55 protein-coding genes and 1 riboswitch (1 of these 56 only partly in view) are annotated in these 56,982 nt (G+C 56.4%); of the genes, 23 read left to right on the top strand and 32 right to left on the bottom strand.

The features are described 5' to 3' along the window. The 3 genes from G6L01_RS18260 to G6L01_RS18250 form a co-directional block, all read right to left on the bottom strand. Positions 1–448, bottom strand: the 5' portion of a protein-coding gene (locus G6L01_RS18260; protein WP_081343942.1) for a nitroreductase family protein. 152 nt of this gene lie to the left of the window's left edge; only the first 448 of its 600 coding nucleotides appear in the window; it begins with the start codon at positions 446–448; the stop codon falls past the left edge of the window. A 70-nt stretch (positions 449–518) separates the two neighbouring features. Continuing rightward, a complete protein-coding gene (locus tag G6L01_RS18255; RefSeq protein WP_070163406.1) occupies positions 519–1,802 on the bottom strand; it encodes an acyl-CoA dehydrogenase family protein in 1,284 nt (427 codons plus the stop codon). Between the two features lie 369 nt (positions 1,803–2,171). Next, positions 2,172–2,876, bottom strand: a complete 705-nt coding sequence (locus G6L01_RS18250) for a GntR family transcriptional regulator (RefSeq protein WP_139190072.1) — start codon at positions 2,874–2,876, stop codon at positions 2,172–2,174. A gap of 230 nt (positions 2,877–3,106) precedes the next feature. Between G6L01_RS18250 and G6L01_RS18245 the strand changes: the two genes are divergently transcribed. From G6L01_RS18245 to G6L01_RS18225, 5 genes are all read left to right on the top strand, one after another. Further along, complete coding sequence (locus G6L01_RS18245; RefSeq protein WP_070163404.1) at positions 3,107–4,111, top strand: ABC transporter substrate-binding protein; 1,005 nt, start codon at positions 3,107–3,109, stop codon at positions 4,109–4,111. A 187-nt stretch (positions 4,112–4,298) separates the two neighbouring features. Continuing rightward, positions 4,299–5,114 (top strand): ABC transporter ATP-binding protein, encoded by an 816-nt coding sequence (locus G6L01_RS18240; RefSeq protein WP_070163403.1) that lies wholly within the window; start codon positions 4,299–4,301, stop codon positions 5,112–5,114. Between the two features lie 4 nt (positions 5,115–5,118). Beyond that, positions 5,119–5,988 carry an ABC transporter permease gene (locus G6L01_RS18235; RefSeq protein ID WP_070163402.1) on the top strand — a complete coding sequence of 290 codons (870 nt, stop codon included), beginning with the start codon at positions 5,119–5,121 and terminating at the stop codon, positions 5,986–5,988. 43 nt (positions 5,989–6,031) lie between these two features. Next, the gene (gene araD, locus G6L01_RS18230; protein ID WP_070163401.1) at positions 6,032–7,768 is read left to right on the top strand and encodes an L-arabinonate dehydratase; all 1,737 of its coding nucleotides are present in this window, start codon (positions 6,032–6,034) and stop codon (positions 7,766–7,768) included. A 17-nt stretch (positions 7,769–7,785) separates the two neighbouring features. Then, positions 7,786–8,511: a ribonuclease activity regulator RraA gene (locus tag G6L01_RS18225; RefSeq protein WP_070163400.1), complete on the top strand. Its 726-nt coding sequence runs from the start codon at positions 7,786–7,788 to the stop codon at positions 8,509–8,511. 139 nt (positions 8,512–8,650) lie between these two features. On the opposite strand, the gene G6L01_RS18220 is transcribed toward G6L01_RS18225, so the two are convergent. Then, positions 8,651–9,550, bottom strand: coding sequence for a helix-turn-helix transcriptional regulator (locus G6L01_RS18220; protein ID WP_070163399.1), 900 nt, complete (start codon positions 9,548–9,550; stop codon positions 8,651–8,653). A 273-nt stretch (positions 9,551–9,823) separates the two neighbouring features. Here G6L01_RS18220 and G6L01_RS18215 point away from each other — a divergent pair, with 273 nt between their 5' ends. Together G6L01_RS18215 and G6L01_RS18210 are read left to right on the top strand one after the other, a co-directional pair. Further along, positions 9,824–11,296: an aldehyde dehydrogenase gene (locus tag G6L01_RS18215; protein ID WP_070163513.1), complete on the top strand. Its 1,473-nt coding sequence runs from the start codon at positions 9,824–9,826 to the stop codon at positions 11,294–11,296. Positions 11,297–11,376: 80 nt separating this feature from the next. Beyond that, positions 11,377–12,825 carry an aldehyde dehydrogenase gene (locus G6L01_RS18210; RefSeq protein ID WP_070163398.1) on the top strand — a complete coding sequence of 483 codons (1,449 nt, stop codon included), beginning with the start codon at positions 11,377–11,379 and terminating at the stop codon, positions 12,823–12,825. Positions 12,826–12,895: 70 nt separating this feature from the next. On the opposite strand, the gene G6L01_RS18205 is transcribed toward G6L01_RS18210, so the two are convergent. The 7 genes from G6L01_RS18205 to G6L01_RS18175 form a co-directional block, all read right to left on the bottom strand. Continuing rightward, entirely contained in the window at positions 12,896–13,624 is a 729-nt protein-coding gene (locus G6L01_RS18205) for a FadR/GntR family transcriptional regulator (protein WP_070163397.1), read from the bottom strand. Then, positions 13,621–14,601, bottom strand: a complete 981-nt coding sequence (gene yjfF, locus G6L01_RS18200) for a galactofuranose ABC transporter, permease protein YjfF (RefSeq protein WP_070163396.1) — start codon at positions 14,599–14,601, stop codon at positions 13,621–13,623. Before yjfF ends, G6L01_RS18205 begins: the two co-directional genes overlap by 4 nt. Continuing rightward, positions 14,598–15,638: an ABC transporter permease gene (locus G6L01_RS18195; RefSeq protein WP_070163395.1), complete on the bottom strand. Its 1,041-nt coding sequence runs from the start codon at positions 15,636–15,638 to the stop codon at positions 14,598–14,600. Before G6L01_RS18195 ends, yjfF begins: the two co-directional genes overlap by 4 nt. Next, the gene (locus tag G6L01_RS18190) at positions 15,635–17,197 is read right to left on the bottom strand and encodes a sugar ABC transporter ATP-binding protein (RefSeq protein ID WP_070163394.1); all 1,563 of its coding nucleotides are present in this window, start codon (positions 17,195–17,197) and stop codon (positions 15,635–15,637) included. Before G6L01_RS18190 ends, G6L01_RS18195 begins: the two co-directional genes overlap by 4 nt. A gap of 81 nt (positions 17,198–17,278) precedes the next feature. Further along, entirely contained in the window at positions 17,279–18,241 is a 963-nt protein-coding gene (gene ytfQ, locus G6L01_RS18185; RefSeq protein ID WP_070163393.1) for a galactofuranose ABC transporter, galactofuranose-binding protein YtfQ, read from the bottom strand. Between the two features lie 129 nt (positions 18,242–18,370). Further along, on the bottom strand, positions 18,371–19,480 hold the full coding sequence (locus G6L01_RS18180) for an RHE_PE00001 family protein (protein WP_070163392.1): 1,110 nt from the start codon (positions 19,478–19,480) through the stop codon (positions 18,371–18,373). 711 nt (positions 19,481–20,191) lie between these two features. After that, positions 20,192–20,521, bottom strand: a complete 330-nt coding sequence (locus tag G6L01_RS18175) for a hypothetical protein (RefSeq protein WP_070163391.1) — start codon at positions 20,519–20,521, stop codon at positions 20,192–20,194. Positions 20,522–22,051: 1,530 nt separating this feature from the next. On the opposite strand from G6L01_RS18175, the gene G6L01_RS18170 reads away from it, so the two are divergent. Genes G6L01_RS18170 through G6L01_RS18160 form a run of 3 tightly spaced genes read left to right on the top strand, consistent with a single transcriptional unit; the run spans position 22,052 to position 25,757 of the window. Next, on the top strand, positions 22,052–23,548 hold the full coding sequence (locus G6L01_RS18170; protein WP_070163390.1) for a sugar ABC transporter ATP-binding protein: 1,497 nt from the start codon (positions 22,052–22,054) through the stop codon (positions 23,546–23,548). Between the two features lie 16 nt (positions 23,549–23,564). Further along, positions 23,565–24,623 carry an ABC transporter permease gene (locus tag G6L01_RS18165; RefSeq protein WP_070163389.1) on the top strand — a complete coding sequence of 353 codons (1,059 nt, stop codon included), beginning with the start codon at positions 23,565–23,567 and terminating at the stop codon, positions 24,621–24,623. Positions 24,624–24,662: 39 nt separating this feature from the next. Further along, complete coding sequence (locus G6L01_RS18160) at positions 24,663–25,757, top strand: ABC transporter substrate-binding protein (RefSeq protein WP_070163388.1); 1,095 nt, start codon at positions 24,663–24,665, stop codon at positions 25,755–25,757. A gap of 46 nt (positions 25,758–25,803) precedes the next feature. On the opposite strand, the gene G6L01_RS18155 is transcribed toward G6L01_RS18160, so the two are convergent. From G6L01_RS18155 to G6L01_RS18135, 5 genes are all read right to left on the bottom strand, one after another. Beyond that, entirely contained in the window at positions 25,804–26,790 is a 987-nt protein-coding gene (locus G6L01_RS18155) for a LacI family DNA-binding transcriptional regulator (RefSeq protein ID WP_070163512.1), read from the bottom strand. A 152-nt stretch (positions 26,791–26,942) separates the two neighbouring features. Further along, positions 26,943–27,275 (bottom strand): hypothetical protein, encoded by a 333-nt coding sequence (locus G6L01_RS18150; RefSeq protein WP_070163387.1) that lies wholly within the window; start codon positions 27,273–27,275, stop codon positions 26,943–26,945. Next, a complete protein-coding gene (locus tag G6L01_RS18145) occupies positions 27,275–28,159 on the bottom strand; it encodes an NAD(P)-dependent oxidoreductase (protein WP_070163511.1) in 885 nt (294 codons plus the stop codon). Before G6L01_RS18145 ends, G6L01_RS18150 begins: the two co-directional genes overlap by 1 nt. Before the next feature lie 2 nt (positions 28,160–28,161). Further along, entirely contained in the window at positions 28,162–28,698 is a 537-nt protein-coding gene (locus G6L01_RS18140; protein WP_070163386.1) for a gluconokinase, read from the bottom strand. Beyond that, the gene (locus tag G6L01_RS18135) at positions 28,667–29,425 is read right to left on the bottom strand and encodes an SDR family oxidoreductase (protein WP_070163385.1); all 759 of its coding nucleotides are present in this window, start codon (positions 29,423–29,425) and stop codon (positions 28,667–28,669) included. The genes G6L01_RS18140 and G6L01_RS18135 overlap by 32 nt, the downstream gene beginning before the upstream one ends. A 107-nt stretch (positions 29,426–29,532) precedes the next feature. On the opposite strand from G6L01_RS18135, the gene G6L01_RS18130 reads away from it, so the two are divergent. After that, entirely contained in the window at positions 29,533–30,480 is a 948-nt protein-coding gene (locus tag G6L01_RS18130; protein ID WP_070163384.1) for a 2-hydroxyacid dehydrogenase, read from the top strand. Between the two features lie 10 nt (positions 30,481–30,490). Further along, a complete protein-coding gene (locus tag G6L01_RS18125; protein ID WP_070163383.1) occupies positions 30,491–31,522 on the top strand; it encodes an L-idonate 5-dehydrogenase in 1,032 nt (343 codons plus the stop codon). 56 nt (positions 31,523–31,578) lie between these two features. Here the strand turns inward: G6L01_RS18125 and G6L01_RS18120 are convergent, their stop codons facing one another. Then, positions 31,579–32,571, bottom strand: a complete 993-nt coding sequence (locus G6L01_RS18120) for a bile acid:sodium symporter family protein (RefSeq protein ID WP_070163382.1) — start codon at positions 32,569–32,571, stop codon at positions 31,579–31,581. A 539-nt stretch (positions 32,572–33,110) separates the two neighbouring features. On the opposite strand from G6L01_RS18120, the gene G6L01_RS18115 reads away from it, so the two are divergent. Beyond that, a complete protein-coding gene (locus tag G6L01_RS18115; protein ID WP_070163510.1) occupies positions 33,111–33,662 on the top strand; it encodes a DUF4334 domain-containing protein in 552 nt (183 codons plus the stop codon). Positions 33,663–33,748: 86 nt separating this feature from the next. On the opposite strand, the gene G6L01_RS18110 is transcribed toward G6L01_RS18115, so the two are convergent. Next, on the bottom strand, positions 33,749–34,090 hold the full coding sequence (locus tag G6L01_RS18110; RefSeq protein ID WP_070163381.1) for a hypothetical protein: 342 nt from the start codon (positions 34,088–34,090) through the stop codon (positions 33,749–33,751). A gap of 244 nt (positions 34,091–34,334) precedes the next feature. On the opposite strand from G6L01_RS18110, the gene G6L01_RS18105 reads away from it, so the two are divergent. The 7 genes from G6L01_RS18105 to G6L01_RS18075 all read left to right on the top strand — a co-directional run bounded on the left by G6L01_RS18105 (position 34,335) and on the right by G6L01_RS18075 (position 41,425). Continuing rightward, positions 34,335–34,652, top strand: coding sequence for a DUF2934 domain-containing protein (locus G6L01_RS18105; RefSeq protein WP_070163380.1), 318 nt, complete (start codon positions 34,335–34,337; stop codon positions 34,650–34,652). A 101-nt stretch (positions 34,653–34,753) separates the two neighbouring features. Beyond that, entirely contained in the window at positions 34,754–36,229 is a 1,476-nt protein-coding gene (gene glgA, locus G6L01_RS18100; RefSeq protein WP_070163509.1) for a glycogen synthase GlgA, read from the top strand. Beyond that, positions 36,226–36,504, top strand: a complete 279-nt coding sequence (locus G6L01_RS18095) for a hypothetical protein (protein WP_070163379.1) — start codon at positions 36,226–36,228, stop codon at positions 36,502–36,504. The genes glgA and G6L01_RS18095 overlap by 4 nt, the downstream gene beginning before the upstream one ends. A gap of 135 nt (positions 36,505–36,639) precedes the next feature. Next, positions 36,640–38,076 carry an amidohydrolase gene (locus tag G6L01_RS18090; RefSeq protein WP_070163378.1) on the top strand — a complete coding sequence of 479 codons (1,437 nt, stop codon included), beginning with the start codon at positions 36,640–36,642 and terminating at the stop codon, positions 38,074–38,076. A 186-nt stretch (positions 38,077–38,262) separates the two neighbouring features. Further along, positions 38,263–38,478, top strand: a riboswitch (cobalamin riboswitch). A 135-nt stretch (positions 38,479–38,613) separates the two neighbouring features. Continuing rightward, positions 38,614–39,414, top strand: a complete 801-nt coding sequence (locus tag G6L01_RS18085) for an ABC transporter ATP-binding protein (protein ID WP_070163377.1) — start codon at positions 38,614–38,616, stop codon at positions 39,412–39,414. A gap of 22 nt (positions 39,415–39,436) precedes the next feature. After that, entirely contained in the window at positions 39,437–40,396 is a 960-nt protein-coding gene (locus tag G6L01_RS18080) for an ABC transporter substrate-binding protein (protein ID WP_070163376.1), read from the top strand. Between the two features lie 27 nt (positions 40,397–40,423). Beyond that, positions 40,424–41,425, top strand: coding sequence for a FecCD family ABC transporter permease (locus G6L01_RS18075; RefSeq protein WP_337692710.1), 1,002 nt, complete (start codon positions 40,424–40,426; stop codon positions 41,423–41,425). Between the two features lie 9 nt (positions 41,426–41,434). On the opposite strand, the gene G6L01_RS18070 is transcribed toward G6L01_RS18075, so the two are convergent. The 5 genes from G6L01_RS18070 to G6L01_RS18050 are packed head-to-tail and all read right to left on the bottom strand — an operon-like array spanning position 41,435 to position 45,389. Further along, positions 41,435–42,340: a homocysteine S-methyltransferase family protein gene (locus G6L01_RS18070; protein ID WP_070163375.1), complete on the bottom strand. Its 906-nt coding sequence runs from the start codon at positions 42,338–42,340 to the stop codon at positions 41,435–41,437. A 17-nt stretch (positions 42,341–42,357) separates the two neighbouring features. Further along, positions 42,358–43,047 carry an ABC transporter permease gene (locus tag G6L01_RS18065; RefSeq protein ID WP_070163374.1) on the bottom strand — a complete coding sequence of 230 codons (690 nt, stop codon included), beginning with the start codon at positions 43,045–43,047 and terminating at the stop codon, positions 42,358–42,360. An 8-nt stretch (positions 43,048–43,055) separates the two neighbouring features. Beyond that, entirely contained in the window at positions 43,056–43,778 is a 723-nt protein-coding gene (locus tag G6L01_RS18060; RefSeq protein WP_070163373.1) for an ABC transporter permease, read from the bottom strand. Positions 43,779–43,794: 16 nt separating this feature from the next. Further along, positions 43,795–44,565 carry a transporter substrate-binding domain-containing protein gene (locus G6L01_RS18055; protein WP_071205607.1) on the bottom strand — a complete coding sequence of 257 codons (771 nt, stop codon included), beginning with the start codon at positions 44,563–44,565 and terminating at the stop codon, positions 43,795–43,797. A 44-nt stretch (positions 44,566–44,609) separates the two neighbouring features. Beyond that, on the bottom strand, positions 44,610–45,389 hold the full coding sequence (locus G6L01_RS18050; protein WP_070163372.1) for an ABC transporter ATP-binding protein: 780 nt from the start codon (positions 45,387–45,389) through the stop codon (positions 44,610–44,612). A gap of 162 nt (positions 45,390–45,551) precedes the next feature. Here G6L01_RS18050 and G6L01_RS18045 point away from each other — a divergent pair, with 162 nt between their 5' ends. Then, the gene (locus G6L01_RS18045) at positions 45,552–46,019 is read left to right on the top strand and encodes an Lrp/AsnC family transcriptional regulator (protein WP_071205605.1); all 468 of its coding nucleotides are present in this window, start codon (positions 45,552–45,554) and stop codon (positions 46,017–46,019) included. Positions 46,020–46,049: 30 nt separating this feature from the next. Here G6L01_RS18045 and G6L01_RS18040 read toward each other — a convergent pair whose 3' ends face one another. Genes G6L01_RS18040 through G6L01_RS18030 form a run of 3 tightly spaced genes read right to left on the bottom strand, consistent with a single transcriptional unit; the run spans position 46,050 to position 47,356 of the window. Continuing rightward, positions 46,050–46,688: an exopolysaccharide biosynthesis protein gene (locus tag G6L01_RS18040; RefSeq protein ID WP_345799431.1), complete on the bottom strand. Its 639-nt coding sequence runs from the start codon at positions 46,686–46,688 to the stop codon at positions 46,050–46,052. A gap of 1 nt (position 46,689) precedes the next feature. Then, the gene (locus tag G6L01_RS28130) at positions 46,690–46,998 is read right to left on the bottom strand and encodes an ATPase inhibitor subunit zeta (RefSeq protein WP_070163370.1); all 309 of its coding nucleotides are present in this window, start codon (positions 46,996–46,998) and stop codon (positions 46,690–46,692) included. Between the two features lie 52 nt (positions 46,999–47,050). Continuing rightward, the gene (locus tag G6L01_RS18030) at positions 47,051–47,356 is read right to left on the bottom strand and encodes a hypothetical protein (protein WP_139190069.1); all 306 of its coding nucleotides are present in this window, start codon (positions 47,354–47,356) and stop codon (positions 47,051–47,053) included. A 458-nt stretch (positions 47,357–47,814) separates the two neighbouring features. Here G6L01_RS18030 and G6L01_RS18025 point away from each other — a divergent pair, with 458 nt between their 5' ends. Then, positions 47,815–48,639 (top strand): bifunctional allantoicase/(S)-ureidoglycine aminohydrolase, encoded by an 825-nt coding sequence (locus G6L01_RS18025; protein WP_070163506.1) that lies wholly within the window; start codon positions 47,815–47,817, stop codon positions 48,637–48,639. 140 nt (positions 48,640–48,779) lie between these two features. Here the strand turns inward: G6L01_RS18025 and G6L01_RS18020 are convergent, their stop codons facing one another. After that, entirely contained in the window at positions 48,780–49,517 is a 738-nt protein-coding gene (locus G6L01_RS18020) for an endonuclease/exonuclease/phosphatase family protein (protein WP_070163369.1), read from the bottom strand. 64 nt (positions 49,518–49,581) lie between these two features. Here G6L01_RS18020 and G6L01_RS18015 point away from each other — a divergent pair, with 64 nt between their 5' ends. After that, on the top strand, positions 49,582–50,535 hold the full coding sequence (locus G6L01_RS18015) for a putative bifunctional lysylphosphatidylglycerol flippase/synthetase (protein WP_070163368.1): 954 nt from the start codon (positions 49,582–49,584) through the stop codon (positions 50,533–50,535). A gap of 102 nt (positions 50,536–50,637) precedes the next feature. On the opposite strand, the gene G6L01_RS18010 is transcribed toward G6L01_RS18015, so the two are convergent. The 5 genes from G6L01_RS18010 to repA all read right to left on the bottom strand — a co-directional run bounded on the left by G6L01_RS18010 (position 50,638) and on the right by repA (position 56,982). Then, the gene (locus G6L01_RS18010) at positions 50,638–52,191 is read right to left on the bottom strand and encodes a phospholipase D-like domain-containing protein (RefSeq protein ID WP_070163367.1); all 1,554 of its coding nucleotides are present in this window, start codon (positions 52,189–52,191) and stop codon (positions 50,638–50,640) included. 282 nt (positions 52,192–52,473) lie between these two features. Next, positions 52,474–53,691 (bottom strand): plasmid replication protein RepC, encoded by a 1,218-nt coding sequence (gene repC, locus G6L01_RS18005; RefSeq protein WP_081343938.1) that lies wholly within the window; start codon positions 53,689–53,691, stop codon positions 52,474–52,476. A gap of 685 nt (positions 53,692–54,376) precedes the next feature. Continuing rightward, the gene (locus G6L01_RS18000; protein WP_139190068.1) at positions 54,377–54,580 is read right to left on the bottom strand and encodes a hypothetical protein; all 204 of its coding nucleotides are present in this window, start codon (positions 54,578–54,580) and stop codon (positions 54,377–54,379) included. A gap of 60 nt (positions 54,581–54,640) precedes the next feature. After that, complete coding sequence (gene repB / locus G6L01_RS17995) at positions 54,641–55,723, bottom strand: plasmid partitioning protein RepB (RefSeq protein WP_070163365.1); 1,083 nt, start codon at positions 55,721–55,723, stop codon at positions 54,641–54,643. Beyond that, the gene (repA, locus tag G6L01_RS17990; protein WP_060716291.1) at positions 55,720–56,982 is read right to left on the bottom strand and encodes a plasmid partitioning protein RepA; all 1,263 of its coding nucleotides are present in this window, start codon (positions 56,980–56,982) and stop codon (positions 55,720–55,722) included. The genes repB and repA overlap by 4 nt, the downstream gene beginning before the upstream one ends.

Genomic DNA, 56,982 nt, shown 5'->3' with positions numbered 1-56,982 from the left:
CAAGCACTTCGTAGCTGCGTGGAACATCGAACCCAGCCATGCCATGAGCATACCAGCCGAGACGCGTTGCTTGCAGTGCAAGATAGGCCCAGGCAGCGCCTGCGTCGAAGGAATGGCTGTAAGAGGGAACCGGCTCAGTCTGCATTGGCATGATCGCTGTATTTGCAGAAACAATCACCACCAGTACCGAAGCACGCGATGCCCACGCCTGGTTCATCGGCGCGAGCAGACCGAAAATATTCTGCCATTCCGGCGTATCGCGCTGCGCGTAAATGAATCTCCAGGGCTGGGCATTGAATGAGGACGGCGCCCAACGAGCCGCCTCCAAAATCGTCATCAGATCTTCCTCTGACATTGCCTGGGGATCAAGCGCCCGAGGAGACCAGCGATCCAGAAAAATCTGATCGATATCGTAATCCGAAGAGCGATTATTTGAAGAAATGGACACCTGAGTATTCTCCTTGGACTATTGACACAGCACTGCGCCACGATCAGCCGATGCGCAGAGTTCGTCGCTGTTATTTTTGCGGAAGACCGCCCGCGAACATATTGAAGGGTGGCAGGCCCAGCACGTGCCGGCCGGCGATTTCGGCAGCCGGATCCTGACGGATAGCCCCGTGCGAGATAAGAACGCGTGCATCACGCGCAAACCGCTGAATAGGATTCTTCAATGTGACCGTCGAGGAACCGAGGCAGATTTGCATCATATCGATAGCGTCTGCACACAGGCGGGCAGCAAACACCAGGTTCATGGTATTCAAAGACTCTTCGCGCGGCTCGAAATCGCGACCGGAAGCCGCTCGCCTGTCCACTTCATCGGCCACACCATGGATCAGTGTTTCCGCTGCATTGATCATTGCGTTCACCCGTCCGGCAACAACCTGGGTCGAAGGCGTTTGCGCAACGGTGTCATAGGGAAGATTAAAGGGCTTGCGGGCATTCGCCTGCTGAGAAAACTCCTGCAAACAGCCTTTTGCCATGCCAAGCGTGATCGCCACGTTGGAAATGGTCACCGTCAACATCATTCCAAAGGCACCGGTCTGGTAGCCGACCCCCTCGAACCGATTGCGGATTTTCGCGAGGCGGATCGGCATCTCAGCCGAAGCCATCGTGCGGCGCGTGGGTACGAATACTTCATCAGGGGCGGTGATACTGTTGCTCGATGTACCCTGAAGACCCATGACATGCCAATCGTCGACAATTTCATACTGGTCCCGGGAAAGCAGGGCGATCCCGCGGTGAGGAACGCCCCCCTCTTCCCATTGGATTCCGACAAATGCCCATTTCGCGTGTTTGCAACCGCTGCCGAAGCTCCACTTGCCGCGGACCATAAAACCGCCATCGACCAGTCTTGCATCGCCGACAATCTGCGAGAAGACCGATGCGCCGACCATGAGAGGCCCCACCCAGGAGCCAGCATCCGCCATCAATTCGGAAACAGTTTGCTCATCAAAAACAAATGCGTTTCTGAGGCCAACCGAGACAAAGCCTGACCAGGCTGTCGAGCCATCTCCGGTCGCCGCGGCCCCAACAACCTCGGCAATGTCACGGGCGCCAAACCCATAGCCACCATATTCGCGGGGCAAGGTGATTTTGAAAAATCCGACTTCATTCAGTGCATTGACGACAGCAGGCGTCATTGCACCCAATTTCTCACCGGCTTCGGCTTCGCGTCGGATCAAAGGCACCAGCGCCAGCACTTTGTCGCGCATGATCTGTCCTGCCTCGCTTGGACCAACAGACACAGCTGCGTAAGGTTGCCGGGCGTTTTCCTCATGCCGAGGCGCAGATGCCAAATTCATAGAATGTCTCCCTGCCCGGTGACATGCGATGCTCTCAATCCTCATTGAAACAACGCTGTCGCCTGTTTTAATGCGTGACTAATGGGCTTTCGCCACCGCCTGCAAAAGTCACGAGAGGTTACAGATGCCATGTAACAATGAGCTGAGGCTTCAAATTTAACGCCTATAGGCTGTACATCATCGCCACAGACATCAGGGCGGTCGGCTCCGGTCAATCCGGTTACAGATCGCGAAATGCCGCTGCCTAAAGGCGATGTCGCAATTTTCTCAGTGTCGGAAAAAACGTCAGCGATGACACGGAGCGACCGGCAAGTCGTAAAGCGCTCCGCAGGGCGTTGGCGAAGGGCTGAAAAGAGTATGGCTTAGCGTTCACTTGCGAATATAATCCGGATATTCCGCGCTGATGAGATCGATGATCGAAAGTGTACCCGACAGGTGTTTTCTAAGCGCCGAGGCGGCAGCCTCAGGATTGCCAGATGCAATCGCTGCAACAATCGCTTCATGATCCTCGAGTACGGTCTGCATCTTGCCGGGCATCGGCAGGTTGAGACGCCGCAGCCGGTCGAGATGGACGCTTTGTCGTCGCACATTTGCCCATAGCTGTAGAATGCCGCTCTTCTCATAAAGTTTACGGTGAAACTCGCGGTCTATGCCATCAAAAGTGTCATAGGTCGCTTGCGTGGCCACTTCTTTTTGACTGGCCAGGATAGCGCCCAACTCCTTGGCGGTCTCGTCCGGCGCCTCTTCGGTCAGGCGTCTGACCGCTTCGAGTTCGATCGATAGCCGAAGGAACTGCGCCTGTCTGGCGTGATCGATATCGATCTTGGCAACGACCGTTGCATATTGCGGATAGACTTCGACAATGTCCTCTTCCTGCAAGCGCATCAGCGCATCGCGCACCGGTGTCTGGCTCACGCCGAATTCCAGTTGCAACGAGGCGCGCGACAAGATCGTGCCCGGCACCAATTGCACCTTCAGGATCCTGTCGCGCAGGATTTCATGAACCTGTAATGCCACCTGTCGCGAGCGGTCCAATTGTCCGCTCCTGATCGTTCCGTTCATGCACCCATCCATCCATGTCGCCGTTAAAAACACTAGAGCACATATTCGGGGTTGATGCACTGATGTTTTAGTGCTTCAATGCATTTACCCGCTTTGGGAGAGAGAGCGGCAAGCGTCAAACATCGAATTGAAAAATGGGAACCGGTTTTCGGAACATCTGATGCGCAACAAAGGGCGAGCATGATGAAGCGATCCTGTTTCCCGCTGCAAAGCGTTAAACCTGCATCCTTGGGAGGAGAATCATGCGTTTCTTTATCGGCGGAGTGACCGCCATTGCCCTTGCTTTGGGATTGGCCTGTCCAAGCCAGGCACAGGAGAAAACCACCCTGTCTATCACCCGCCAGCCTGGGATTCTTTACCTCGCAAGCCATGTGATGGAGACCCAGAAGCTCATCGAAAAACAAGCGGCAGCCGAAGGTCTTCAAGGCATTACCGTTGAATGGCGCACCTTTAGCGGTGGCGGCGCGCAGACCGATGCGCTGCTGGCCGGCAATGTCGATGTCGTCAATACCGGCACCGGCAATCTTCTGCTTTTGTGGGATCGCACCCGCGGCAAGGTGAAGGGGATTATCACCAGTTCGGCCCAGCCAGTAATCATGGTCTCCAACGACCCGCGCATCAAAACACTGAAAGATATCCAGGATGGCGATAAAATCGCCGTGCCGACCGTCGGCGTCTCGACCCAGGCGATCCTGCTGCAAATGGCGGCGGCCAAGCTTTATGGCGACGATCAGGTCAAGAAATTCGACAAGAACACTGTGCAGCTTGGTCATCCGGATGCGCTGGCGGCAATTGCCAATTCAAAGCATGAGGTCAAGAACCACTTTTCCGCGCCGCCCTTCCAATATGTCGAGTTAAAGCAGCCCGGCGTCCACAAGGTGACGGATTCCCGCGAAATCATCGGCGGAGCGCTAACCCAGGCGACATTCTTCACCACCACCAGTTTTGCCGAGGCAAACCCGAAGCTGGTCAAGGCGTTGCGGGTCGCAACGGAAGAGGCCATCGCCTTTATCAAGAAAGATCCGAAGGCTGCACTTGAAGCCTACAAAACCGTGTCAGGCGACAAGACCAGCCTTGATGACCTGATGGTCATGATGAAGGAACCCGGCATGGACGAGTGGCGCACCGATCCACAAGGCACGATGAAATTTGCCACGCATCTCCATAAGGTCGGTACGCTCAAGACCATGCCGAAGGCCTGGACCGATTATTATCTGCCCGATAGCGCCTATCTCAACGGGAATTGAGCCTCATAGCCCCTGCAGCGGCATCGCCTGCCGCTGCACTTGCTCCCGCTTGTCAGGCATCGGGTTCCCCGACCCTGATATGCCGGAAGACGTTGAGTTCGACCTTCCCGAAAAACAACCGACACCACAGAGATCGAGAGTCTGCCCGGTTCAATAAGGATCTGAAGGACTTTAGGGAGTGACTATCATGATGCAGGCAACCGCTGCCGCTGAGCGCCTTGCGCCGGCCCCCGAAAAAGCGCCGCTTCTTTCCGTTGATCGCGTTACGCTGCGTTACAAAACGCCTAATTTGCTGATTACCGCCACCGAGGATGTCAGTTTCGATGTGCGGGAATCCGACCGCTTCGTGCTGCTCGGCCCGTCCGGCTGTGGCAAGTCGACGCTGTTGAAAGCCGTTGGCGGTTATATGACGCCGGTCTCCGGCACGATCCATATCAATGGCCGCCAAGTGAAAGCCCCGGGACCGGACCGGATGATGGTGTTCCAGGAGTTCGACCAGCTGATGCCCTGGAAGACCGTGCTGGAAAACGTGATGTTCCCGCTTCTCGTCGCCCGTAAAATGCCAAGGCCCGAAGCCGAGGCACTGGCCCGCCATTATATCGACAAAGTCAAGCTGACCCGGGCCGTCAACAGCTACCCTCATACGCTGTCCGGCGGCATGAAGCAGCGCGTGGCAATTGCCCGTGGCATGGCCATGCAGCCGGATATCCTGTTGATGGACGAGCCTTTCGCCGCACTCGACGCGCTGACCCGACGGCAGATGCAGGACGAATTGCTTCAGCTTTGGGAAGACACCAAATTCACCGTGATTTTCGTCACCCATTCGATTGCCGAGGCGATCAAGATTTCCAACCGCATTCTGCTGCTGTCACCGCATCCAGGGCGGGTGAAGGCCGAGGTTGTCGATGTCGACAAGGTGAGCCAAGCGGATGGCAGCGCCGCAGCTTTGGAGCGCGACATCCATAACCTGCTGTTCTCCAACGAACCCGGTCACAAGGAATAGAACCATGCTGTCCCCAAACATCATCCTTGCCGCCGATGTCGCGGCGGCCAAGCCCTATGACAATATCAAGCCGGTCGAACAAAAACTGAGCGTCTTTGAAACGCTGTGGGGCATCAGTGCCTTGCGCAAGACGCTGTTGATCGTGGTTCTGGCAGTCATCTGGCAGGTCTATGCCTCCTTTCTCGATAATCCGCTGCTTTTTCCCACCTTGAGCGACACATTGGTGACGTTGACCGACCGCTTTGCCGACGGCACCCTGCCCGCCCGCATCTGGACGACGCTGCAAGTCCTGTTCATGGGCTATACTGTCGGCACGGTGCTTGCCGCGCTGCTGACGGTGCTTGCCATCAATACCCGCATCGGCACCGATTTTCTGGAAACCATGACAGCGATGTTCAACCCGCTGCCAGCCATTTCGCTGCTGCCTTTGGCGTTGATCTGGTTCGGGCTCGGTGCCTCCAGCCTGGTCTTCGTGCTGGTTCACTCGGTCCTATGGGCCGTGGCTCTGAATACGCATTCCGGCTTTCTCGGCGTATCGCGCACGTTGCGCATGGTCGGCGCCAATTACGGCCTGACCGGCATTTCCTATGTGCTGCGCATCCTGGTTCCGGCGGCCTTCCCTTCGATCCTCACCGGCCTGAAAATCGGCTGGGCCTTTGCCTGGCGCACGTTGATAGCTGCCGAACTGGTGTTCGGTGTCTCCTCGGGACAGGGCGGCCTTGGCTGGTTCATCTTCGAAAACCGCAATCTGCTGGATATTCCCGCAGTGTTTGCAGGCCTGCTGACCGTCATCATTATCGGCCTGATCGTCGAAAATCTGGTCTTCCAGACGATCGAGCGCCACACAATCCAGAAATGGGGCATGAAGGAATAGCACTTGCCGCATTCCGCTTTCGCCCCCGCAGAAGGTCAGTTCCATGACAAGCAAGAAAAACCCTGAAACGCTGCGCAGCGCCCGCTGGTTCGCCCCCGACGATCTGCGCAGTTTCGGCCACCGGTCCCGCATGATGCAGCTCGGCTACGCGGAAGAAGATTTCCGCGATAAGCCAGTGATCGGTATCCTCGACACCTGGTCCGAGCTCAATACCTGTCACGCCCATTTCAAGGAGAGGGTTCAGGACGTGAAGCGCGGTGTCACCCAGGCCGGTGGCTTTCCGGTCCAGATGCCATCGCTGTCCGTCGATGAAAGCTTCACCAAGCCAACCTCCATGCTCTACCGCAACATGCTGGCGATGGAGACGGAAGAAATGATCCGCTCGCATCCGCTCGACGGCGTGGTGCTGATGGGCGGTTGCGACAAGACGACCCCCGGTCTGGTGATGGGTGCGATTTCGGCTGGCGTGCCGATGATTTACCTACCAGCCGGCCCGATGCTGCGCGGCAATTATGCCGGCAAGATCCTGGGGTCCGGTTCGGATGCCTGGAAATATTGGGACGAGCGGCGCGCCGGACATATTTCCGATGCGGAATGGCTGGGCATTCAAGGCGGTATCGCCCGTTCCGCAGGCACCTGCATGACCATGGGTACGGCCTCGACCATGACGGCAATCGCCGATGCCATGGGCCTGACCCTGCCCGGTGCCTCCTCGATCCCCGCGGTCGATGCCAATCACCAGCGTATGTCGGCGTCCTGTGGCCGCCGCATCGTCGAGATGGTTTGGGAAGACCTGACACCGGACCAGATCATCACCGACGCCGCCTGCCGCAACGCCGCTATCGTCGCCATGGCCACCGGCTGTTCCACCAATGCCGTCGTCCACCTGATTGCCATGGCCCGCCGTGCCGGTGTCGATCTCACCCTCGACGATCTTGATGCGCTGGGCCGTGTGACACCGTTGATCGCCAATGTCCGCCCGTCCGGCAAGGACTACCTGATGGAGGATTTCTTTTATGCGGGCGGCCTGCGCGCCTTGATGAAGCAACTCGAGGAGCGGCTTGACCTTTCAGCCCTGACCGTCACCGGGAAAACCATGGGCGAAAATCTCGAGGGTGCGGAGGTCTATAACGACGACGTCATCCGGCCGCTATCCAATCCGGTCTATCATCAAGGTTCGCTCGCCGTGTTGCGGGGCAATCTCTGCCCGACAGGCGCTGTCATCAAACCGGCGGCCTGCGATCCGAAATTTCACGTCCACCAAGGACCGGCCCTGGTATTCGACAGCTATCCAGAGATGAAGAAGGCCATCGACGATGAACATCTCGACGTAACACCCGATCATGTTCTGGTGCTGCGCAATGCCGGACCGCTGGGTGGGCCGGGCTTTCCTGAATGGGGCATGCTGCCGATCCCCAAAGCGCTGATCAAACAGGGCCACCGCGACATGCTGCGGATTTCGGATGCCCGCATGTCCGGCACATCCTACGGCGCCTGCGTGCTGCATGTCTCGCCCGAGAGCTATATCGGCGGCCCGCTGGCGCTGTTGCAGACCGGCGACATCGTGCGGCTGGATCTTCCCAATCGCAGCCTCGACATGCTGGTCGATGACGCGGAACTCGCCCGCCGCAAGGCGGCATGGACGGCACCGGAACCGCATTTTCAACGCGGCTATGGCTGGATGTTCTCCCGTCATGTGACGCAGGCCGATAAGGGCTGCGATTTCGATTTTCTTGAAACCAGCTTCGGCAAATCGGCTGGTGAGCCGGATATCTATTAAGCAAAAAAGGACCTACGATGACAGACTATGTGCTGAGCGACGCGACCCGCGCCAAATACAAGAAGATCTCGACCGCATCGATTGCCACCGCGTTGTTTAAACGCGGCCTGCGCAACCAGTTCATTCAAGGCGTCGTGCCGGTGGCGCCAAAGGCCGAAACCATGGTCGGCCAGGCGTTTACGCTGCGCTATATCGTGGCACGCGAGGACCGCAATCCGATCACCGTTTTCCGAGATCAGAAGCATCCACAACGTGTCGCCATGGAAATTTGCCCTGCCGGCCATGTGCTGGTGATGGACGCGCGCAAGGACTCCCGTGCCGCCACCGCAGGCTCGATCCTTATCACCCGTCTGGCGTTGCGTGGAGCAGCAGGCGTGGTTTCCGATGGCGGTTTTCGCGATGCGGAAGGGATTGGTGCCCTCGACATGCCCGCCTATTATGCAAAACCATCGGCGCCGACCAATCTGACTCTGCATGAGGCCATCGATATCAACGTACCGATCTCCTGCGGCGATGTCGCCGTATTTCCGGGCGATGTGCTGGTTGGCGACCGCGATGGCGTCATGGTCATTCCCGCCCATCTGGCAGACGAATTGGCCGACGAATGCACCGACATGGAAAGCTACGAGGATTTCGTCCTGGAACAGGTGAAGGCCGGTGCGGTCATTATCGGCCTGTACCCCTGCACGAAAGACGAACACCAGCAAAAATACGAGGCCTGGCGCAAGGAACATGGGCGCTAAATTATTCCCGCCATTTTTTTCCAGTTTGGCGTCCAGAAATACCTAAAACGAAGAGAGAGCATTTCAGTGTTTAATATAAACACTGAAATGCTCTCCAGCTGTTTCCAGCAACTCAAGAAAATTGCACAAAATACGGTAATCAGGGCCAGTCGTGATAGTCCATATTGGTCCCGAGGCCAGGATTTGCCGATGATTGCCGGACCATGCGACGGTAGGCTGCCGGGGAAAGGCCGGTCTTCCGTTTGAAGAAATGGCTGAAATGAGCGGGATCACGAAAACCGAGCGCTTCTGAAATGTCGCGCGCGCTGCTATCGGAACGCTCCAGCCGGATACGGCCTTCCTGCGCCAGCCGCTCATGCACAAGCTCAATCGGCGCTCGTCCGAGATGTTTGCGGCAAAGCGCATGCAGACGGTCCGTCGATATCCCCAGGCGAGCGGCATAATCAGCAACAGGCCGGTGATGACGATAGTCCGCCTCCACCAATTGCCGGAATTGATGCAGGATGGGCGCAGCGCCGCCGGAAGAGAGCGATGCGGCTGGCCCGGAAGGCATAGTGTGGCGCCAGACCCAGTTGATCAACAGCCGAAGATAGGCTGACACCACCATATGCGAAGGCTGTCCATCCCGGTTCAACTCGTCGATGAGACCACGCATATGCGGTTCCAGTCCGCTTACCTGCTGCGGCGACAGTCCTGTCATGATCGTTGTCGTTGCGATGAACAGTCTAATCGGCTGGGATTCCGGATAATCCCCGATGGCATCGCCGATAATATCCATGGCCGCGCCAATGACATGGCCGCAGGAGCCGGCAGAAAGGCGCAGCCTTGCCAGTTCCGAAGATGGTAGCAGCAGCAGGCATGGGCCTTGCAGCACTCCCGCAGTGTCGCCCGCGCCAAGCCTGACCGTACCCAGCCGAATGAAGACCAGATGGGTAAACCAACGATAGGGATGGTTGCCGATGCCGAGTGTACGTTGTGAAAGCGTTGGCTCCAGGCTCTGCCCCCAGACCCGCCGCATCAGCGCGAATTCCTCCACCATTGGGACAGTCTCCAAATTGCGGCAATTGACCAGAAATCGACAATCAGAACCCAGATATCTACATTCTTCTTTCCGCGCAAATCGTTAGAGTTGCCCGCAATACATGTCTGACGGATTTTCTCACCATGAAGAATTCCAGAAAAACAGCGTGAAACAAGCTGTTTCGGATCAATGGTGAAAACGCTGTCGGGAACAGGCCTTTGGGAGGAGGCATTGCATATGGCCATGGAGCGGTCCGCAGCACCTGAAAAGTCCAGCCTGCACTGGATGGAGATGACAAATGGCAACCCCACGCCGTTTGCAGCCTCCTTGCTGATCGGAGGAAAGTCCGTCGACGCGCAAGGAGACAAGGTCTTTACAAGAGCCAATCCTCTGAGCGCACAGATCGTCACTGTGGCTGCCGCCGCAAGTCTTGCAGATGCCGAAGATGCGGCGCTTGCCGCCGCTGCTGCCTTTCCGGAGTGGTCAACATCACCTTGCGCCATGCGCAAGGATATTTTGGAACAGGCGGCCGCCCTGCTGATCGAAGCGACCGAGATTTTCACCCGGACAATGATGGCCGAAACGGGAGCCACCCTTGATTGGTGCCGATTCAACATCGACTATGGCGCAAAGATCTTTCAGGATGCCGCCGCCATGGCCTTGCATGTGCCGGGATCGATTTGCCCGGATGATTTGGTCGCTGGAACGTCCTTTTCATTGCGCCAACCGGCTGGCGTCTGCCTTGCCATCTCGCCTTGGAACGCACCAATCCTGCTTGCCGTTCGCTCGATTGCCCTGGCACTGGCCTGCGGCAATTGCGTGATCCTGAAAAGCTCGGAATTGGCACCCGCCACGCAGCGGTTGCTGGGTGATCTGCTCCAGCAAGCCGGTCTGCCCGATGGCGTTTTGAATATCATCTCCAATGCGCCTGCCGATGCAGCAGTGATTGTCGAGACCCTGATTGCCCATCCCGTTGTTCGCCGGGTCAATTTCACCGGCTCGACCCGGGTCGGCAGGATCGTTGCGCAAATCGCCGCCCGCCATTTAAAGCGCTGCCTGCTGGAACTTGGCGGCAAAGCGCCGCTGATCGTGCTTGATGATGCCGACCTCGAACAGGCCGCCCACTCCGCCGCGTTTGGCGCTTTTTTCAATCAGGGCCAGATCTGCATGTCCACCGAGCGGATCATTCTCGTCGATGCCATCGCCGATGAGTTTCTGTCGCTGTTCGTCAGCAAAGCGAAAACCGTCAAGGCCGGTGATCCGGCCCTCGGCCTGACACCGCTGGGTTCATTGATCTCGATGGAATCCGGTCGGAGAATTGCCAGCATGATCGACGATGCCGTTGCCAGGGGCGCGCATGTCCTGGCAGGCGGGCGCGTTCACGACACGTTGATGGATGCCACTGTTGTCGATCATGTCCTGCCCGGCATGCGGCTCTACCGTGAAGAAAGTTTCGGTCCGGTCGTGTCGATCATTCGCGTCGCTGACGCCGACGAGGCCGTGACCGCCGCCAATGATTGCGATTACGGCCTATCCGGCGCAGTGTTCAGCCGCGACCTGCACCGCGCCCTCGACGTCGCACAGCGGGTGGAAACCGGCATTCTGCATATCAACAGCGCCACCGTGGCAGACGATCCGTTCATGCCGTTTGGAGGCGTCAAGGCCTCCGGCTATGGCCGGTTCGGCGGAGAGGCGGCGCTGGACGAATTTACCGAATTGCGGTGGGTGAGCCTTGCATCAGGGCCGGCGAAATATCCGATCTGAACGCGCAACTTCCGCATAATTACCCAGGCATACCAACAAAAAACTGCGACAGGGGTCGCACACACGTGGAGGAAGAAGACATGCACGAAATCCAGCAAATCATTGGTGGCAAGAAAGTCGGAGCCTTGTCGGGCAAGACCTTCGACCGGATCGATCCGTTCAATGGCGAGGTTGCTTCCCGCGCCCCGGCCTCCGGCCTGGACGATGTCAAGGCAGCGATTGCCGCAGCCCAGGCGGCCTTTCCCGCCTGGTCGCGCACCGGCCCCGGCGAAAGGCGTGCACTGCTGCTGAAAGCAGCCGATATCATGGCCTCAAAAGCGGCAGATTTCACCGCGCTGATGATCACGGAAACGGGTGCGACCGGTCCCTGGGCCGGCTTCAATACCATGCTTGCCGCTGGCATATTGCGAGAAGCTGCCAGCATGACCAGCCAGATCCAAGGCGAAGTCATCCCTTCCGACAAGCCCGGTACATTGTCCATGGCGGTGCGCCAGGCAGCAGGCGTCTGCCTTGGCATTGCGCCTTGGAACGCACCGATCATTCTCGGCACACGCGCCATTGCCATGGCGATTGCCTGCGGCAACAGCGTCATCCTGAAAGCGTCCGAAGCCTGCCCCGGCGTCCATGTCCTGATCGGCCAGGTGCTGGTCGAGGCCGGTCTGCCGGATGGCGTCATCAACGTCATCACCAATGCGCCTGAAGATGCCGCCCAGGTGGTGGAGGCGCTGGTGAGCGCACCGGAAGTACGCCGTGTCAATTTCACCGGTTCGACCAAGGTCGGACGCATCATCGGCGAATTGTGTGGTCGCCACCTGAAGCCCGCTCTGCTTGAACTGGGCGGAAAAGCACCCTTTCTGGTGCTTGAGGATGCCGATATTGATGCTGCCGTCAATGCGGCGGTGTTTGGCTGCTACATGAACATGGGCCAGATCTGTATGTCCACGGAGCGGTTGATCGTCCATGAAAAGGTTGCCGACGAATTCGTCGCAAAGCTGGCGGCCCGCGCTGCCTCGCTTCCCGCTGGCGATCCGCGCGGCCATGTCGTGCTGGGCTCGCTGGTCAATCCTCAGGCCGCCATCAAGATGCAGGAATTCATCGATGATGCCGTCGGCAAGGGCGCAACCCTCGCCGCTGGCGGCAAGGTCACGGGCAGCGTGGTGGAAGCAACGCTTCTCGACCACGTCAAGGCTGGAATGCGCAGCTTTGACGAAGAGAGCTTCGGCCCCGTAAAACCGGTCATCCGGGTCAAGGACGAGGAAGAGGCCATCCGCATCGCCAATGATAGCGAATATGGTCTGTCCTCAGCAATTTTCAGCCGCGATATCCAGCGCGCCCTGGCGATTGCGGCCCGTATCGAAGCCGGCATTTGCCATATCAACGGCCCGACCGTTGCCGATGAGGCGCAAATGCCGTTTGGCGGCGTGAAAAACTCCGGCTACGGACGGTTTGGCGGCAAGGCGGCAATCAACGAATTCACCGACCTGCGCTGGATCACAATCGAAGATCCGAACCAGCATTACCCGTTCTGATCTGTTGGATTGAATGACAAGATGGCATGCATTGTCAAAAATGCATGCCATCCCCCCCTGAGTGGACACATTACGACATCCGTGCGTGGTCCTGCTCGATAGTGCCGATCATCGCCGCTGCTGCCTCTTCGGCAAGGCCGCGCTCAATGGCCGTGACGAGAGCCCGGTGGCTTTGCAGCACAGAGCTAAGATCGCAAACCTTACCGTCGCGCACGGCGGGCAAATAAGCGAGCGCATGCGACAGTTCGATCACGCCCTGCAACGCCCGCAGGAACGGATTGCTGGATGCCTCGGCTATGATCCTGTGCAGCTCGAAATCGGCCAAGCTGAAGCTTTGCGGCTCATCCAGGGCAAGCTCCATCTGCCGCAGCCAATAATGCATCAGGCGGATCTGGTCACAGGTATGATCGCTTGCAGCATCACTTGCCGCCAGCGGCTCCAGAGAGCGCCGTACCTCGTCAAGCCCGCGCAAAAATTCACCATCCGGCTGGGTTTCGAGACACCAAGCCAACACCTGTCGATCATAGAGGTTCCAGCGACTTTTCTTAGCAACCTTGGTGCCGACCTTGGGCCGGGCTTCCACCAGGCCCTTGGCTTCCAGCGTCTTCAACGCCTCTCGCAGCACGGTGCGCGAAACGCTGAACTCGTCCATCAGGGCAGCATCGTTGGGCAGGATGGAGCCAACCGCAAAGCGTCCGGAAATAACGCCCGCTCCGATTTCGTTGATGACGTGAGAGTGGAAATTGCGCGCCGTGATCCGCCCGGAAAGGGAGCGAAGCAGGCTGCCTGGTTCGATCATGCAGACGCCTTTTTCGTCCTCGTCCGTCCACTTCCGGCGTGAAATACCAGCTTCTGCAACAGAATGAACATAAACAGCAAAGCACCAATGGCAATCTTCGTCCACCAACTGGAAAGCGTGCCTTCAAAAACAATATAGGTTTGCACCAGCCCTTGCAGCATGACGCCGATCAAAGTGCCGAAGATAAAACCATATCCTCCAGTCAGCAGTGTGCCGCCTATCACTACCGCCGCGATGGCGTCAAGCTCGATGCCAACCGCTGCAAGTGGATAGCCAGCTGAGGTATAAAGCGAATAGACGATGCCTGCCAGGCCGGACAGGAAGGCGGAAAGGCCATAGATGCCAATCGTCACCGGCCCGGTGGGCACCCCCATCAGCGCCGCCGAAACGGGATTGCCTCCAATCGCATAGACATAGGAACCGAACCGGGTGCGATGAGCGATAAAGCCGCAAACCAGAAACGCCGCCAGCATCAACAAACCGATGGCACTCAACCGGCCTCCGCCGGGCAGGCGAAAATAGGCCTGCGAAATGGTGCGGTAGATCGGATGATCGATGGGGATACTATCCTGGGTCAAAACCGAGGCGATGCCTCGCGCCAGAAACATCCCCGCTAGGGTGACGATAAAGGGCGGCACCTTCAGGAAATGGATAACCGCCCCCATCACCGCGCCGAAACAGGCCGAAAGCACCAGCACCAGTGGAAAGACCACAATCGGATCAAGCCCCACATGGCTGATCAGCAGGGCGGTGATAACGCCTGTCAACCCAATGACGGCGCCGACGGACAGATCGATCCCGCCCGACAGGATAACGAAGGTCGCCCCAACAGCAGCAATGCCCAGAAATGCATTGTCCGTCAGGAAATTGCCCAGGACACGGGTTGAAAACATGCCGGGATAGCTGATGACACAGAGCGTATAGGCGACGATGAAAATCAGGGTCGTGGCAGCAAGCGGCCGATAGCGCGGGTTCATCCTGTTTTCTCCGAAGCCTGGATTTTAGCCTGAGTGTTTTTGGGCAAGACGGCGGGCCGGTGTTTCCAGAAACTGACCAGTTCGCTGACGCGGTCCGATTGCAGGACCAGGATGATGATGATCACACTGGCCTTGACGATGAGATTGAATTCCGGCGGCAGTCCTGAAACCAGAATGCCGGTATTCATCGCCTGAATGATCACTGCGCCCAGAACCGACATCGGAATGGAAAATCGACCACCCAGAAGCGACGTGCCGCCGATAACGACAGCAAGGATGGCATCCAGCTCCAGCCATAGCCCGGCATTGTTGGCATCAGCGCCGCGAATATCGGCAGCGGCGATGGTGCCGGCGATACCCGCGCACAGACCGCCAAAAGCGTAAACCCCAAGAATCAGCGCGCGACTGCGAAGCCCGGTATAATTTGCCGCCGAAAGATTGGTGCCGATCGCCTCGATAAACAATCCAATGGCGGTGCGGCGCATGAAGATATGGGCTGACAGCATCAGCACCACGGCAATCACCACCGGCATCGGAAAGCCAAGCAGTGATCCAGTTCCCACGAAAATCAGAGCCGGATCGCTGAAGGTGACAATCGAGCCGGATGTGACCAATTGCGCTAGCCCCCTGCCCGCCACCATCAGCACCAGCGTCGCCACAAAAGGCTGGATACCGAGATAGGCAACCAGCAGGCCATTCCAGATGCCGCAAGCGAGCGCCACGGCAAGCGCTGCTGCCAAGGTCACCACCAAGGGCTGGCCTGCAACGGCGCAGGTGGCGGCCACGGCACCCGCCACGGCCATGACCGCGCCGACGGAAAGATCGACACCGCGTGTTGCAATGATGGCAGTCATGCCGATGGCGAGAATGGCAACCGGTGCGCCACGATTGAGCACATCAATCAGGCTGCCGAACAAGCGGCCATCGCGCCAGGCGATATCGAAGAAGCCGGGAAATACCATCCAGTTCAACAGCAGGACGGCGATGAGCGCTGCAAATTGCGGCTTCAAGAAAGACGACATGGAGCGAATTTTCATGAGAATGCGCCTTCGGAATGGGCAGGCTGACCAGGTAAGTTGGATTGGGGCGTGTTGGATTGGGCGGCGATCGTCTGAACAATAACGTCAGGGGCGATATCAGCGCCATGCAGTTCGGCCACCATGGCCCGGTCCCGCATGACGACGATCCGCGATGAATAGCTCACCACCTCGTCCAGTTCTGACGAAATGACGATCAGCGCCAGACCGTCCTCCCGCAGGCGGCTGATCATCCGGACGATTTCCGCATGGGCTCCGACATCGATACCCCGGGTCGGCTCGTCAAGGATCAGGAAGCGCGGATCGGTTGCCAGCCAGCGGGCCAGAATAGCCTTCTGTTGGTTGCCGCCAGACAGAAGCTTGATCGGCAATTCGGCAGACGCGGTGCGAATGTCCAGCGCCTCGATGAATTGCCCGGCGATTTCCATCTGCTCGTCGTAGCTCAGCGTGCGCAACCAGCCGAGCTTGGCCTGCATGGCGATGATAATGTTTTCCCGAACAGAGAGATCCCCGAAAATGCCATCGGCCTTGCGATCCTCCGGGCAGAAACCAAAGCCAAGATCGATGGCCTGACGCGGCGAGCGGATCTTGAACGACGCTCCATTCAGGGTAAGCTCACCCTTGTCGGCGGAGTCGATGCCAAACATCAGCCGGGCCATTTCGGTGCGCCCCGAACCGAGCAATCCGGCCACGCCGATCACCTCACCCTTGTGAATGGTGAGCGTGAAAGGCTGCACCTTGCCGTCCAGCCCGTAGCCGGTAAATTGCATGAGGCTTTCCCCAACCTCTGCCTCGATCCCGGCGACGGCATCGTGATGCAGGGACAAGTCCTTGCCCAGCATCATCCTGACCAGGGTCGTCCGGTTCAGGGTGTCGATCGGTTGGCTGCCGACCAGCTTTCCATTGCGCAATACGGTGGCATGGTCGCATAGCTCGAAAACCTGATCCAGAAAATGGGTGATGAAGACGATGGCAAGACCCCTCGCCTTCAGGCCTCGGACGATCTCGAAAAGCTTCAGCACTTCGGAACGGTCTAGGCTTGCCGTCGGCTCATCCAGGATCAGCACCTTGCCGGAAAGCTCCACGGCGCGGGCAATGGCAATGATCTGCTGTACCGCGACGGAAAAGGTCGCCAATTCGGCGCGAACGTCGATGTCCAGACCGTAGCCGGAAAGAATGCGGCGCGCTTCACGCTCCATGGTGCGATGATCGACCAGACCGAAACGGCGCGGCTGGCGCCCGATGAAGAGATTATCGGCCACCGTCATATTCGTCAGGAGATTGACCTCCTGATAGACCGTGCCAATGCCGGCTGCCTGGGCCTGCTGCGGGGTGGAAAAACTCATAGGTGCGCCATCGACAAGCACGGTCCCGCCATCAGGCGTATAAGCGCCGGTCAGGATCTTGATCAGTGTCGATTTGCCAGCACCATTTTCGCCCAGCAACGCATGGACCTCACCCGGACGGAAGGCGATATCGATAGTGTGCAAGGCGACATGCGCGCCGAATGTCTTGGTAATGGCCGTCGCGGCCAGCACCGCCTGTTGGCTGATCGTCATCGTTTCACCCGGCTCTGCCTGTCGATAAAGAGCAATCCGCGTCCGGCACAGGTATGCGCCGGACGCGGTCTCGTTTGGATATCAGTAGCCCAAGCCCTTGCGGCGCTCGTATTCACCCTTTGGATCATCCGAGGGAGTGTAGAGCTTGGATTCGGTGATGATGAATTTTTCCGGCTGCTTGCCATCCTTCAGGTAAGCGGCAAGAGCGTCAAATGCCGGTCCGGCCATGTTCGGGGTCAGTTCGACAGAAGCATTGGCCTCACCAGCCACCATGGCCTGGAAAATATCCGGAACGCCATCGATGGAGACGACCTTGATATCCTTGCCCGGCTTCAGACCGGCATCCTTGATTGCCTGGATACCACCGACTGCCATGTCATCATTATGAGCATACATGGCGCAAATGTCCTTGCCGCCATTTTCCGCCTTGAGGAAGCCTTCCATCACTTCCTTGCCCTTGGCGCGGGTGAAATCGCCAGTCTGGCTGCGGATGATGGAGATATTGGAATGGCCCTTGATCGCCTCTTCAAAGCCCTTCTTGCGGTTGATGGCCGGTGTGGAGCCGACGGTGCCCTGAAGCTCGACGACTTTGCAGGGCTTGTCTCCGACGGACTTCACCAGCCAATCGCCGGCAACCTTGCCCTCCTTGACCTGATCGGAGGCGACCGATGTCAGATAAAGGTCTTTAGGCGCATCGATACCACGGTCCAGCAGGATCACGGGAATCTTGGCTTCCTTGGCTTCGCTCAACACGTCTTCCCAACCGGTCGCAACAACTGGTGCGATGAGAATGGCATCGACGCCCTGAGCAATAAAGCCACGGATCGCCTTGATCTGGTTTTCCTGCTTTTGCTGGGCATCGGCGAATTTCAAGGTGATTTTGCGCTTTTCGGCTTCCATCTTGGTGACCGATGTTTCCGCCGCGCGCCAGCCGGATTCCGAACCGATCTGCGAGAAACCAACCGTCAGATTGGCAGCCACAGCTGACGAGCAGGCAAGTGCCGTCATGCTCACGCCAAGCGCGAGTTTGCAAAGCTTATTCATGGATGTCCTCCCAAAAAAACGTCACCTCCATGACGTCTGCTTAAATTCATAAGCAGAAATATGAGAGCTGTAAAGCTGATTAGTAGTATTATATATGTTGCATTGCAGCATAGACTTTCCGCTGCACAATTACAGAATACCCCAGGCACGATAACGCCCTCGTCCGGTCAATTCGCGCAGCGGCAATTGCCGGATCAGGCCAAGCGCGCCTTGCGGCGTGACCTCCAGAGACTTAGCGACCAGCCCCGCCGATACGAGTGGACGCGACAAGACGAGATCGATCAGGTCGGGTAGCTTTGACGAACCGCGCTTGCCAATAGTCCGCCGTTCCAGATTGCCCCGGGCCAATATCAAACGGTCATGTTCCTTCAAGCCCAATTGCGCGCCTTTTTCGAATGCCTCAAGAATGGCGAGCAGACGCTGGGTGCGGTTAGGAGATTGGCGCTGTTCACGCGGCACAGCCCGCAATCCGACCGATAGTGCCGGAAGATGGAATTGCGCCACACCGGCCTTTTGCAAATAAGCGGCGGCCAAAAGACGACCAAGCCAGGGACTATGCTCGCTGACCTCCTGGCTCTGCCAAGCATCCAACAGGCAGGCTGCGGCAAGCACAGGAGGAAGCGCCTGAACATCGCCAAGCAACGTCTGCCATTCCGCAAGCCGCCCCTCCTCATTCCAATCAGGATCATAAACCACGGACTGAGGATCTTCGGCACGCGGTCGCAACCGCATCTTGCCGACGTCATCGAGTACGGTTTCGCTTCGCTTCAAAACAGCATCGAAGCGATCCAGTTCTGCTTGAAAGGCATCGTCGACGCTGTTTTGCGTAACGGGATCCTCATGCATGGGAGTGGACTGCGGTACGGGCAGCGCCATCTCCTGCGAGAGCCAATGGTCACGGCCACGAAGCCGCAGCAAACCCAACGCGCTGAACGCCCAGGAAGGCTCATGCTGAACAAGTTCTCGACGGCTGCGCAAAATCAGATGGGCGATGGTCAGTTCATGGGTGGGCGTGCGTGTGTCCATTCGGGCATCATGAAAGACCAGATCTTCCATATGAACCAATTCGCCATCCACCCATAACGAGGCAATGGCATCGGCATAATGTAGCCGCTCACGCAATCCGCTTCCGACAGCCGAGCGAGCAGCACGCTCATCCAGACGCACAATTGCTTCGCCTGCCGCCGCGAGCGGCAGAACAAGCTTTTTCCAGGGCAATGAATCGATCACGTAACGCATTGAATTTACGTTACACGAATGAGGCAATGAAAGGGAAGGGGACATTAGCTTTCGTCAGGTAGATTGCCAAAATCCAAGAAATTTAGCGTCCCGACGTTGTTATTGTCTAATTATGCCACAACTGGCATCGGATGGAAAGCCCATTTTCGCTTTTCACCAGGCAATGGTGAAAAACACATGTCTACACCTTTTCATGTTGATTACGCTAAAGGCAGAATAAATCCTACCTTTCCGTAATGGATTTCACCTCATGGAAACGAGTAAAAACAGAGAACCATGAGTGATGCAGTAGGGTGTTTATATCGCTTCGCGAGCATGATCCATTTTAAGGTATCGATTATCCGCTCACTGGAAACCTATGAATTGCATTGGGCGATCCTGGTTTCTTGGGGTCAAAGCAGACCCTCCATCATAGCTGCGAAATGATTTATAGCTCCCTACCCTAACCAGCTACCCTTGCCGCCATGACAACAGCGAAATCTTAGATGGCGTGATAAGGGACGCAGGAAATCCTCAGCGCTCTTACAGGTCAGCTATAAGATTAAAGAAGGGCTTCTTCCTAGTCCGAATGCGCCTATAGCGCCTACAGTATGATGCGGCTTTCACACGCACTATGCTGCTGCATCTTGAACCACGCGAGACTGAAAGCGAATTGCAATGATATGATTTGAGATCGCTGGGCCAAGCGGATTCCTTCGCTAATCTGGTTTACTATTTAGCACTGAGATTTTCATCGTCCTGAGAAAAAAGCGAAGCAACCACCCCGTTTTGATCGTCATCATTCTCCGTTGCCGACGGACCCGTGACTTTCCTTTCAGCAGCCTGAAGAAGATCTGCCTGACTTTGGCGCAAATCGAGATGACGGAGAATATCTGCGGCATAGACCGGATTGCTGCGAGGATCATAAAACGCGGCGACCGACACACCCATCTCCCGTCGCTGAGTTTCCAGACGAACCCGCAAGGCACGCGCTGCATCACGCGCTTCGAAAAATTGCCGCATAATATCGGCCAGTTGGTCTTCATGATCGAAACGAGCCATGGACCCACTCCTGTTTTTTTATTGGAGCAGTGCGCTGACACGATTCGCATGGCAAAGTCGAGGCAGACCTTAAAAAACTCGGGATGTTTTATCGTGGAGGAAAAGGAGCAATATGCTGGAGCTTAGAAGCCAACTGCTTATGCTCAGAAGAAAACCGCGCGTACGCACTACATTTCGCGCTTGGCTGAGTTATGCACTGCCAGGAGTAAAGAAGTGGTGAATTTTGCGCTACCAACCATTTTTTAGTTTGTGCACACGCCTAGGCCACACACCCAATGCTATGCGGAACGCCTAGAGTGAATGGCAGCCTTTGACGTCGCATCTTTTCAACTAGAACTCCCCAAGGATATCCGCTTCATTACATCGCCGAGGTCCGTTTATTTACGTTACGGCAGAAAGAAGATCACTGTTGACAGCTGTCAACGTCGTGCATTTTCTGGCGTTGACAGCTGTCAACAGCGCAAGAACCGCCGCCTTAAAAAGGCGCCTTCTGCAAGACAAAAAGCGAATGACATTCTCTAATTTCCAGAAGGTCGAAATCTCCGCTCGGGCAATAGAAGCACGCGAAGTCCAAACGTCCTTAGCAGCGCACTCGTTTAGGCGAACCATTACGCCATAGAATAAAGCCTCCCCATAAGAGCCTGTTTAAAAGGAACCCTTCACCGCTAAGAATCTCGACACACTGCAGGCAAACGAGCAAGGACCAGAAAAATTAACGGCCGCAAAATCACAAAAACTCGACCATGATATTCCAACCTGTAGCCAACAAGACCATGGGGCAGGGCAGGACAGCGAAGAGGAAACTATCCATAACGTCAGGAGCAATGAACCCACAACAAGATCGAAGCATCTCACGCGTTAAACACAAACGTCATCGCAAGAACGACGTTAAAGCCCCGGTGACAAAAACTAGCGCGCTGAGTTCTGCCCCAAACGAATAAGACGACAATAATAAAGAGAAGCACGACCTATGCGTATTTAGATCTTCGACGACCGCTAAAATGCCCACCAATATTCAACGCACCAACACTCCCGCCTCCCTAGCGACGACATACTGAAAACCAACTGACAACATCACCTTCATGTCAAAGCTCACCCTCATCAAGGCACCCCTGTTCTCCCCATAGGCTTGTTGAAAATAAACCGTGCAAGACCGAAAGCCTTCGCAAAACCTATCGGCTCGCCCCCCTTATCGCAGCACCTCTTAGCCCAGCGCACAATCTGCGCAAGCAAGACACGACGGCGAAACAGCCACAAAGGTTCTTGGCGAAGAGAGGCCGAAGCTTTCGTGGTTGGCAAATTAAACCAATACCTTCCTAGGGACACTTGCTTCAGTTTGCCCTTCGGCAAACAGAGATTGATCCCTCCTAGCCAATGAACATTTATTTTCGCGTATAGGTTGTCGATATACCTTCACTACCTAACGTAACCCCTCCTCGAAATCTACCTTTAAGTGCTCCGCAGAACGTCACTTGACGACATGTTATCGATAACATACGCTAGGTTTCTGTGACTTTGGGAGGAGTAACAATGGTCGACGAAAAACTACTGGAATTTTGTGCGATCACAAAAACCTTCGGCGGAACACGCGCCCTGTCAAACGTCTCTCTTGACCTGCGGCCAGGTGAAATCCTCGCCCTGCTCGGCGAAAACGGTGCTGGAAAATCTACCCTGATCAAGACCCTCGCAGGTATTTACAAGCCAGACACCGGTGAAATCAGATTTCGTGGAGAGACTTATAACCACCGGCCACCAAAGCCAAACCAGCGCCAGCCTGTTGCCTTCATTCATCAAGATCTCGGACTGATAGAATGGATGACCGTTGCCGAAAATGTCGGCCTTGCCCAAGGGTATTCACTACGCAACCGCCTTATCAACTGGAAACAAACCGAACAGCGGACCGCCGAAGCCCTTGCGCTCGTCGGCTGCAACTTCGATGCCTCCACACGTATCCAGAGCCTGACACGGACAGAAAAGTCATTGGTGGCTATTGCCCGTGCGCTCGCCGTCGAAGCCCACGTCCTCGTACTGGACGAGCCGACCGCCAGCCTACCGGCTGATGAGGTCGAAAAACTCTTTGCCGCGATCCGCCCATTAAAAGAACGTGGCGTGGCGATGATCTATGTCTCACATCGCCTTGATGAAATCTTCCGCATCGCCGACCGCGTCGCCGTCTTACGGGACGGACAACTGGTTGGTGAAAAGCCCGTAAACCAAACAACGCCTGACGAATTGATCAGAATGATCGTCGGGCGCAAGGCAGACCAGCTCTTCACCAAGAGCACAAGTCCTGCAGGACCCGCCATCGTCACCGTCAGAAATCTTGCCTCCCACGGGGCAGGGCCGGTCAATTTCAACATCCGCCAAGGTGAATTGCTCGGACTTGTCGGGCTGCGTGGCGCGGGTCATGAAATGGTCGGTCGCGCACTGTTCGGCGCCGAGCCCGCCTCAGGCACCGTTACGATTTCCGGCCGCCCTGTCGATCTCACCAACCCCTCAACAGCCATGGCAAGCGGGATCGGATTGATCGCCCGAGACCGAACAGAAGAGTCGGTCGCCATGTCCTTGAGCCTGCGGGAAAACACCTTCATCAATCCTGCCGCTTCGGGCCGCCGTCTCCTTTCCTTTCTGACCCCTGCCAAGGAAGCCGCGCAAGCCTATGCGATTGGCGCGAGCGTCGGCTTGCGGCCCAACGACCAGAGCCTTGCCATAGAAGCACTTTCCGGCGGCAACCAACAAAAAGTCGTGGTGGGTCGCTGGCTGGCGACAGGCCGTCGCCTGCTGGTGGCCGAAGATCCGACCGCCGGTGTCGATGTTGGCGCCAAAGCCGACATCTATCGCCTGATCGCAGAGGCCGTCGCAGGCGGATTGGCCGTTCTGGTGGTCTCCACCGATTTTGAAGAAATCGCCCATATCTGCCAGCGGGCGCTGGTATTTTCTCGCGGCCAGATCCTACGAGAATTGAGCGGGCCGGACCTAACCACAGAAGCGGTGATCGCCGCAGCCTCCGCCTCGGACGCGGCCTGAACCTGGGAGAGAACCAATGCAATCCATCGAATCCAACGCGTTGGAGCCAACGCGAGCCGAGCTTTCCGGCATGAGCACAGCGCAGAAAATCCAGCGTCTGTTACCTGTTTACGGTCTCGTCATATTGACCGTGGGGCTGATCTTGCTGTTTTCCATTCTCTTGCCGCAGACCTTTCCGACCGTTCTGAACCTACGCTCGATTATCTCCGACAAAACGATCATCGCCATCCTGTCGCTGGCAGCCATGATCCCCATGGCCGCCGGACGCATTGACCTCACCATTGGCTATGGCATCGTGCTCTGGCACGTCCTGGCCATCAGCCTGCAAACCATGTTCGGCCTGCCTTGGCCAGTCGCGGTGCTGGTCGTCATTGCGCTCGGTGCCTTTACCGGCTTTCTCAACGGCCTCCTGGTCGAAGTCGCCAAGATCGACAGCTTCATTGCTACCCTCGGCACAGGCACCGTGCTCTACGCCATCGCGCTTTGGCATACCGGCGGGCGACAGGTGGTTGGCATGTTGCCGCAAGGTTTTTACAGCCTGAATGGCACCATGGTTTTCGGCCTGCCAATTACCGGCTTCTATGTTCTGGCGCTGGCAGTGGTGATGTGGCTGGTGCTCGAATACACACCACTTGGACGATACGTCTACGCCATCGGCGCCAATCCAAAGGCCGCCGCGCTGAATGGTATTCCGGTTCGCCGCTTCGTCATCGGTGCCTTTGTCACGTCAGGCACACTTGCTGCGGTGGCTGGCGTGCTGCTCGCCTCCAAGCTGCGGATCGGCCAGGCCAGCGTTGGTTTGGAATATCTGCTCCCGGCCCTGGTTGGCGCTTTTCTTGGGTCCACTACCATCAAGCCTGGCCGCGTCAATGTCTGGGGGACGATGATCGGCGTGATTATCCTGGCCGTCGGCATTGCTGGCATCCAGCAGATTGGCGGGTCCTTCTATGTCGAGCCATTGTTTAACGGCGTCACCCTGCTGGTCGCCATCGGTATTGCTGGCTACGCCCAACGGCGGCGCAGCCTTTCAGGTCGCATGGCACCAACCAGCACGCCTCAACCCAAGCAACAATAACAGCATCCTTTTCAGTAATTTCCAGAGGGAGGAATGGACATGAAACGCAGACATATCCTGCAAGCAACCGGCGCCTTGATCCTGCTCACGGCGGGCAACGCCTGGGCCGACCCGATGGCCGAAGCCAACGCCGTGGTCGATAAATATGCCAGCAAGGTTACAACTTGGGACGGACCGAAAAGCGCCCCGAAACCGCAGCCGGGAAAAACCATCGTTGTTCTCGCCGGCGATCTGAAAAACGGTGGTATCCTCGGCGTCAGCAATGGTGTCGAGGAAGCTGCCAAGGCCATCGGCTGGAAGGTCAAGGTTCTGGATGGCGCAGGCTCGATCGGTGGGCGTACCGCAGCCTTCGGTCAGGCAATGGCCTTGAAACCGGACGCCATCATTATCGACGGTTTCGATGCTGTAGAACAGGCACCCGCGCTTGAACAGGCGAAAGTCGCCAAAATACCGCTGGTCGCCTGGCATGCAGGTCCCACCATCGGACCGGACGAAAAGAACGGCCTGTTTGCCAATATCAGCACCGATGCCATGGAAGTTTCGAAAGCTGCCGCCAACTGGGCCTATGTCGATGCCAAGGGAAAGCCGGGCGTCATCATCTTTACCGACTCGACCTATGCGATCGCCATCGCCAAAGCTGACAAAATGAAGGAAGAAATCGAGCGGCTGGGCGGCAAGGTTCTGGCCTATGTCGATACGCCGATTGCCGAAACCTCGCAGCGCATGCCACAGCTGACCACCTCGCTGTTGCAGAAATACGGCGACAGCTGGACCCATACGTTGGCCATCAACGACCTTTACTTCGATTTCATGGGACCATCGCTCGCCTCGGCAGGGAAGGGGGGAACCGATGCACCGATCAATGTCGCCGCAGGGGATGGTTCCGAATCCGCCTATCAGCGCATCCGCGCTGGTCAGTACCAGAAGGTGACGGTGGCCGAACCCTTGAACCTGCAAGGCTGGCAATTGGTGGATGAGCTGAACCGAGCCCTCAATGGCGAAAAATGGTCCGGCTACATGTCGCCACTGCATGTGGTGACTGCCGACAATGTCGAATTCGATGGCGGACCGAAAAACAGCTTCGATCCCGACAATGGCTATCGGGATGCCTATAAGAAGATCTGGGGCAAATGAGCTGATAACCCTGCCATGCGCCTTCACCGGCGCATGGCTTTACCCTCTACAGACTGCTGTCACGCAGGATCAGTTCGGGCGTGATGGTGATGTTTCCAGCCAATGGCCGCCCGTCGAGCAGATCCAGGATAAGCCGTGCTGCCTTCTCGCCGATGTCGCGGGAAAAGGCATTGATGGTGGTAATCGTCGGCACGGAAATCGCGCCGATTTCATAATTGCCAAACCCTGCAATGGCGATCCCCTCTGGCACGGCGATGCCGCGCCGCTGACATTCCGTCAAGGCGCCGAATGCCGACAGGTCCGATACGCAAATCACCGCTTCGGTATCGGGCAGCGTTTCCAGCAGCCGCGTCATGGCATTCGCGCCTTCGCGCATCGAGATCGGCGGTGGACCGGCGGCGATCAACCGCGATGCATCCAGCCCATGGCGGTTCATCGCAGCAATAAAACCATTGCGGCGATCACTACCGCGTGTGTCTCGCCCGACATCCCCGCCAATGAAGGCCAGGCGCCGATAGCCGACGGCAACGAAATGATCGACCATGGCGCAAACCGCACCGGCATTGGAAAAACCGACATAGTGACCAATCGGCTCGAAGGGCACATCCCAGGTTTCGATCACTGGAATATGGGCATTGGCCAGTAATTTGCGGGCGCGGGGCGTATGCTTGCCACCAGTCACGACGATGGCCTGCGGCTTGCGGCGGAGCAATTGCTCGATCAGCCGTTCCTCTTCCTGCATATCGTAATTGGTATAACCAAGCAGGATTTGCATCTTCCGGGTGGCGAGCGTTTCCGAGAGCCCGCCAACCGTATCGGCGAAATTGGCATTATTGATCGAGGGAATAGTAACCGCAACAAAATCGGAGCGCTGTGACCTTAGATTGGAGGCAGTGGAATCGAACACATAGCCAAGATCCTCCGCCGCCAGTAAAATGGCATCGCGGGTTTCCTTGCTGATCAGACTATCGGTCTTGAAGGCCCGCGACACCGTCATCGGCGACACTCCCGTGACGCGGGCAATATCGGCCATGGTTGGCGGTTTGCGGAAATCAGTCACCCAATGGCCCTTGCTATGGTTTTCAGCGTGTTACACTGCGTTTATAAGGTGAATAAAAGCCAGCTAAAAGCTTTTCCAACCGGCAACCCACCCCAAAAAGGAGAGGGGACCCCACGAGCCCCTTGTCAAAGGGCAAATTCGTTGGCGAGAGTCACGTGATGATGGATGCGTCCATCGAAGAACTGCGAGAGCACCGCTTCTGTTGCCGCACGGGCCTCGGCGCGAACCGGGCTGGCCAGCGCGGCCTCGACCGCCTCCAGATTCGGGTAGTTGATCGCCAGGATCATCGGAAATTCCGGCGCGCCATCATCACGGGCCTCGGCGAAGGACACTCTAACATCCATCGCCTTTGGAAACTGCTTCCATTTTGGCAAGATGGTCTCAAGAACAGCAGCGCGGAATGCCTCCGTCTGCCCTGGCTTTACCGTGCCTTCAAACAAGGCGTAACGTGTGATCATCAGGAGGTCTCCCTTTTTGCTCCGGTGAAAAATTCCATCAACATGGCCTGGTCTTCTCCACCCAGGCCCGCCGCTGTCAGCATCCGATGCACCTCGGCGCAGACTGCCGTCAGCGGCATGGCCGTATTGGTGCGCCGCGCCAGATCCTGTGCGCCGTTCAGGTCCTTGACCATATTGTCAATCCGACCCGTGCGACGATAATCCTTGGTGACATACCGTGGCATATATTCCTGGAGGATGGCGCTATCGGCCCGGCCGCCCTTCAATGCCTGCGGGATTTTCGCGGCATCGACGCCAGCGTCCAGCGCCAATTGCGTTGCCTCGGCCACGGCCAAAAAATTCAGGCCACACAGCACCTGATTGATCAGCTTGGTGGTTTGGCCTGCACCCACTGGACCCATATGCGTATAATTAGATGCGACATGCTGCAAAACCTGATGGGCATCGGCCACGTCCTGCTCTGTCCCGCCAGCCATCAACGTCAATTCACCAATCGCCGCCTTGGGTGCGCCGCCTGAAAGCGGGCTATCGACCCAGCGCAAACCCTTTTCCGCCGCATCCCCAGCCAATTGCCGCGTTGCCTCCGGGTCGATGGAGGACATGTCGATAATCAACGTCCCGGGTTTTGCGCCCTCAGTCACTCCGTCCTTGCCGAACACCGCGGCCCGAATGATATGCGGCGCATTGAGGCTGAGAATAACATAGTCCGAGCGCGATGCAGCCTCCGCCGCCGTCTTTGCAGACGTCGCGCCAAGCGCGGTCAACTCCGCCACCTTTTCAGCATTGAGGTCAAAGACCGTCAGTTGGTTGCAGGTTTCAACCAGCCTCCTGCCGATTGCGCCGCCCATGGCGCCCGCGCCGATCAGCGCCACTGTGTTGGTCATGATCATTCCTCCCCTATGGCCGAAACAATCGCCGCGACCAGACTGTCAAGCGGCTGATCGATATCGACGGTCACCGCCTGTTCATCAGCAAGCGGCGGCTCAAGCGCTGCAAATTGGCTGTCGAGCAGCGAAGCAGGCATGAAATGCCCTGGGCGCTCGGTGACCCGTCTGGCAATCACGGCATGGCTGCCAGCCAGATGGATGAAACGCACAGCACCACCAGCCTTTTCCCTGATCCTGTCGCGATACGCCCGCTTCAACGCCGAACACCCGATAATGGTCACGCCTTGTTCCCCGGCAAGGCGTGTTCCGACCGCATCCAACCACGGCGATCGATCCGCGTCGTCAAGCGGAATGCCCGCCTGCATCCGGGCAATGTTTTGCGGCGGATGCAGATCGTCGCCGTCAATATAGACTGCGCCGAGCCTTGCCGCCAATGCAGCGCCAACGGAGGATTTTCCGCAGCCGGACACGCCCATGAGTACAAGTTTCACCACGGCATTGATCCTAGAGCGAGGCGGTAATACCGCCATCGACATACAGAACATGGCCGTTGACAAAAGACGAGGCTCCAGACGCCAGGAAGATGCAAGCACCCACCAATTCCTCAACCTTGCCCCAGCGCCCGGCTGGCGTGCGCTTTTCCAGCCATGTGGAGAAATTAGGATCGGCAACCAGTGCTGCATTCAGCGGCGTATCGAAATAGCCGGGCGCGATGGCGTTGCATTGCAGCCCATATTTGGCCCAGTCCGTCGCCATGCCCTTGGTGAGATTGCCGACCGCGCCCTTGGTGGCCGTGTAAGGAGCAATCGAAGGCCGGGCCAGCGCCGTCTGCACACTGGCGATATTGATGATCTTGCCTGCGCCGCGCTTGATCATGTGCCGGGCCGCAGCCTGGCCGACATTGAAAACGCTGGAAATATTGGTGCGCAACAACCGCTCGAAAGCGTCTGCCGGAAACTCTTCCAGCGGGCCGCGAAACTGCATCCCGGCATTGTTGACGAGAATGTCGATAGGGCCTTTTTTGGCCTCGAAGCCATCGACGGCATCGCGAGACGCCTGATGATCGGTGACGTCGAAAGCCAGAATATCACAGCCATCGCCGATCAGGGCGGCGGCGGCGGCAAGTTTGGCTTCATCGCGTCCATTCACGATCACGGTTGCGCCCGCCGCCCGCAAACCTTGCGCCAGGGCAAAGCCAATGCCTTGCGAAGACCCTGTCACCAGCGCGCGGCGCCCCGTCAGATCGAAAAGACCAAGCGACATGGCATCCTCCACTTTTATCTCGACAACATTTGTTGAACCTGTTTATGTTATCGATAACATTGCCTGTCAAGTTTTTTAGACGGGTTCGCCAATGGGAGGACGAGAAAGTGGCAAAGCCGGAGATTTTGCAGGTCGGGCCTTATCCGGCCTGGGACGAAAAGCCCTTGAATGCGCAATTTTCCGTGCATCGCTATTTCGAAGCACATGACAAAGCCGCCTTTCTCACCACCGTCGGACCAAGCATCTGCGGCATTGCCACAAGGGGAGAACTCGGTGCTGACCGCGCCATGATAGACGCCTGCCCGAAGCTCGAAATCATCTCGGTCTACGGTGTTGGCTATGACGCCGTGGATCTTGAAGCTTGCCGCGCCCGTGGCATCCGCGTCACAAACACACCCGATGTGTTGACCAATGACGTTGCCGATCTGGGCGTAGCGATGATGCTATGCCAATCGCGCGGCATGATCGGCGCCGAAACCTGGGTGAAGGATGGCAGCTGGGCTGCAAAGGGTCTTTATCCGCTGAAACGTCGGGTCTGGGGCAGGCGGGCAGGGGTGCTGGGCCTTGGCCGCATCGGCTTTGAGGTCGCCAAGCGCCTCAAAGGCTTCGATATGCAGATTTCCTACAGCGATGTCGCCGCCAAGCCGTATGCCGAGGGCATGACATTCGTTGCCGATCCCGTGGAACTGGCCAGAACATCCGATTTCCTGTTTGTCACGCTGGCCGCATCCGCCGATACAAGGCATATCGTCGGGCGCGATGTGATCGAGGCGCTGGGGCCGGAGGGTATGCTGATCAACATCTCCCGTGCCACGAATATCGATGAAGCCGCCCTGCTGGACGCGCTTGAAACCGGACGGCTGGGCGCAGCCGCGCTGGATGTGTTCGAAGGCGAGCCCAGGCTCGATCCACGGTTTCTGGCCCTGGATAATGTCCTGCTCCAGCCCCACCACGCCTCCGGCACGATTGAAACCCGCCAGGCCATGGGCCAGTTGGTCCGCGATAATCTGATCGCACATTTCGCCGGTTCGGCTCTGCCAACCCCGGTTCTATGAGGATAAATCCATGAAAGCCATTGTTGCCCATGCAGCGAAAGACGTTCGCATTGAAGAGGTGGACGAGGTCGAGCCCGGTCACGGCGAGGTAAAACTGCGACTTGCCACCGGAGGCATCTGCGGCAGCGACCTGCACTATTACAATCACGGTGGATTTGGCGCGGTCCGACTGAAACAGCCGATGATCCTTGGTCATGAAGTCTCGGCCTATGTCGAGACATTGGGGGCAGGGGTCACAGGACTGGACATCGGCCAGCTCGTCGCCGTCTCACCGTCACGCCCGTGCCACACCTGCGCCTATTGCCAGGAAGGCCTGCACAATCAATGCATCAATATGCGGTTTTACGGCAGCGCCATGCCCTTCCCCCATATCCAGGGTGCGTTCCGGCAAAGCCTTGTCGCCGATGCCAGCCAATGCGTGGTAGCGGATGGACTGACAGCAGGGGAGGCGGCGATGGCCGAACCACTGGCCGTGACGTTGCACGCAACGCGCCGGGCCGGTGAAATGCTCGGCAAGCGGGTTCTGGTCACCGGTTGCGGTCCGATTGGCGTTTTGTCGATCATTGCCGCCCGGAGGGCCGGGGCAAAGGAAATCGTCGCCACCGATCTCTCGGATTTTACGCTGACACTTGCCAAAGCGGCGGGTGCTGACCGGGTGATCAACACCGCAGCCCAGCCGGACGGCCTTGCAGAATACACTGTGGGTAAAGGCACATTCGACGTGCTTTACGAATGCACCGGCGTTGCCTCGGCGCTGGCTGGCGGAATTTCCGCCATGCGTCCACGCGGTGTCATCATGCAACTCGGACTTGGTGGCGACATGACCCTGCCGATGATGGCCATTACCGCCAAGGAGCTTGACCTGCGCGGCTCATTCCGTTTCCACAGTGAATTTGCCGTCGGAGTGGAACTGATGCGCAAGGGACTGATCGACGTCAAGCCGCTGATTACCCATACGGTTCCCTTGGAGGATGCGCTTTCCGCCTTCACCATCGCGTCCGACAGAAGCAAGGCTATGAAAGCTCAGATTGCCTTTTCCTGAGGAGGCTCTGAAGGCGAGGATGCGTCAGCATGTCAGAGACTTGGTATAAAATGGCATCAGGCCGACGCAACTACCACTTCGGCTTCCTTCAGCTTGCGCTTTTCCGCATATTTCTGGGCGATCACCGCGCAAGCCATCAGCTGGATCTGATGAAACAGCATCAACGGCATGACGATGGCACCGATGCTTTGTCCGGCAAAAATCGCGCTGGCCATCGGCACGCCGGAGGCCAGGCTTTTCTTCGAGCCACAGAAGGTGATGGCGATTTCATCCTCCTTGGAAAAACCGAGCAACCGGCTGCCGAAGGTGGTGATGCTCAGGGCCAATGCCAGCAAGACGATATCGACCACCACGACCGCGCCAATATCCGCGAGTGAGAAATGCTTCCAGATCCCCTCGATGACTGCCTCGCTGAAGGCGGCATAAACCACCATCAGGATTGAGCCGCGATCAATTGGCGACAGCAAGGATTTGCGCGCCCTGACCCAATTGCCGATAAAGGGTTGCAACAGCTGCCCCACAATGAACGGAAGCAGCAATTGCACGAAGATTTGCAAGACAGCATCGAGCGAAATCCCGCCATGGCCACCGGCCGATAGCAGCAACCCGCAGAGCAGGGGGGTGAGGATCATGCCGAAAATATTCGATGCCGAGGCTGAACAGATCGCCGCCGGCACATTGCCCCCTGCCATGGAGGTAAAGGCGATAGACGATTGGACGGTCGATGGCAGGACACAGATATAAAGAATGCCAAGATAAAGCGAGGACGGCAGGAAACCCTGCACGAAAAACCCCAGTCCGAGGCCGAGCAAAGGAAAGATCACGAAGGTCACGGCCAGGATCGACAGATGCAGGCGCCAATGCAACATGCCGGCAATCACGACATCCCGCGACAGGCGGGCGCCATGCAGAAAAAACAGCGCTGCAATCGCAACTTTCGTTGCCCAGCCGAAATAAACCGCCGGCTGGCCGCTGATCGGCAAGACTGAAGCCAGAGCCACTGTACACACAAGCATCAGGGTGAATTTATCGGGTAAAAACCGCGTCATGATCGCCGCTCATCCATTCTTCACTGACAACGCGAAGGCTATGGCGCCTCTTGGCAATTGTCATATGTTAACTATTTCAAGCGTTAGGGAGTAGGCCATTCATATCGACGATGCAAACCCCACTGATGCACATCTGCCATCACTTTTCAGCGTTTCAAACAAATCCGGCCTTACATCCGGCTCGTTTTCTGAAGACGGATCAAAGGGATCAAACGCTTGAAATAGTCGCAAACACAATACCTCACCCAAGTTCAACGCAGCGTGACGGTCCCAAAAGGAACAAATGCCGTGAAGTGATGTTGATAGCAGCAACGCATAATTGCCGCATAGAAAGCGCAGGAATGCAGCAATGAAAGCAAAGCAGCAGGGTTCTTGGACCCATCGACAACGCCTCAAAAGCGATCTGCCAAAGAGACAGCAAGCCAGGCACGACGAGCAACCCGTCCAGGACCATCAGCCGAAGAGGAGCCTCATTAGGCAAGGGAAAACGTCATGCAATGCGCCGGACCGGAAACTCTAGAAAGCGGGAACACATTACCGTGACAACACAGGTTTTTGCAGATACGGACTGGCTGATCCAATGGCAACAGCATGGCACAACGGGCGAAGAAGCAATCGCCAGGTTCCTCCACCTGCCAGCCCTCGAAGTCGATGACATGATCGGCATGTGGGTCGGCCAGGAGTTAGCGACAAATCATCCCATAGATGGCCTGATGCCGCCTTTCGGTTGGCACGGCAAGAATTTCGTCTCTGCTGACGAAGGTCATCCGCTTATCATGCGCGACCGCTTCGGTTTTTATCCGTTAAACCCATTCTTCATTCCGCTGCGGCTTTTGCTTGCGTCACCCAGGTTGTTCAATAACGCGGTGGGAAGAACAGTAGTTCGTAATCTGGGACGGTTTTTTGCCTCTGGCCGGCCAAAAGCAAGACTAAGGCCCGTCGCACTGGGCGGCACTGTCAGCGCAGCGATGATCTATGACGAAAAGCCAATCATTGACCATTTCCGCCGTATTGATGACCGCCGCTGTCTCGGATTGATGGAGCATCGTGATTTCGACAGGCCATTCTTCTTTTTGTTAACCCGCGAGTGACACGCATACTTTTGCCCGCACAAGACCCGGTCGGCGTTGACAGATGTCAACCTGTCAACTTTTGGCCGAGCACCATCATGCGATAATCAGTTGTCGTTATTTCCCGTACCACCGATCGTGCTGGTCGTTGCCATTGAAACAGGGTCGCTGGCCGGAAAAGTATCTTCCAGCGCATCGTTGAGATCGCGGTCACCCTCATCCCGGCGGGCTTGGTCGGCGTGGCGTGTACCTCCCTCAACAACTTCTTTCGTGCTGATTTCCTCCAGCAACGACCTGGCTGCTTCCGGCGCATTTTCGCGCGTCAGAGGCCGGTCCTCGCTTTGTTTCAGCTGTACGGACACCACATCACCACTGTCGGAAACGAATTCGACATTATATCCGGACCGTCCGCCCTTTTCAGGATGTACCAAGGTGCCAATCAATTCCATTGTCTTCTCCTTTGACCCACTGTCTTCTCTTCGCGTTTGACGCTCGGGTCGAAAACAGATGGGCAAGGGTTATTGTTCCTGAAAAAGCGATAGATCCTTATCTGCCAAGGGTGTTGAGCGACGGTGCGATTATTGCGTTCTGCCTATCCGCAAGTCAGCGATGAAAATTTCACTAAACGACCGCTATTTGGGGAACAGAAACGGCAGATTTCACGTTAGAGGGGTGGTCAATGGGAGATAGACGATGAAGCCATCCGACAAAGAGTGGATCGAAAAGCGAGCCTATAGCCTTTGGGAAGAAGAGGGCAAGCCGCACGGGAAAGACGACGTCCATTGGCAACAGGCCCATCGCGAATTTCACGACCTTTCGCAATCCGCGCAAAAGGCCAAGGCAGGCGCGCTCAAGCGCGCGAGCCAAGCCGCCAAAACGCAGACTGCCAAGGCTCCAACGACCAAAACGCTGGCCGCCAAGACCAGACAGAGCCCAGAAGCTGAGATGGCCGATGTGCCGCAAGATCCAAAACCTGCCGCAGCGACGAAACGCAAGCGAAAGATAATCTGATGGCACCTGTTTTTTCAGACCGACAGGACACGGCGATCGCTGCGGCTGGAATCCGCTGCCTTCCGCAACGCATGCAGAAAGGCAATGTCATCGATCAGAGTCTGCGCTCGCTTTCCGTCACATCGGAAATTTTTCCACTCGTTAAAACTGGCGGTCTCGGCGATGTCACGGGCGCTCTGCCAAAGGCGCTCGCCAATTTCGGTGTCGCCACCCGGACGTTGATTCCAGGCTATAGCAATGTCCGCAGATTGATCCGGGACCAGCCGCCGCTTTTGGTGTTCGAAGATCTCCTTGGCGAATCCGCCGCGCTTTACGCCGCCAGCATCCACGGCCTCGACCTTTTCATACTCGATGCGCCGCAATTGTTCGACCGGCCGGGTGGCCCTTATGTGGACGAGAACGGCCTTGACCATCATGACAATTGGAAGCGATTTGCGGTCCTGTCTCTGGCAGCAGCCGAAATTGCCGCCGGTAGCCTGCCAGGCTGGGTTCCCGATGTCGTTCACACCCATGACTGGCAAACCGCTCTCACCTCCGTCTACCTGCGGCACATGGATTGCACGACGCCTGTGGTTTTGACCATTCACAATCTGGCATTCCAGGGCCAGTTCAACGCCGCCCTGCTGCCCTTGATTGGACTGCCGCCAAGCGTGATGTCAACGGACTGCATGGAGTATTATGGCGATATCAGCTATCTGAAGGGTGGTCTGATGACGTCAAGCATGATCACCGCCGTCAGCCCGACTTATGCCCGGGAAATCCTTTCGCCGCGCTTTGGCATGGGCCTTGAAGGCGTTCTCAAGCAGCGCAAGGACAAGCTGCGCGGTATCGTCAATGGGATCGATCCGGAAATCTGGAACCCGGCCACCGATCCGCATCTGTTCTCCCGCTTTGACCAGAAAACGATCGGCCTCAAGCGATTGAACAAGGTGGACTTGCAAAACCAGTTTGGCCTCGACAACGATGATGGTCCGCTCTTTGCCGCCATTACCCGTATCACATGGCAAAAAGGCATGGATATGCTGGCAGAAGCCGCCAGCGAGATCATTGATGGTGGCGGTAAGCTGATCGTGCTCGGGCAGGGGGATCGTGCGCTGGAACAGGCGCTGATCGAGACGGCACAGCGCTTTCCTGGCCGCATGGCAGTCAAGATCGGCTATGATGAGGAAACCGCGCATCGCATTCACGGTGGTGCCGATTCCATCATTCAACCATCGCGTTTCGAACCCTGCGGCCTGACCCAGCTTTATGCTCTGCGCTATGGCTGTGTGCCGGTGGTGTCACGTACTGGAGGGCTGGCGGAAACCATTATCGATGCCAATGACGCAGCAATGTCTGCGAAGGCGGCAACCGGTTTCCAGTTCGACCAGATCACCACCGACGGTCTGCGCCACGCGCTTCGTCGGGCGTTGGACGCCTATGCCGTACCCCGCCATTGGCGGCGGTTGCAGCTTCAGGCCATGCGGGCACATTACAGCTGGGAGCGCAGCGCCGAACAATATGCCGCCCTTTATAATGCCGTCACTCATCGCCGTATCCCGGCGCGGACCAAGCCGGCTCGGAGCCTGCATTCATGACGGACGCAACGCCGGAAACCATGCGGGGGCGTATCAACGCCCACCGCGAATTGCTGATTTCACTTCTGACGGCAAGCCTGCAAGGACCTGAGGCATTCAAGGATCTGATCCGTAGTCTCGAACAGGAAAGCCACCTCAGCGACGGCCAGGAAGATCCCGGCGCGGTTCCAAACCGCGCGCTTTCCGAAGCTGCTGCCAAGGCGCGCGAAACCCGCGATATTCTTCAGGCAGCCAAGGCCCGCGCGGCAGACACACGCACAGAACCGCTCTCCTGAATCAGAAGAGCAGGCCTTCCGGATGGCTAACTTTCCATCACAAAATCGACTTGCCTGGTAAAACAGCGGATAAAAGCTTGCCGCTGAGCGCCAAGCTTTTATGGTTGGCGGGTGTTTATTGTCAAAGGTGCCCCCATGACCGTTTCCCCCAATTCATCCGCCGCACTTTGGTCGATCATCGATACCAAGACGCCTGTCTTTATCGCCTTGAGCGACCGGATCTGGGGCATGCCGGAAACCTGCTATATGGAAGAATCGTCCGTCGCAGAGCATGTCGCCATGCTGAAGGCCGAAGGATTTCGTGTCAGCGAACAATTAGCCGGCATACCCACCGCCGTGATGGGCGAAGCAGGGGAGGGCGGTCCCATCATTGCGTTTCTCGGCGAATATGATGCCCTGTCCGGCCTGAGCCAAGAAGCAGGCGTCGCTGAACATAAGCCAATTGCCGCAGGTGGTAACGGCCATGGCTGCGGCCACAACCTGCTCGGCTCCGCAGCTCTCTTGGCCGCTGCTGCCCTGAAAGACTGGCTGAAGGAAAAGGGCTTGCCCGGACGGGTGCGCTATTATGGTTGCCCGGCCGAAGAGGGTGGAGCCGCCAAGGCCTTTATGGTCAGGACAGGGGCGTTCGAAGGTGTCGATATCGCCATCAGTTGGCATCCAAACTCCTTCGCTGGCGTGCAGCGCACCACCTCGCTTGCCAATTCCCGTGTTGATTTCACTTTCCGGGGGAGGGCGGCTCATGCCGGATCAAACCCCGATCTGGGGCGTAGCGCTCTCGATGCGGTGGAACTGATGAGCGTCGGCGTCAATTATATGCGCGAACATATGCCGTCCGATTGTCGCGTACACGCCGCTATTCTGGATGCAGGCGGCATTTCACCCAATGTCGTCCAGGCCCATGCCAAGGTTCGCTATCTGATCCGCGCCCCGGAACTGCAAGGCATGAAGACCCTTGTGGAACGGGTCAAGAAAATTGGCGAGGGCGCGGCATTGATGACCGAAACCCGGCTGGAAACACAGGTGATCAGCGCCGTTTCCAACGTGCTGACCAATGGTCCGCTGATGGCGGCCATGCAGGAGGCATGGGAAGAACTCGGCCCACCACCTTTCGATGCGGCGGACCGGGCTTTTGCAGAAACAATCCGCGCCGTCTTGACGCCGGAAGAAAAGTCGGCGCCCTGGCGCTTCGAGGGCCTGCCGGAGCGCGATATCCCGCTTGCCGATTTCATCCTGCCCGCCCATGACCGCACGCCGCTATTGACCGGATCAACCGATGTCGGCGATGTCAGCTGGGTGGTGCCAACCGTCCAGGCCGATGGGCCAACCTGCGCCATCGGCACACCGTTCCATACCTGGCAATTGGTGACGCAGGGGAAAAGTCCGCTGGCGCACAAGGGCATGGTGGCCGCGGCAAAGGTCATGGCCGCCACAGGCCGCGCCGCCTTCGAAAGCGAACAGTTACGCGAAGCCGCACTTGCCGATCTCGTCGCCCGTCGCAAGGGCCAGCCCTATCAAAGCCCCTTGCCCGCCGACGCCGAACCGCCAATCGTTGAAATGGGTGGCCGTAAGTAAGAGGCCGTATCCAGATCTCTTTCATCAGCCTACCTCCTTAAAGCTTTCTCGGATTTGTTCGGCGTAGCCCCCCCAGCCACCCGGACAAATTCCTAGTCTATTGCTTGACCCAGTTTGGGTAACGTTATAACGACACATCATATCGATATAGTTTGAAAACGGACTTGTGCGGAACCGCAACCCATGTCAGTGATAGATCCAAATGGTGCTGTGGCCTTGCAAAGAAGGCTGCGGCTGAAAAGGGAATACGGTGAGGCTTACCCAAAAGGGACCGAAACCGTGGCTGCCCCCGCAACTGTGAGCGGCGAGTGGGCCTGCACGATGCCACTGGCGATAAGCCGGGAAGGCGCAGGCCAACAGCGACCCGCAAGCCAGGAGACCTGCCATTTAGATGTTCAACCGCAACGGACGGGGTGTTCCGATGGCAGCGATAAAACTTCAGGTCCGCCGAGAGGCGTGGCCATTCGTTCCTTTTTCAGACGATCCGGCCCGAAGCGGGTCACGTCTGATGTCCGGTTTAGCGATGCAGGCTCCTGCATGAGCTGTGACGGTCATGGTGCCTCACTTGAGGTGAGGGGGCTCAGCTATGGGCCAACTGGCGCGCGATCCCTGATAAAAAACGTAGATTTTACGCTTGCCGCTGGTGAGCGTCTGGCCATTATCGGCCCGAATGGCGCTGGCAAGACATCCCTGCTGCGCTGCCTTTATCGTGCCGTGCGCCCCAGTGAGGGCAGGGTGCTGCTCGACGGGCAGGATCTATGGACAATCGATCCGCGGACGGTCGCTCGCCGGATCGCCGTCGTGGTCCAGGAAATGCCAGCAGATTTTCCTTTCACCGTCGAAGATATCGTCATGATGGGCCGAATTCCCTGGCAGAAAAGCGCATGGAAAAGGTCGCAGGGTACCGGAGACGACAAAGCCAGAGCGCTGCATGCCATGGATCACCTCCATGTCACCGATCTGGCGCGACGTGGTTTTGCAACTTTGTCAGGCGGCGAAAAGCAACGCGTTCTCGTCGCAAGGGCGCTGGCGCAAGACCCGCAATTGCTCATTCTGGATGAGCCATCCAACCATCTCGATATTCGCAACCAATTGGAAATTCTCGATCTGCTGCGTGGTCTCGGCATTACCATCGTCACCACACTGCATGACATCAATCTTGCCGCAGGCTTTGCCACAAGAGCAATCATCCTGAAGGACGGACAGATGATTGCCGAGGGCTGTCCGCGCGATGTGCTGACCGCAGACCATCTGTCCGCAGCCTTCACCGTTCAAACTCATGTCCACAGCCTGGATGGCGGCGCCACCCGCAATTTTTCCTTCGCGCTCAGTGCCTGATCTGCAACCCATTGGACCATTTATGAAAAACGCTCTTCTCACTTTCGCGCTCTCAACCTTTCTTGCAGCAGTCAACCTCACCGCAGCCGCAGCGGAACCCGTGACCGTCAAGAGCTGTAACCGTGAGGTTACCTTTGATACAGCCCCGCAACGCGCCGTTTCCAATGACGTCAACCTGACCGAAATGATGCTGGCGCTGAAATTACAGGACCATATGGTCGGCTATACTGGGGTCTCCGGCTGGAAGACGCTGGACGAAAAATTGCGCGACGGCGTCAGCCAATTGCCGGAACTATCGCCGAAATATCCGAGCAAGGAAGTCCTGCTCAATGCCAATGCGGATTTCTATTTCGCCGGCTGGAATTATGGCATGAAGGTCGGCGGCGAGGTGACGCCAGACACCCTCAGCCCATTGGGCATCAAGGTCTATGAACTGACCGAAAGCTGCATTCACATCATGGCCAAGGCCAAGCCAACCATGGACGATATGTTCATTGACCTCATCAATTTGGGCCGGATATTCCGGGTCGAAGACAGGGCAGACGCATTGGTTGCAGGCTATCGCCAGCAATTGGCGAAAATCCAGGCCAAAATCAGTCAAGCCGACAAGCCAGCAACCGTTTTTGTCTATGATTCCGGTGAACAGAAGCCGTTCACATCAGGCCGCTTCGGCATTCCGACCGCGATGATCGAAGCTGCTGGCGGCGTCAATATCATGGATGACGTGCAGAAAAGCTGGACGGAAGTGTCATGGGAACCGGTGATCGAGCGGAATCCGCAGGTGATTATCATCGTCAACTATGGCGAGGTGACCGCGCAGCAGAAGATCGATTATATGAAGCATAACCCTGCCTTCCAGAATATCGACGCCGTGAAAAATGATCGTTTCGTTGTGCTTGACTATGTCGAGGCAACGCCGGGACCGCGCAATATCGATGCCATCGCCCGGCTGGCCCAAGCCTTTCATCCGCAAAGTCTGTAAGTCTTGACTTTCATTAGACGTATATGTGTGCCGATCCTGCTGGTACTGACGATCCTTATCGTCGTCAGTGCCGGTATTTCACTGGGCGCTGCTCCCATTCCTGTTGCCACCGTCTGGAAGATCCTTGCCAATCATCTGGTCCCGGGCAGTTTTACGGTGGATTGGCCAGCGGGGCGAGTGAGCATCGTCTGGGATGTTCGATTTCCACGCGTGCTACTCGGTGGACTTGTCGGGGCTGGGCTGGCGCTAACCGGGGCGGTGCTACAACCAGCGACCCGCAATCCACTCGCCGATCCGCATCTGCTCGGCGTCTCCTCCGGCGCTGCCTTCGGTGCAATCCTCGCTTTGCTGCATACCGGCATGGTCTTCGGACTGCTGACCGTACCGCTTTTCGCATTTGGCGGGGCGCTGCTCGCCACCGCCACGGTGGGACTGGTAGCCGGATTGACCCGCAGCCTTCAGGCCGACCGGCTGGTGCTGTCGGGCGTGATTGTCGGGTTTTTCTTTACCGGGCTCGGCAATCTCCTGGTCTTTCTCGGAGATCCCCGCGCCACCCAAACCGTGACCTTCTGGATGCTGGGTGGGCTCGGCCTTGCCCAATGGCAGCATCTGATTTACCCCGCCGCCGTGCTCGCCGGTGGACTTTGCTATCTCCTGCCCAATGCGCGCTTGCTGAATGCCTTGGCCATGGGCGATGAGACGGCGGCGACCCTGGGCGTACCCGTCGCTCGGTTTCGCCTGACGCTGTTTGTGATCTCGGCCCTGATAACAGGGACAATGGTCGCTTTTTCAGGTGCCATCGGCTTTGTCGGCCTGATGGTTCCCCATATGGTGCGAGCACTGGCAGGATCAGACAATGTCCGCGTCCTGCCGCTCTCGGCGCTGACGGGCGCATTGGTGCTGATCCTCGCCGATCTCGTGGCAAGACTGGCCGTTGCACCGGAGGACATGCCGATTGGCATCGTCACAGGTCTCGCCGGATGCCTTGCCTTTCTCTGGATCATGCGCAAGGCCCGACCCGGGGTGTAGACGGTTAGTCTACGCAGACAGAGCCTTGGACAATTGGTGTATATGCGCCGCGCCAATGCCGCAGCACCCGCCAATCATCGTCGCACCCGCATCGGCCCAATCGCAGGCAAAGCGGCAATAGGCATCGTCGGTCAGGTCGGCGCGGGTCTCATGCAGGCCTTCATTCGCTGCGGCCTCCCCCTGCTCACCTTCAAAGGCATTGGCATAGACACCGATGTCCAGAGAAACACCTTTTTCCCGGAATGTTGCTGCCGCCACATCCACGGCCGCCTTCATCACTTCCGGCTTGCTGCAATTGAACAGCAGCGCCGATGCGCCAGAGCCAGCCGCCCAAAGAGCCGCATCCTCAACCAGTTCGCCGGAGCGAAGCTTCGGTTGACCTCCAGCGTCCTGTCCCGCTTCATCGGCCAGTGTAAACGAAATCCAGAAGGGCTTGCCTGTTGCTGCAACCGCTTTTTGAACGGCTTCGCCTTCGGCGATCAGGCTGAGGGTTTCTCCAAGCCACACATCGACGAAGGGCGCAAGGTTGGCGACGAGGACATTGAGATAGGCATCAACTCTCGAAGGATCGAAATTCTGCGGCTCATAGGAACCGAAGATCGGTGGCAAAGACCCGGCCACGAGCACCTTTCGACCCGAGGCATCCGCCGCCTGCCGTGCCAACTCACCCGACAAGGCAATCAGCGACGGGCCTTCACTCCGAAACCGTTCTTCGCCAATGTGAAACGGCACCAGTGCGTAACTGTTGGTGGTCACCACATCCGCACCCGCCGCAATGAATTCCGCATGCACCTGGCGAACGATGTCAGGCGCATCAATCAGGGCCAGCGCCGACCATTCCGGCTGCTTCAACTCCGCACCGAGCCGAAGAAGTTCACGGCTCATGCCGCCGTCGAGAATACGAACCTTTGTCATACATATAGTCCTGTTGGTTATCGCCGGATTGGAACCTGCGCCTCGACCACCCGGAAGCAACGGGCAATGATCGCGGTAAGAGCGAGATAGAAGAGGGTAACGACGATCAGCGGCTCATAGACGAGCAGCGTATCCTGGCGCACCTTGTAGGCAACCGCATAGAGATCCATAACCGTCACGGTAAAGGCGAGGGGGGTCGCCTTCAACTGCATGACCACTTCCCCGGCAATGGTGGGGAGGGCGATGCGGATAGCACGCGGCAACCAGACACGCCGAATGAGCGTGAAGCGTCCCATGCCGAAAGCACGGCCCGCCTCAAGTTCGCCCTTAGGCACGGCCAGCAATGCGCCGCGCAAAACTTCGGCCTCATAAGCCGCGTAATTGAGCGTGAAACTGACCGCCGCAAAGAAAAATCCTTCCCGTAGCAGCGGCCAGATCAGACTTTGACGAATGCCCGGGATCATCGGCAGCAATGATCCGACGCCGTAATAAAGCAACCAGAGCTGAATCAATAGCGGCGTACCACGAAAAAACGTCGAATAGCCGCGCGCAAGGACACGCGCGACCGGTCCGCCGCTGACCTGCGCAAAGGCGAGGCCAATGGCCATTACGAATCCGGGAACGACCGAAATCACCAGCAATGCAAGCGTTTGCCATGCTCCGGTGAGCAGCAACGGCCAGTAATTGCCTATCCAGGAGAAATCCATCACATCTCCTAGGACAGCAGCGGCTGACCACGCCGTACCCGGCGCTCGATCAGCTTGAAGAACAGGTTGGAAACGAGAGTGATGGCGAGATAGAGCAGGGCGGCAGCCAGGAAAAACAGGAAATAATGCTTGGTACTCGCCCCCGCCAGCCGGGTCGCAAGCGCCAGTTCCTGATAGCCGACAACGGCAACAAGCGCGCTATCCTTGGTGACAGCCATCCACAAATTGGCAAGGCCAGGCAGGGCGTTGGGCAGCAGCGCCGGCAAAGTAACCCTACGAAACCGCAGAAGCGGCGACATGCCGAAGGCTTTTGCCGCCTCACTTTGACCAACCGGGATCGCCAGGATAGCCCCCCTGAGCACTTCAGTCATGTAAGCACCTTGGACCACACCCAGAACCGCAATCGCCGCAATCAATCCATTGACTTCAACCATTGGCATGCCAAATGCCTGCAATAGTCGGTTAAGTCCATCGGTGCCTGCATAATAAAGACCGACGATCAGGATCAGTTCCGGCACGGCGCGCACCGCTGTCGTGTAGACATCGAGCAATCCGAGCAGCAGGCGGTTGCCAGACAGCTTGCCCAAAGCCCCGCCAATCCCAATCACCAGCCCTATCAGAAAAGCCCCCGCCGAAATGATAAGCGTTGCCCCGGCACCCCATAGCAGCGTTCCGCCCCATCCGGGGGGATAGGGAGAAAGCAGATCGAATATGCTCGGGGAAACTGCCATTTACGTAAGTTTCCGTTTACTTACCATAGATGTTGAAATCGAAATATTTCTTGGTGATCTCATCATATTTGCCGCTGGCCCGGACAGCGGCCAGCGCCGAATTCAGCTTTGCCTTCAAAGCGGTATCGTCCTTGCGCAAACCGCCACCCACGCCTGAACCAAGCACCGCGGCATCATCGGCGACATCGCCCATATTGGCGCAGCAATCCTTGCCGGCATCACTCTTGACAAAAGTGTCGAGCACGATGGAATCGCCGAAGACGTAATCGATCCGTCCAGCGGACAGGTCCTGAAAGGCTTCATCCAGCGTTTGGTAGGTCTTTTCCGAGGCAACCTTGGAAAAATACTTTTTGTAATATTCAGACTGAATGGTGGATACCTGAATACCGATGGTCTTGCCCTTGACGTCATCAGCGCTGGCGCCAGGCTTCATGTCCTTCATACCGATCAGCCGGCTGGGGGTATTGTAATATTTATCTGTGAAATCGATCACCTTTTTACGCTCATCGGTAATCGACATGGAAGACCAGATCACGTCGAACTTCTTGGCGCCCAAAGCCGGGATCAACCCATCCCAGGACAGTTCGACGATAGAGCACTTCTCCTTCATCTCAGCGCAAACAGCGTCCATCAGGTCAATTTCCCAACCCTGCCATTTGCCGCTCGCATCCTTGGCGAAGAAGGGCGGATAGGATTCATTCATAACACCAAAACGCACATCGGCCTGCGCCGAAAAAGCGGAAAAGGCAAAGGCAGCGCTGGCCAACAGCAGCGGGAAGAATTTCATAGAAAACTTTCTCCAGGTTGAATTCAAAATTTTCAAAGATGCAGTCAGGCGCCGATCCCGCCGGTAAATTCTCGACACCGGTCGCTGAACGGATTGCCGAAGACCTGTTCAGGCGGTCCCTGCTCCTCAATCCGGCCCTGATGCAAAAACAGGACATGGCTGGAAACATCGCGGGCAAAGCGCATCTCATGGGTGACGATCAGCATGGTGCGGCCTTCCTCGGCCAGATCCCGAATGACCTTCAGGACCTCACCGACCAATTCCGGATCGAGCGCCGATGTTGGCTCATCGAATAACATGACGGCAGGTTCAACGCAGAGCGCCCGCGCTATAGCCGCACGTTGTTGCTGCCCGCCCGAGAGGAAAGCCGGATAGGCATCGCGCTTATCGTAAAGACCAACCTTATGCAGCAACGCTTCGGCACGTTCGATGGCTTCCGCGCGCTTGACGCCCATCACATGCACCGGCGCTTCGATAACATTCTCCAAAACTGTGCGATGCGCCCAGAGATTGAAATTTTGAAACACCATCCCAAGTCCGGTCCGCAACCGCTCGACCTGACGCCAACTGGCGGGCCGTGGCTCACCACGCCGCCCAATCTTGATGGCAATCTCTTCGCCATTGACAACGATACGCCCTCGATCCGGCATTTCCAGGAAGTTGATGCAGCGCAGGAACGTGCTTTTTCCAGACCCGGAGGACCCAATGATCGAAATAACGTCGCCTTTTGCGGCACGCAACGATAGGCCCTTCAGAACCGCATGCGCGCCGAAGCTCTTGTGGATGTCTTCCACCTCAAGGGCGAAACCGCCGCCATCTGTCATACAGGTTCCAGTCTTCAAATTGCTTGGCACAATAATGGCTTATCCGCGCAGTTTATGCGCGCAATTTCGAACCAGACTGCATAATTACCGCAGAAAATCCTTGCATAAAGCGGTTAATCCCTGGAAAAAGAGCGTGAAACGCACCCTTGGAGGATCAGCCATATGGACCATTTGGATCGGTTCGATCGCCAGATCATCGATATCATTCAGCGAAATTGTCAGCTGAAGGCAGAGATTATTGCCGAACAGATCGGGCTTTCTCTATCGGCGGTCCAAAGACGTCTGAAACGGCTGCGGGAAGAAGGGATCGTCAAAAGCGAAGTGGCGGTGGTTGACCGCAAAATGACCGGCCATCCTATGGTATTTATCGTCGGCATGGAGATCGAGCGCGACAATTACGATGCGCTCGCCCGCTTTCGCACCTGGTCGGAACGGCAGGATCACATTCAGCAGGTTTACTATGTCACGGGTCAGGTCGATTTGATTGCAATCATCACCGCCCGTGACGTTGAGCATTACGACGATATCGCTGCCCTTATCATGGCCGAAAACCCGCAAATACGCCGAATGCATACCAATGTCGTGCTGCGGGATATCAAGCTCGGACTATTCGTACCGATGGCGAAATAGCGGTAATCTCCTTCACCATCGGTAGACCCGCTAAAACGCCCAGGTCAGCAGGTTTCCAGCGGCGGTGACAAGATAATAGGTCACGACACCGGCACCAGCGGCAACGAAGAGTGAAAAAATCACCACAAGGCCGTCTCGTTCTGCAAGAGCGATAGCGATAAGAACAATTGCAAGCGCTGGAGCGGTATTGCCAAAAGGAATTGGCAGGGAGATCAGAACCGCCAGCACGAGAATCGGCAGCGCCAGGATCATTCGTGCCGTCTTGCCGGTGAGAAACGGAAGACGCCCGGCGATCAGCCAGCTCTCGAGTTTCAGCACCCAGGGCCGTCCGAGCCGCACCATTGTTTCCACGACCTTGAGCGACACGGTTTGCCGCGCAATGAAGTCCGGAAGCCAGATCCGGTCTGCGCCATACAGCATTTGCACGGCAACGAATGCCAGGCAGGTGCCGAAAACCATTCCGAAAGGACCGGGCAGGGGGACAAGGGTCGGCAGGCAAAGCACCAGCAAGGTGAAGGCTATCCCAATTCGACCCCGCCGACCGATCAGTTCACCGATGGAAATACCACCACGCAAACGAGCAGTTTCCAGCACTTCCAGCAGAAACCCGGAGCCCCGCACAATGTCGTCACTTGCGGCAGGACCCTGCTGTCGAGACATCATCATCATATTAATCCGTACAACCGCTATCCCGCAGCGCTTGCTGATGCGAGGAGCGCAACACAACGTGAATATCGGCTGTGCTGATAGCCAGCTGAGCCGATGCGAAATCTGCATGAAGTTTTTCAACAAGATCGAGATCACCGGGCAATCGATGATCCTCTACATGCAGCGCCTGGGCGTAAAGCACCAAATCCTGGCCGCGCAATCCCAGGCGCTCTCCGGCCCAGAACCCAGCCAGAACATTCCGACGGGCACGGATTGTGAAGGTGGTATCGTCCTTTGGGCACCAATCCGGCCCTGAAACGCTCTGAACCATCGCATGTCCTCTGTCGTGAAGTTTTGTCATAACTTGTCCTTGTTCAAATCGTCTATACATCGCCGCCGGTCTCAGATCCAAGCAATGAAAGGGCGGTCCGACACTCCGGTGAAATTTCCGAAACAACCGCAACCGGCGTAGTCCAGCCTAAAGAAATCTGTAAGCCAGAACGCACAGCCCAGCTTGGGCTATCGAGCGCCTGTTGTAATAATTTGGGAGCTGAATCTCGCACGCATGTTTGCGCCTGTTCTATTGTAGTTGCCGATGCATTCATCGACGCCAGGCGACTGCGAAGATCCGCCTCTATCGGGTCGATAAGAAAAAAGCTGATCAGAGTCGCAAAGATTTCCGTAAACACAACCCTGCTCCTAGCGCACGATATTCAAAAGCTTAGGGGCGGGGGTGCGGTAACGGCAGTCACGCCCGGCGCGGTATGACATGTTTATCGCCATCGATGACAAGCAATTGAAATGAAAATAAGCGCGTGAACCAGCTGGCAAAACCAAGACCATGGCTACAATCCTATGCCGGCGCATGTGTCGAAAACGGTCCGACATCGCAGAAGCGCCGGCGGCTGCTGCCAGAGGGGCCCGGACCACGGGTTGGACTGAAGATGGCGCCGTAAGCCGACTGTTTCAAGGCGCAGATTCGGCGATTTCATGGAATTTTCAGTCTGAAAATGGACAGTTATCCAAGACCTATATCGTGCAAAGCCTGTTTTCAGAAGAAAAAGGCAGCGCGTCGCGATTCCTGTTGTTGCGTTTATGCGATACAAGACAAAGGAAACCATCCGGAGCAAAGCCGAGGCCGCATCGCATGACCGAGAACAGCTATTTCACAAATTACGGGGGCCTGCCGCCTCAAACCCAGTTGCTTTCTGGCAAGGCCGTTTTCAAAACCGCCTATGCCGTCATTCCAAAGGGCGTGATGAGCGACATCGTCACCAGTCTTCTTCCGCATTGGGAAAAGACCCGCGCCTGGATTATCGCCAGACCCATGACTGGATTTTCCGAAACCTTTTCGCAATACGTGATGGAAATCCAACCGGGAGGGGGCAGCACGCGACCGGAACCGGATGCCAATGCGCAAACAGCCATTTTTGTTGTCGAAGGTGCGTTCACGCTTACACTTGGCTCAGCTGCGCATAATCTTCGTGCCGGGTCTTTCGCTTTTCTGCCGGCCGGATCGACGTGGACAGTTCTCAACACCAGCGATGCTCCGACAAAATTCCATTGGGTTCGCAAGACATTCCAACCGGTAGACGGATTGGAGCCACCACCAGCAATCTTCACCCATGAAGACGAGCATGAGATTGCCATGATGCCGAACACCGGCGGCGCCTGGGGGACGACCCGGTTCATCGATCCAAATGATATCCGCTATGACTTCCACCTGAATATCGTCAGCTTCCAACCTGGCGGCATCATTCCGTTCATGGAAACCCATGTGATGGAACACGGCCTCTATGTCCTGGAAGGCAAAGCCGTCTATCGACTGAACGACGACTGGGTTGAGGTCGAGGCCGGTGACTTCATGTGGTTGCGCGCCTTCTGCCCACAAGCCTGCTACGCTGGCGGTCCCGGCAGGTTCCGCTATCTGCTATACAAGGATGTCAACAGGCACGCCCGTTTGTGGTCTTGAGCGAGCTCAGCTCATGCCTGGGAAAATCGAAATGCGAGGGGTGGATATCCCTTCGCATTTCAAGGATGAACCCACCTGGTCAAATTATTAAAATTGATAATCAACATTATGGAACTAATGGAGTATTAATCGACGCGCAGTCAAATTTGCATCGTAACAAGGAGCGGCAGATGATCAGACGCTTGACGTGCCAAAGGTGTGTCGATGACCCGTGCGTCAAGGATATTCAATCCACCTGATGTCAGAATGTGGTCCAGCCGCAGGAATGGAAACCGAGATGGAAATGTCGGCTTCGGCCGACTGAGATTATCGGACTTGAGGTTAGCTTTCGTGGCATCGGCCAATCTTGCCGTCAAGAGTTTGAAAGCTTTGGAATTCGGCACAGCGTTCAAGTCGGCTGCGACCGCAATGGGAGCATCTGCCTCCAGCAATGGTCCAAGCCATTCACCTCCCAAAATCGCCCTAGCCTGCTCTGCTCGCTCACCCGCCCTTAGGCCGAAATGTGTCACGCAGACGTTAACCGAAATATCTCCAATCAATACCTCTACCAACAGCGCACCCCTTTGCTCACCGCGTGATGGCAACATGCCCTGCTGGATGATCCGGGTCGGAAACCGGGTCAAAAGTGCATCGCCATATCGTTCCTCAGCGACATTCAAGGCGGAATGAAAATGTGATTGCATGGTGAGATAGCCAGCGATCACTTCCGCTTGGTCAATTCCTGACGTTCGGTTTCGGCCGACATCCACTTCCTGAAGGCAAACAATATCTGCATTGGTGGCTGCGATCACGTCGGCAATTCTGGCTGGATCAAGTCTTCTGTCTGTGCCGATACAGCTATGAATATTGTAGGTAAGGAGACGAAATATGGAGCTCATTGCGAGGGAACACCTTAGGCGGGAAATCGTTCCCTGTACCAAGAGCAACCTCGGAAACGGTTTGATGCAGAAGAAGATTTTACTAAATGGCATTTTTCTTGCCGCAACAGCAATAGCCCTTTGGCTGAGCTACCGGGCGCTGAGCAAATTTTCTCTCAACGATATCGAAACATCATTGTCTGCCATCCCTTGGACAGGTTTTGCTCTGTCGTTATTTTTCTGTGCCGTGTCCTACCTCTGTTTGACCGGCTTCGACTATCTTGGCATCCGCTATGCCGGTTCTCGTTTGTCCTGGCGCAAAGCCGCAGTCGCGTCTTTTGTCAGCCTCTCTATCGGACATAATGTCGGCTTGGCGGCGCTGTCCAGCGGTGCAGTTCGCTATCGGTATTACCGGCGCTGGGGCTTGAAAAACGAGGAAGTCGCCAAAGTAATTCTCTTTTGCGGCGCAACCGTCGGAATCGGCTTAATAGGATTGGCCGGCATTTGCCTTGCCCTGTTTCCGCAGAGTGCGGCCAAGCTCGGCGGCATGGGGAACTTCGCCGCTCGACTGATTGGATTTGCATGCCTGGCTGCAATTGGTATCTATCTCCTGGCCTCAACCTGGCTGCGCGGTGAAATACGCATATACAAATGGCGTTTCTCACTGCCAACATTGCACATAGCCCTTGCACAGGTCGCAGTTGGCATTGCCAATTTTACTGCAGTCGCCGCTTGTCTCTTTTGGCTCGCCAGATCTTCCGCTGGTTTTTTCGAAACGACAACCGCCTATGTCATGGCCAACCTCTCGGCGCTGGTTGCCCATGTTCCCGGCGGGCTCGGCGTAATGGAAGCGACCATCTCGTTCATCATGGGCAAAGACGCCTCGATAGGCGCGCTCATCGCGTTTCGCGTCGTGTATTTTTTCATACCCCTGGCAATCGGCATCCCGGTCTTTGCCATCAGTGAATGGTATTATTCGCGCCTGGAAAGCCGGGATAATTCCGCATCAAATGAAACGGTGAAAGCAGCAACTCTTTGACGCTGTCATAGGCTACATTCGCAAAAATAATAGGATTCACCATAGAAAAAGCCCTTGTGATTTACCAATCACAAGGGCTTTCCGTGTGCACAAGACTATAATTTAACTGTTGTTGGCAGACATACGCTGCTGTTGTCCATCGGCCTGGCTCAGTCCTGCCTTCGACATCGCCATGCGTCGGATTTTCTTTAGCAGGGAAAATGGAATAGAAACCAACTGCAACGGCCACCAAGGTGCTTTTGGGTCAACAAGGCCCGTAGCAAAATGCAAACTCGTTTTGCCGTTCTCGTCACCGACAGGAAAAGATCGCAGCCCACGCAGTCCAACGTTCACTCGGTCCAACGCGCGCACCAATGATCCAGATTCGTGATGGGCTTTTGCCAAATCTGTGCCCGGCAGACCAAGATGCTCACCAAGCAGACCATTTCGCATATCGGCCAAGATCTGACGTTCTTTGTCGCTATGCATTTCGATGGCGACGTCAAGTTCCGTATCAAGGCCCACCGATCTCTGGTTCAAGTTCGATGACCCGACGCGAATGAAAACATCATCGATAATAATCAACTTGGCATGGACCAGAACCTCCTCGCACTTATCATCGCTGCTCTCATCTGGGACAACTGGATAGAAAGCACGAAACCGACCAAATCGATCAGCCTGTCTAAGCTTACGGATCATTCTATCACGATTTTCACCCAGTACTTTTCTTTCAAGAAATCCATGCGAATTTAGCGTCGAAATCAACACAACCTCAGGACCATCCGGCTCACTCAATCGAGCCGCCAAAAGATCGGCGACATCTTTCGATGCAAAATATTGGCTTTCTATATAGATGAGCCTCTCTGCCCGTGAAAGGCAGTCAAGGGTCAGTTGAAGTGTCTCCCGAACGGATGTGCTTCTACGAATTGCCGGTTCGGTCCGCGCAAAAGCGATGTCACAATTGCTCAAGACATAAAGTGCAGCTGATGGAAAAGAATGATAATAGCAGCGTGCACGAACCAGATCTTCACCTGTCGCCTGCCACCACCGGCGCCTGGCGATTTCAGCTGCTACTTCGGCCGCTTCACCATCAATAGCCATTTGCACATCGTGAACCGGCTCATAGCGTTCGCCTTTCGGCGTGCAGCGTAACGGTTGATCGGCCCGGTGCTCGGGCGTATCCCACCGCTTGGCCGTAAGATCGATGCCGCCAATAAATGCCAGTGCATCGTCGATAACTACCATTTTCTGATGATGAGAACCTCGAACGGCATGCCTCGTATCGAGCCGCAAGTCGATCCTCGGATGCGACTTCAGTTCGGTTTTCCCGAGCATGCGCAGGGATTTTCCAGAATAAATCGGACCCATCGCCCAGACGAGAATGTGAATCGAAAGACGGCTATTGCCTTCGACAAGCGAAAGGAGGAACTCACCTAATGTGGGAGAAGCTGGATCTTCGGGTATAAGCTGGATGTCAGGGTTAAAATCCCAACCGATGATAAATATCTGTTCCTGAGCGCGTGACAGGGCATCCGCAAGGGCGCGAAAATATTGCGCACCATCGATCAGAAATCCCGCCTTAGATGCAACACCCGTCTTCCAGGCATTATAGCCCACTCTGATCACCTGATCGGATCCAATGCGGTGATGGCTGATGGCCTTCTCGAAACCCTGCATATTTCTATATCCCAGCCGGATGACCGCGTACCCGAATTACGCTTCAATTGCCTGCTGCATAGGTACGACCATTTTCACGGTCGGAGTTGTTTACTTACGCTTCAGGACCATAAGGTTTCGCGTCATAGACAAACGCATTGCAGTGATATTTGTTCCGCCTCGATGAGGAAAAATTCCAGGGCCCGTGGGGCAAGTCGAGGAAACCGAGACTTGAAAAGGCTGCGACGTAAACAAAGTTCCTGTCGCATCAGCCAAGTCAAATTTCCTCAGCTCCACCCAGCTTTAAGACTTGCTCCGCGGCAGGTTTTTCTCCAGCGCTTGAAGCATGGGATAAACGCTGAACTGCCCTTGCTCAGCCTTGTCACTCAACGTCCGGAGATAGCCGCCTGCGGAACGAATTGTTTCGGCTCGCTCAAGCATGACCGCGACGGTAATTGCGGCAGCCTGTTCACCCATTGCTTGTTTCGCCTTCAACCATGCATCTGGGGAAATGCCCAGCATCGTCCGCACAGTGTCAGCCGCCCTGATCAAGTCGTTCCATTCGGAAATCCCATCTTTGGCGTAATCGTTGATTTGTGGGCAAAGCGTTTTCAACCTTTTCAGGCTTACAGCCAATCGCCGTTGGTCGAGGGGAGGTGATGCCCGCTCCGCTGTTATATGTTCGTTGCCGTTTTTATCAAGTTGTAGGTCTGATTTTGAATTCTGTTGATGCCGCTCATTTTGACGTTCATTGCCGCTCATTTCCTCATCTGAAAGACTTGAAAGATAATCATTTTCCACCTTTGACAACAGCGCGCGCAGGTCTTCTGCCAGCGTTTGCATATCAGTGCAGAATTTCATTCTTAAGCGTGTTTTGCAAAAAGACTGATAGCAAAGCAAATAGCTTTCCCAGTCCCCTGCTCGCCCCTCTTCAAGCGCCAGCGTAATTATTTTGGAAATGTCGCGAGATAGAACGGTGACTTCCCCACGCAACGCACGGAACCGCTTGGCTTCAGCACGGGCGCTTTCGGCTGCGCTGTAGATTTCTTCTGCTTTCAGCACAAACGGCGCTAGATCGAAGCCAAATGCATCCTCAACTTCGCCGGTTTCGTCTCTGCGGCAATAGCGCTTGCCATTGGCGCTATCACGCCGAAAGATCATGCCTGCATCGACAAGGCACGCCAGGTGCCTGCGTATGGTCGCTGGCGCCATTCCTCTTGCTCGAAAAGCCAATTCCCGGTTGGATGGAAAGACGATAACCGGTTCACGGCCATCCAGCTCGCGCTCGGTGGTGAAGCTGACAAGCGCTTCAAGCAGGCAAATAGTCCGGTCACCCAGACCATAGACAGCACGCGCTTCTGTTAAGGCGCGAAGCAATTGCCATTTGTCAGCGCGACCAGAAGAATTTGCGCCTTCGGTTTGCCGTAGTTCAGCTTGACGTTCGCCAATGCGTGCTTGTCGCGCCAGGACGCGACCGGACATCCGTCCGCCGCCAAAGGGCGTTGTTGCAGCTCGTTCCATAATGTCGCGTCCCCTCTACAAGGAGACAAGCAGGCCCAAATAACAAACACTGAAACTCAATCAACCCGACAGCACAGGTTAACGATCACCGGAATAGGATGGCTTTAAGACCGCTTACTTTTCCGGCAATCCATCAATCGACTGCGCAACTCCTGACTTTAAACGCAAGCAGGGAGACTATTTCGCAGCAGGCTGACCTGAAACGGCATCCGACTGATAAAACGCAGGGATACCGTGGGCGCACGAATTCATTGCTTGGTATCTCAAGGATCCAAGACAAGTGAACTCACCACAATATCGACCACGAACGGGGTGTATAAGCAAAATTGACCCTTTCTTGCGCGATAAAGCGCCATGTAAGGCCAATCTTATCCCTTATAGAATCCACACGGCTCCTACCTGAAATCCTTGGAATTCAGCATATTACGCTACGGTCGATCTATTGCATAACTCCCTAAATCGGACCCGACTTAAGGAGTAAATTATACGGCAGATCTACAGCTTGCAGCACCTTATGTGCATTTGATAAAACGCACGGTACCGCAAGCATCGCCCGCATTGTGGTCGATACCATTCCATCATTTTGTCTAAGCACCATTATGGCCTGGCGCTGCTGCCAACGCCGCAAAATCAAGACGCAAAAAGATACATCATGACCCACGAATATGCGGTCATGTCTTGACTTTTATGGCCAGAAGTGATTCTCTTGAATTGCTACATAGAAGAGGGCTTCCGAAATGGTGACGTTTTGGGGCCTTTTTTCTTGTCTCGTATTGCTTCCTTCTCGTTGCACTTTACGGCGCTTGCGTTCGATAAAACACAACGCGCCATAACCCGTTGTAACCTCTGCGTAGTGTCCTCTTAAAATCCCTTGGGATTTAAGTGGCATGCAATAATCCTGCAAAATGCAGGTCTACAGCACCCAGCAAAAGCCGGATGCAAACCGATTTCAGTCGTGTTCGCCGTCTAAATAGGCAGCGTAAGCAGCCGCCAGACGCGCTTCGAACTGATCGACAAACCCCGGATTGGCTTCCGCCAGAAATTCAATCTTCAGCCGCCGCCCCTGCCGTCCGATACGGGCGAAGACACGGCCATCTGGACCCCTGATGTCCTCTGGTTCCGGACGCTCCACAGGCGTCTTGCCGGACAGAGTATCGAATAATTTTTGAAACCGTTCATCGGTGGCTGCGATCCGAAATCCGTCTGTAGACACCAAACCAGCCGCTTTCACCTGCCCCTGCTCGCTCGAGAGCAATTGGCCAAGTGCCATCCACCTCTCGCGTCCTGCCTTCGGAGCTGGGCCAACGGCGCGAGCAAAGCGCTCAGGGACACTCTCTGCCACCTGGATAAGCCGCGACAACTCGCTTTTTTGCACCGAAAGCGCCTCGCCGATGACTTTTCGATCAAACCCACGATCGGCCAATGCCTTGGCAAACAAGGCACGCTCGATGAAGGTGAGATTGCGTCGCTCGGCATTTTCCTTGCCTTGAGCCAGCACAAGCTCGTCGTCGCTCAAGGGCCGGATAAGCGCCTTGACGGCAATGCCGAGACGCTTGGCCGCACTTAAACGCCGGTGACCATAGGCAACCTGATAGCGGTCGGCATCAACAGGATGCCGACGCACGAGGATCGGAACCTGCTGGCCACTCTCGCGCATGCTGGCAACCAGCGCGACGAAATCGGGATCATCTCGTTCCTCATCACTCAAGCGATCTGAAACGAAGGACGCGTCGATCTTATCCGTAGCAAGGGAAATGACCCTTTCGCCCTCATCAATCGCCTGACGCAAAGCACGCGCTTCTTCCGCCTCTCTGGTGATAGAGGACAAGGTCAATCCCATTGCCTTTATCGCGCCGGAGGCTGCACGCGCCACAGGCGCTGCGGGGCTCTGTTCTTCAACAGTGTCTGCGCTACGCGGTTCGCCGGTCACCGTTGGTTGCGAAACAGAGGGTTCCGCAGTATCTGGACGTGCCCCCGATCCTGGATCGGAAAACAGCGCGCGCAACTCGCTTTTTCGGTTTTTTCCAATCATTCTTTGCGTCCCCACGCCGTGTGGATCAACTGTTCGATTTCGGCATTTACCGATTCCAGCGCTTCAATCGCCCGGTCGTACGTGCCACGGCTGAAATTTTCGCGGCCAACCTCGTAAAGCGTCTGTTTGGTCAATCCGGCATCGGAAATTGCCGTGGATTTAACCATCGGCGAGGTCAATACCCGTTCCCCGAACAGCGACCGCAGAAAACCGACAATTTGCGCCTGAGGACCATCATTCGGCTCAAACCGGGTGACGAGATAGCGTAGAAAGTCGAAATTCAGTGTGCCGCCTGCTTCGCGCACGACACCGAGAAGATCCGATGTCATGAACAGGAACTGGCTCATGGACGCCACATCCAGCATCTGCGGATGCACGGTGACAATCACCGATGTCGATGCGCAAAGCGCCGACAATGTCAAATATCCAAGCTGCGGCGGGCAGTCGATGACCACGACATCATAATCATCCGCCACGCTGTGCAAGGCATTCTGCACTCGGGCGAAAAACAGGCTCTTGGCATCGCCCGTCTTTCGTTCCGCCAAGGCACGCGGCGTCACATGCTCAAATTCCTGCAATTCCAGGTTTCCGGGCAGCAGGTCGAGATTGTGAAAATAGGTCTTGCGGATAATCTCCCGCAACGGCCTGACTTCATCGTCATAGCGGATGGCGCCATAAATCGTATCATTGCCGACCAGATCGAGTTCCGGCTGATAACCGAACAATGCAGACAGCGACGCCTGCGGATCGAGATCAACAGCCAGTACCCGGTGCCCAGTCATGGCCAGATATTGCGCAAGATGAACGGCCGAGGTGGTTTTACCGGAGCCGCCCTTGAAATTTGTCACGGAAATGATCTGCAAATGCTCGCCACGTTCGGCGTCACGCCATTTCACATAGGAACGGGCCTTGGAAACATTGCCTTTTATCATCGCCTGCTCGGCCAGATAATGGCGCAGCGCGTCAATATCAGAGAGCGAATAGTAGCGACGCCCCCCTGCCCCAACGACGGGCGCAGGCCCTTCACCGGCAAGCGACAATTGCCGCAAATAGCCATCCGAGACTCCGACGAGACGCGCCGCCTCACCGGACGTGAAAGTCCGCAGAGTTTTGCGCGACGCTGGGGCAAACAGACGCTCCCGCATGGCCTTCAGCTGGGCTGAAAGGGCGCGCGCGTCTTCGGCAATGGTCTCATCGGCGGGGCGCAAATTCGTCTCCTGTTGTTCAGTCGCCGTGCTGGACGCAACCGCCATGATCAT

The sequence above is a fragment of the Agrobacterium vitis genome (genome assembly GCF_013337045.2).
Classification (GTDB): domain Bacteria; phylum Pseudomonadota; class Alphaproteobacteria; order Rhizobiales; family Rhizobiaceae; genus Allorhizobium; species Allorhizobium vitis_B.
The sequence above is the reverse complement of the archived record's forward strand: the minus strand, read 5'-3'. Positions and strand labels throughout refer to the sequence as shown.

Excerpts from the sequence above, each read along its gene's own strand:
- G6L01_RS18220 (WP_070163399.1), bottom strand. The coding sequence starts at position 9,550 with ATGGTGGAGGAATTCGCGCTGATGCGGCGGGTCTGGGGGCAGAGCCTG.
- G6L01_RS18255 (WP_070163406.1), bottom strand. The coding sequence starts at position 1,802 with ATGAATTTGGCATCTGCGCCTCGGCATGAGGAAAACGCCCGGCAACCT.
- G6L01_RS18190 (WP_070163394.1), bottom strand. The coding sequence starts at position 17,197 with ATGACGATCAGCCAACAGGCGGTGCTGGCCGCGACGGCCATTACCAAG.
- G6L01_RS18080 (WP_070163376.1), top strand. The coding sequence starts at position 39,437 with ATGAAAAACGCTCTTCTCACTTTCGCGCTCTCAACCTTTCTTGCAGCA.
- G6L01_RS18090 (WP_070163378.1), top strand. The coding sequence starts at position 36,640 with ATGACCGTTTCCCCCAATTCATCCGCCGCACTTTGGTCGATCATCGAT.
- G6L01_RS18210 (WP_070163398.1), top strand. The coding sequence starts at position 11,377 with ATGCACGAAATCCAGCAAATCATTGGTGGCAAGAAAGTCGGAGCCTTG.
- G6L01_RS18105 (WP_070163380.1), top strand. The coding sequence starts at position 34,335 with ATGAAGCCATCCGACAAAGAGTGGATCGAAAAGCGAGCCTATAGCCTT.
- G6L01_RS18240 (WP_070163403.1), top strand. The coding sequence starts at position 4,299 with ATGATGCAGGCAACCGCTGCCGCTGAGCGCCTTGCGCCGGCCCCCGAA.
- G6L01_RS18250 (WP_139190072.1), bottom strand. The coding sequence starts at position 2,876 with ATGGATGGGTGCATGAACGGAACGATCAGGAGCGGACAATTGGACCGC.
- G6L01_RS18135 (WP_070163385.1), bottom strand. The coding sequence starts at position 29,425 with ATGTCGCTTGGTCTTTTCGATCTGACGGGGCGCCGCGCGCTGGTGACA.
- G6L01_RS28130 (WP_070163370.1), bottom strand. The coding sequence starts at position 46,998 with ATGGTTCAGAGCGTTTCAGGGCCGGATTGGTGCCCAAAGGACGATACC.
- G6L01_RS18195 (WP_070163395.1), bottom strand. The coding sequence starts at position 15,638 with ATGAAAATTCGCTCCATGTCGTCTTTCTTGAAGCCGCAATTTGCAGCG.
- G6L01_RS18170 (WP_070163390.1), top strand. The coding sequence starts at position 22,052 with ATGGTCGACGAAAAACTACTGGAATTTTGTGCGATCACAAAAACCTTC.
- G6L01_RS18040 (WP_345799431.1), bottom strand. The coding sequence starts at position 46,688 with ATGATGATGATGTCTCGACAGCAGGGTCCTGCCGCAAGTGACGACATT.
- G6L01_RS18015 (WP_070163368.1), top strand. The coding sequence starts at position 49,582 with ATGCAGAAGAAGATTTTACTAAATGGCATTTTTCTTGCCGCAACAGCA.
- G6L01_RS18060 (WP_070163373.1), bottom strand. The coding sequence starts at position 43,778 with ATGGCAGTTTCCCCGAGCATATTCGATCTGCTTTCTCCCTATCCCCCC.
- G6L01_RS18065 (WP_070163374.1), bottom strand. The coding sequence starts at position 43,047 with ATGGATTTCTCCTGGATAGGCAATTACTGGCCGTTGCTGCTCACCGGA.
- G6L01_RS18175 (WP_070163391.1), bottom strand. The coding sequence starts at position 20,521 with ATGGCTCGTTTCGATCATGAAGACCAACTGGCCGATATTATGCGGCAA.
- G6L01_RS18070 (WP_070163375.1), bottom strand. The coding sequence starts at position 42,340 with ATGACAAAGGTTCGTATTCTCGACGGCGGCATGAGCCGTGAACTTCTT.
- repA (WP_060716291.1), bottom strand. The coding sequence starts at position 56,982 with ATGATCATGGCGGTTGCGTCCAGCACGGCGACTGAACAACAGGAGACG.
- G6L01_RS18165 (WP_070163389.1), top strand. The coding sequence starts at position 23,565 with ATGCAATCCATCGAATCCAACGCGTTGGAGCCAACGCGAGCCGAGCTT.
- G6L01_RS18120 (WP_070163382.1), bottom strand. The coding sequence starts at position 32,571 with ATGACGCGGTTTTTACCCGATAAATTCACCCTGATGCTTGTGTGTACA.
- yjfF (WP_070163396.1), bottom strand. The coding sequence starts at position 14,601 with ATGAACCCGCGCTATCGGCCGCTTGCTGCCACGACCCTGATTTTCATC.
- G6L01_RS18095 (WP_070163379.1), top strand. The coding sequence starts at position 36,226 with ATGACGGACGCAACGCCGGAAACCATGCGGGGGCGTATCAACGCCCAC.
- G6L01_RS18085 (WP_070163377.1), top strand. The coding sequence starts at position 38,614 with ATGAGCTGTGACGGTCATGGTGCCTCACTTGAGGTGAGGGGGCTCAGC.
- G6L01_RS18125 (WP_070163383.1), top strand. The coding sequence starts at position 30,491 with ATGAAAGCCATTGTTGCCCATGCAGCGAAAGACGTTCGCATTGAAGAG.
- repC (WP_081343938.1), bottom strand. The coding sequence starts at position 53,691 with ATGGAACGAGCTGCAACAACGCCCTTTGGCGGCGGACGGATGTCCGGT.
- G6L01_RS18150 (WP_070163387.1), bottom strand. The coding sequence starts at position 27,275 with ATGATCACACGTTACGCCTTGTTTGAAGGCACGGTAAAGCCAGGGCAG.
- G6L01_RS18110 (WP_070163381.1), bottom strand. The coding sequence starts at position 34,090 with ATGGAATTGATTGGCACCTTGGTACATCCTGAAAAGGGCGGACGGTCC.
- G6L01_RS18245 (WP_070163404.1), top strand. The coding sequence starts at position 3,107 with ATGCGTTTCTTTATCGGCGGAGTGACCGCCATTGCCCTTGCTTTGGGA.
- G6L01_RS18225 (WP_070163400.1), top strand. The coding sequence starts at position 7,786 with ATGACAGACTATGTGCTGAGCGACGCGACCCGCGCCAAATACAAGAAG.
- G6L01_RS18155 (WP_070163512.1), bottom strand. The coding sequence starts at position 26,790 with ATGGCCGATATTGCCCGCGTCACGGGAGTGTCGCCGATGACGGTGTCG.
- G6L01_RS18010 (WP_070163367.1), bottom strand. The coding sequence starts at position 52,191 with ATGCAGGGTTTCGAGAAGGCCATCAGCCATCACCGCATTGGATCCGAT.
- ytfQ (WP_070163393.1), bottom strand. The coding sequence starts at position 18,241 with ATGAATAAGCTTTGCAAACTCGCGCTTGGCGTGAGCATGACGGCACTT.
- repB (WP_070163365.1), bottom strand. The coding sequence starts at position 55,723 with ATGATTGGAAAAAACCGAAAAAGCGAGTTGCGCGCGCTGTTTTCCGAT.
- G6L01_RS18045 (WP_071205605.1), top strand. The coding sequence starts at position 45,552 with ATGGACCATTTGGATCGGTTCGATCGCCAGATCATCGATATCATTCAG.
- G6L01_RS18180 (WP_070163392.1), bottom strand. The coding sequence starts at position 19,480 with ATGCGTTACGTGATCGATTCATTGCCCTGGAAAAAGCTTGTTCTGCCG.
- G6L01_RS18205 (WP_070163397.1), bottom strand. The coding sequence starts at position 13,624 with ATGATCGAACCAGGCAGCCTGCTTCGCTCCCTTTCCGGGCGGATCACG.
- G6L01_RS18140 (WP_070163386.1), bottom strand. The coding sequence starts at position 28,698 with ATGTCGATGGCGGTATTACCGCCTCGCTCTAGGATCAATGCCGTGGTG.
- araD (WP_070163401.1), top strand. The coding sequence starts at position 6,032 with ATGACAAGCAAGAAAAACCCTGAAACGCTGCGCAGCGCCCGCTGGTTC.
- G6L01_RS18215 (WP_070163513.1), top strand. The coding sequence starts at position 9,824 with ATGACAAATGGCAACCCCACGCCGTTTGCAGCCTCCTTGCTGATCGGA.
- G6L01_RS18020 (WP_070163369.1), bottom strand. The coding sequence starts at position 49,517 with ATGAGCTCCATATTTCGTCTCCTTACCTACAATATTCATAGCTGTATC.
- G6L01_RS18000 (WP_139190068.1), bottom strand. The coding sequence starts at position 54,580 with ATGCCACTTAAATCCCAAGGGATTTTAAGAGGACACTACGCAGAGGTT.
- G6L01_RS18145 (WP_070163511.1), bottom strand. The coding sequence starts at position 28,159 with ATGACCAACACAGTGGCGCTGATCGGCGCGGGCGCCATGGGCGGCGCA.
- G6L01_RS18235 (WP_070163402.1), top strand. The coding sequence starts at position 5,119 with ATGCTGTCCCCAAACATCATCCTTGCCGCCGATGTCGCGGCGGCCAAG.
- G6L01_RS18050 (WP_070163372.1), bottom strand. The coding sequence starts at position 45,389 with ATGACAGATGGCGGCGGTTTCGCCCTTGAGGTGGAAGACATCCACAAG.
- G6L01_RS18055 (WP_071205607.1), bottom strand. The coding sequence starts at position 44,565 with ATGAAATTCTTCCCGCTGCTGTTGGCCAGCGCTGCCTTTGCCTTTTCC.
- G6L01_RS18160 (WP_070163388.1), top strand. The coding sequence starts at position 24,663 with ATGAAACGCAGACATATCCTGCAAGCAACCGGCGCCTTGATCCTGCTC.
- G6L01_RS18025 (WP_070163506.1), top strand. The coding sequence starts at position 47,815 with ATGACCGAGAACAGCTATTTCACAAATTACGGGGGCCTGCCGCCTCAA.